Source organism: Kribbella sp. NBC_01484 (assembly GCF_036227145.1).
Taxonomy (GTDB): domain Bacteria; phylum Actinomycetota; class Actinomycetes; order Propionibacteriales; family Kribbellaceae; genus Kribbella.
Genome location: NZ_CP109437.1, coordinates 8045172 through 8102842, shown reverse-complemented (window position 1 = coordinate 8102842; position 57671 = coordinate 8045172). Strand labels below are relative to the sequence as shown.

Below are 57671 nucleotides of genomic sequence, written 5' to 3'. Positions count from 1 at the left end.
TCATCAGTCTCTCCTCGTCGCTGGTCGGGGCGACGACGACCCGTCGCCCGGGCACACCCCCAGCTTGGCCCCACAGTCCCGCCCGCACCACCCCTCGGCCGCTGAATCTGACCGCGCCCAGGCCTTGCCAGGATGTGAGATCACCGCCGGCCGTGGCCTGTTCGCGTGTGACGGTTGGGGCATGCGCGCTGTCGGATTCACGAAGATCAACGGGGAGATCGTCGAGCTGGAGCGGCCGGTGCCGGAGCCGGGCGCGGGTGAGGTGCTCATCCGGGTCTCGCACGCCGGAGTCAATTTCGCCGAGGTCCAGCACCGCCGCGGTGACTTCGGGGAGCCGGAGCCAGAGGGCGACGTACCTGGGCTCGAGGCGGCGGGCGTCGTGGCAGCGGTCGGACCGGCGGTCAGCGGACTCGCGGCCGGCGACCAGGTGACGGCGTACCTGCCGGGCTTCGGCGGATACGCGGAGTACGTGATCGCACCGGCCGCGTTCACCTATCCGATCGGGGATCTCGATCCCGTGGTGGCGGCGGGCGCGCCGACGGTGCTGACCACGGCGTACGGACTGCTGGCCGGCGCCGGGCGGTTGGCGGCCGGGGACACGGTGCTGGTTCATGCCGCGGCCGGCGGGGTGGGCACGGTCGCGGTGCAGATCGCGAAGGCGCTGGGTGCGGGGAAGGTGTTCGGCACGGTCGGTTCGGCGGACAAAGTGGCGTACGCGCGGCAGTTCGGGTACGACGAGGTGGTCGTGCGTGACGGGTTCGCGGATCAGATCCGGGAACTCACCGGCGGGCGCGGAGTCGACCTGGTGCTGGACTCGGTCGGTGGGCAGACCCGCCCGGACAGCCTCGGCGTACTCGCGGTGTTCGGCCGGCTGGCGGCGTACGGGGACGCGGGGAACCATCCGGATCTGACCCTGGCGGTCCGGCCGCTGTGGAAGAGCAACCAGTTCGTCGGCGGTTTCAACATCGGGGATCTGGCCCGCCGTGGTCCGGAGCTCGTCACCCGCTTCGGCCGTGCCGCGCTGGACCTCGTAGCCGCCAAGAAGGTCCACATCGACGTCACCGACGTACTGCCGCTCTCCGACGCCGGCGTGGCCCTCGACCGCCTGGCCACCGGCGCGAACCGCGGCAAGCTGGTCCTGTCCGTCTGATCGTCAGTGGATGTCGGTGGCGAGGCGGGCGGCGAGGGCGGCGAAGATACCGGCGGTGACGCGCTCGAGACGGCGGCGGACGCTGCTACCGGCGCGGAAGAACCGCTCGGTCAGACTGCCCGCGACCAGCGCGACGGTGGCGTCGACCGGGAAGCCGACGGCGATGAAGATCCCGCCGAGCACCAGGAACTGCGTGGTCGCCGGCCAGCTGCCCGCGCCGGTCGTGACGAACTGCGGCACGAACGCCAGATAGAACAGAATCACCTTCGGATTGGCCAGGTTGGTCAACGTCGCCATCAGATAGGTCCGGCGAAGCGTCCGCTTCGGTAGCTCCAGCGTCTCGTCGGGCTCGCCGACCTCCTGCCGGCTGGCACGCCAGGTCAGGTAGGCGAGATACAGCAGGAACGCGGCACCAGCGACGCGTACGCCGTTCAGCACCTGAGGTGCGGCCTGGATGAGCGCACCGAGCCCCACAGCGGCGGCCACACTGTGCACGGCCAGACCGGTCGACATCCCGGCCGCGGCCACCACAGCGGCCCGGCGCCCGCCGCCCGCCGCATTGGCCACGATGAACAACATGTCCGGTCCCGGTACGACGCTCACCAGGAAGACGGCAACCACGAACCCCAGCACTACCGACAGATCCATCCACTCATTTTCGCCCTGGGTGGTCCGCGACGCCGGGGTATTTCCGACCCGTGGTCAGCGGGGAAGGATGATGGTCGCGGTGGTTCCGCCGTCGGGGGAGGGGCTGAGGGTGATGGTGCCTTGGTGGGCCCGGGTGATCTCGCGAGCTATGGACAGCCCCAGGCCGGAGCCGCCGCTGGCGCGGGCTCGGCTGGTGTCCAGGCGGACGAAGCGTTCGAAGACGCGGAGGCGATCGGCCTCGGGAATACCGTCACCGTCGTCGGCCACGGTGATCACGGCTGATCCGTTCTGCTCGGCCGCGGTGAGGTGGACGGTCGTGTGGGCGGCCCGCGCGGCGTTGTCGACCAGGTTTCTGAGCACTTGACTGAGCCGGGCCGGATCGCCGACCACGCGGACGGGATGAACCTCGCTCGTCACGGTGAGATCCGGTGCGGAACTCCGCAACCGCTGGAGCTCCGCCGCGACCAGGTCGTCGACGTCGACGTCCGTACGCTGCATCCGCAGGCCGGTGTCGTCCGCCTTCGCGAGCAGCAGCAGATCCTCGACCAGCCGCCGCATCCGCTCGGTCTCGGCCTCCATCACCAGGTGTAGTTCCTGCCACGCGTGCCCGGTGGTATCCGCTTCGATGACCTCCAGCGCCGCCGTCAGCGTGGCCAGCGGCGACCGGAGTTCATGGCTCGCATCCGACACGAACCGCCGCTGCATGGCCTGCCCGGTCTGCAGCCGATCGAGCATCTCGTTCATGGTCGCCGCGAGCCGCGCGATCTCGTCCCGGGTCGCCGGAACCGGGACCCGCTCGGTCAGGTCTCCCGACCCGATGCCCTGCACGCGCGCCCGGATCCGTTCCACCGGCCCGAGCGCCTGCCCGACGAGCAGCCAGCCCGCCACCCCGACCACGATCAGCAGGACCGGGAACCCGATCAGCAGGTACTTCGCCACCGTGGCCACCGTGTCGCGCTGGGTCTGCACCGACGATGCGACCACCACGGTGTACGTCTGGCCGCCGTACGACGCTCCTTGCGTGACGATGAGGTAGGCGTGGTCGTCGTCGAGCAGCGGCATCTCACCGACCTCTGCCCGCTGGACTACCCCGGACGCGGGCCGGAGATCTGTCAGCGGCCTGCTGGCGACCCGCGTCGACGAGGCAGCGACCACCCGACCGGACGAGTCGAGGACCTGGATCAGCTGGCTCGGCCGGGTCGTGTCGGTCAGGTCGCGTGAGAGTCCCGCCGTACCCTCCTCGGACACCTGGCCGGCCACGTCGGCGAGCCGCCCGTCGGCCGCGTCCGACACACCGGTGATCAGCGCGCGCTGGAGGAGCAGCAGCAGTACCGCGGCGCCGAGTCCCATCGCCACGGCGACAACGATGACGGCTGCCGCGGTCGACCTGCTCCGGACGCTGGCGCGCCGCAGCCCGACTCCGATCCTCCGCCACGCGGCCAACACACCGTTCCTTCCCGGAAACCGAGGCTCCCGCACCCCATCATCCTCCCGGGCGCCGCGTGTAGTACGCACCGGTCGCGACCAGGCTCAGCCAGGTTGCAGCCAGCAACCACCCGGCCAGGATGTCGGTCGCCCAGTGGTAGCCGAGATAGATCCGGCTGAGCCCGATTCCCACGCTGAGCAGGACGGCGATCGCCGTACCGGCAATCCGCCACACCAGCCCGACCCGCAGCATCCACAACAAGCCGGCCATCGTCAGGAAGAACACGGCCGAGTTCAACGTGTGCCCGGACGGGAACGAGTACGACGTGTCCACGGCGCCGAGCACGTAGCCGACGCCCGGCCGCTGCCGCTCGACCAGCAACTTGATTCCGTACGTGAGCGCGGCAGAGCCGGCCATCGCGACGAGCAGCAGCACGGCAGGCCGCCGACTCTTGGTCACGCGCCAGAGCACCAGGGCAGCGATCAGCGTGAACACCATCAAGACCGGTACGTCGCCCAGGAAGGTCAAGGCCCGAGCCACGTCGGTCAGCTCCACGGTGCGCAGCCCGAGCACGTCGTGGGCCAGCCCGGGGTCGTCAGCAGCCAGTCCGTTGGATTCGCGCACCGAATCGGCCAGCCCGGCCACCGCGGCGACGCCCACGCCCGCAATGACGAGACCGGGCGCGACCACCACCAGTCGTCGAACAGCCACGCCTCAGCCGCCCTCGGGATCGAGGCGGTAGCCCATGCCGCGGATGGTTTCGATCGAGTGCCGACCGAAGGGGCCGTCGATCTTCAGGCGGAGGTAGCGGATGTAGACCTCGACCACGTTGGGATCGCCGTCGAACGCGGGGTCCCAGACGCTGGCCAGGATCTCGAGTTTGCTGACGGTGTCGCCGCGGTGACGCATCAGGAACTCGAGCAGGCCGTACTCCCGGGGCGTGAGCGCGATCTCCTTCCCGGCCCGTTCGACCCGCCGCCGGGCCGGGTCGAGCACCAGGTCGCCGGCGGTCAGCACCACCGGCCGCTCCGGACCGCCGCGCCGGATCAGCGCCCGCAACCGGGCGATCAGGACCAGGAAGCTGAACGGCTTGGTCAGGTAGTCGTCCGCACCGAGATCGAACGCATCGGTCTGGTCGTACTCCCCGTCCTTCGCGGTCAGCATCAGCACCGGCGTCCACACCCCGCGCTCCCGCAACTCCTCGAGCACCTTGTACCCGTTCAGCTTCGGCAACATGATGTCCAGCACGATCACGTCGTAGCTGTTCTCCGTCGCCGCCCACACCGCGTCCTCGCCGTCGTGCACCAGCTCGACCACGAAACCGGCGTCGGTGAGACCACGGCGGACCGTGTCGGCCAGCCGGACCTCGTCCTCCACCATCAGCACCCGCATGGTCTCAGTTTCACCGCCGCTCGCTGAGGATGGGCTGAGAGCCACTCATCGGAGCGTCGCGAACACGTCGTCGAGCCGATGTCCCGGGGTCCGGCCGTGTTCGACGTACCACTCCCGCCCGAGCACCCGCCGGAACAGCCACGGCGGCAGCTTGAGCAGCAGGCCGAGCGTCCGCGCACCGTCGTCCGAGCTCGCCTGGCTGGCGTGCGCCTGGAACGCCTGCCGCTTCTGGTCCGCATACGCACGGACGTCGACACAGTGCGTGATCGCCGACGCGGGGGAGTACGCCCCGTCGTAGTCGGCCGCCCGCACCGCCGGCAGTACGCCGGGAATCGCCTCGACCACTCGGATCAGCCGCCGGATCAACCGCCGGTCGATCGTTGCCTCCAGCACCAACGGCGTACCGGCCTGTGCGGCCGCATGCACGCCGACCGCATACACCTGCTGATGGTCCGGATGCCCGTAGCCGCCGGCCGGATCGTAGATCGTCAACGCGTCGGCGCCCTCGGCCCGGAGCAGCTCGATCAACGGCGCCGCCGCCACCTCGACCGGGACACGACTGAACGCGCCGTCCGCCACCGGACCCGACGAACCCGAGTCGGAGAACCCGAACCGCACGACCCGCGCACACCCCAGCGCCGCCGCCGAGCTGTCCAGCTCGTCCCGCCGGTACGCCGCCAGCCGGCCGGCCATCCGGTACGACGAAGCGGCCGCACCCGCCTCGCCGTCAGTGGCGACCGCCAGGACGACCCGATGCCCTTCCGCCGCGAGCCGGGCCAACGTGCCGCCCATCAGCAGCGCCTCGTCGTCCGGGTGCGCGTGGAAAGCCACCAGCGTGAACCGGGCAGCGTCAGGGTCCTGCCGATGTGCCACTTCCCGAGCATCGCACGGCCGCCAAGGGCCGCCCGACTCGCTCTCAGGATCCTCTCAGCAGCTGCCTTCCACGATGGTGCGATGAAGCCCAGAACACCCCGCCGGGTCGTGACCTCAGTCCTGAGCGGGCTGGCGACCGCCGCCCTGGTGGTTCTGCTGCCACGGGCGGTAGGTGCGACCTGGGGCGAGGTCGGAGCCGTCCTCGGCCGGGTTTCCGCCGGTGCGGTCGTGGTCCTCGCGGTCGTCTGGATCGCGGGGTTGTGGGCGCATTCGTTCGTCCTGGCCGCGTCCCTGCCAGGACTGACGAAGCGCCGCGGCCTGACGCTGAGTCTGACCGGCAGCGCCGTCTCGAATGTGCTCCCGCTCGGCGGTGCGGCCGGAACCGGCCTGAACTTCGCGATGGTGCGCCGCTGGGGGTTCAGCAGGTCCGCGTTCGGTGGCTTCCTCGCCGTCACGACCCTGCTGAACATGATCTCCAAACTTGGGGTGATCGCGGTCGCGCTCGCGCTGGTGCCGATCCTGCACAGCGCGTCGGTGTTCGGTGCGGCGAGTCTGGTCTTCCTTCCGGTGCCGCTCGCCGTGGTGGCGGTCGTCTGGATGCTTGCCGACGAACGGGTCGCCGCCGGCATCGGCGCCGCACTGGACAAGATCCTCCGCCGCAAGCCGGGCCGGCTGGCGGGCAAGATCCCGGAGTTGCGTCGTTCGATCCTGCGGGTCATGCGCAACGGCTGGCGTCCGATGACGGCCGGCATGCTCGCGTACCTCGCGCTGCAACTGGCCCTGCTCTGGCTCTGCTTCCATGTGCTCGGCATCTCCTTCGCCCTTCCGGTGCTCTTCACCGCGCTGGCCGTCGAGCGACTGCTGACCCTGGTCGCGATCACCCCGGGGGCAGCCGGCGTGGTCGAGGTGGGCACCGCCGCCGCGCTGGTCGCCCTCGGCGGCGACCCGGCCGGCGTCGCGGCCGGGCTCATCCTGTTCCGCGGTTTCACCTACGCCATGGAGATCCCGGTCGGCGGCATCACGCTGGCGATCTGGTTCGGCATCCAGCACCGGACCCGAGCACGCTCGGCCGAGCTGGAGGCGGTCGCCGGATGAGGATCGCCCTGGTCAGCGACTGCTACCTCCCACGGCTCGGTGGGATCGAACTCCAGGTCCACGACCTCGCCGGCCAACTGATCCGCGCCGGCCATCAGGCCACCGTCTTCACCGTCACCGACGGTCCGCCCGCGGCCGGCGACGTCCCCGTCGTACGACTGCCGGCGCTCGGCGGCATACCGTTGCCAGCAGCAACCGATCGGCTGCGGCGGGCGCTGGACAAGGTCGACGTCGTGCACGCCCACACGTCCCTGGTCTCGCCACTCGCCTGGCGCGCGGCGCGGCTCGCACCGGCCGCCGTGATCACCCTGCATTCGTTGCCCAGCCCAACGTTGCCGTGGCCGCTCGCGCACCTCGACCGGTACGTCGATCCGGCCCGCTGGACCGCGGTCAGCGAGGTGGTGGCCGGCGTACTGCGTCGATCGTTGCCCCATCGGCCGGTCGACGTACTGCACAACGGCATCGATCCCACGCACTGGCGAACCCCCAGGCCTGGCAGGCATCCGCTGACCATCGTGAGCACGATGCGTCTCACTCGACGCAAGCGCCCGCTGGCCCTGCTGCGTACCTTCGAGCGGATCCGCGCCCTCGTGCCACCCGACGTGGACGTCAGAGCCGTCATCGTCGGCAGTGGACCGCAAGCCGCCGCGGTGGCCGCCGAGACCCGGCGTCGTGGCCTCGCGGACTGGGTCGAGTTGCCGGGACGCCTGACCCGCTTCGAGATCCAGCAGTTGTACGCCGCCGCCGATGTGTATCTCGCGCCGGCCGGGCTGGAGTCCTTCGGAGTCGCCGCCCTGGAAGCGCGCTGCGCCGGTCTGGCCGTGGTTGCGATGGCATCCGGTGGTGTCGGCGAGTTCATCCGGCACGGAGTCGAGGGCTACCTGGTCGACTCCGACGTCGAGATGGGTGAGACCACCGCCGCGCTCCTCACCGACGTCGCCCGTCTCGCGCGGATCCAGCAACACAACCGCGACACGGTTCCAGCCATGACCTGGGAGCACGTCATCCCGCAGCATCTGACGACGTACCAGACTCAGGTGTCTCTCAGTGCACTGACCCTAACGTCGGCATCGTGACCCCCGACGACTCCAGCACGACCGAACTGTCCGGCTGGGGGCGGACCACTCACAAGCGCACCCGGGTACGACGGCCGGACACGCAGGGCGGTGTGGTCGACGCAGTACTGGCCGAGCCGGAGGTGACGATCCGCGGCGCCGGCAAGAGCTATGGCGACGCGGCGCTGCCCGGTCAGGGGGTCGTGCTCGATATGACTGCGCGCGACCGGATCATCTCGTTCGACCAAGGCAACGGGGTGATCGTGGTGGAAGCCGGCGTACTGCTCAAGGAGATCGCGGAGCAGGCGCTGCCGCTCGGATGGCTGCTCCCGGTGATGCCCGGCACCGAGTGGATCACTGTTGGCGGAGCGATCGCGTCCGATGTGCACGGTAAGAACCATCCGGGTGCGGGATCGTTCGGCCGGCACGTCCGGTGGCTCGCATTGCTCCGCTCGGACGGCGTGCCCACCCAGCTGTCGCCCGGCCAGGACGCCGACGCCTTCTGGTCGACGATCGGCGGCATGGGCCTGACCGGCGTCATCCTGCAGGCGGCCATCCAACTCCACCGCGTCGAGACCGGCTGGGCCGTCCGCGAGCGCCACCGGACCGAGTCCCTGCGCGACACCCTGTCCGTCCTCCGAACCCTGGCCACGCACCAGGAAGCCGACCCCGATCACCACGTCGTCGCCTGGCTGGACGCCCACTCGACCGGCACCTCCCTCGGCCGCGCCCTCATCGACGAGTTCCACCCGGCCACCAGTACAGATCTCCCCGCCGCTGTCCCGCCGTTCCCGGAACGCCGCGGACGAAGCACGGCGGCCCGGCCGATTCGTTCTCTGCCCGGGCCGGGATTGATGTCGAGGGCAACGATTCGGGCCGCATCGGCGGCCCGGTGGCACCTGAGCCGGGCCGGGCGTCAACTGGTTCCGCTGCATTCGGCGCTCTGCCCCCTCGATCGGGCCGAGTCCTGGCCGGCGGCGTTCGGGCGTGCGGGATTGATCCAGTACCAGTTCGCCGTTCCGCCGGAGGAGGGGCACGTTGTGGGGGAGGTGCTGGGCTACCTGGCGACGCACCGGATGGCGCCGGCGCTGGCGACCCTGAAGAATCTCGGCCGCGGGTCCGGCGGGCTGTTGTCGTTCCCGATTCCCGGCTGGACGTTGGCCGTCGACCTGCCGGCGCGCTGGTTGCACGACCCGGACGCGTTGCGGCCGATCGACAAGCTGGTCGCGGCCGCCGGCGGCCGGGTCTACCTCGCGAAGGACGCCCTCAGCGACCCGGACCTCATCCCGGTCATGTATCCACGGCTGCCGGCCTGGCAACGCACGCAGGCCCGCCTGGACCCGGATCGCCGCTGGACGTCCGCCCTGGCCGAGCGCCTGGGCCTGCTGCGATGACCGACGGGACCGCCTTGCTCGTCGGCGGTTCGTCGGAGATCGGCATCGCCGTACTGACCGAGCTGCTCGGGCCACCGCCGCGGCGGGTTGTGCTGGCGGGACGGCCGAGTAGCGAGCTGTGGTGGAACGCCGAGAAGCTTCGCGACCTCGGCTACTCCGTGACGACGGCGCAGTACGACGCCTGCCTGCGGGCCGACGAGATCGACGGGATGCTCGAGCACGCCTGCGCGGACCATCCGCTCGGCCTCGCGGTGGTGGCAGTCGGCACGATGACTGAGGAGTCGTTCGCCGACGGCATCGTCGTGAATGGTCTGTCCGTCGCACTGCTGCTGCGAGCGTTGGTGCAGCGTGGACCTGAGCAGATCGTGCTGTTGTCGTCGGCTGCCGCGATCAGGCCGAGGCAGTCGATCGCGGCGTACTCGCTGGGCAAACAGCTCGCCGACTCGACGGCCGTCCTGCTCGCGCGCCAGGCCGCGGAGTCCGGCGTACGGATACTCGTCGTACGCCCGGGGTTCGTCGCGACCCGGATGACCGCCGGCCAGTCGAAGCCGCCGCTCGCAACCACGCCGGACCGTGTCGCCCGACGGGTCGCGGGCGCGGTGCGCAGCGGTCAGACGATCGTCTGGGCGCCACGCACGATGGGACTCGCCGTACGGATCCTCAACCTGCTGCCGCGCAGGATGCTCCCAGCCGCCTGGCGCTGAGCGCTCTCCGGATCCTCTCAGGCTCGTCCGGATCTACTGAGGGCATGAAGCAGAATGCACACCGACGCCGTCGCCGCCGAGTCCGGAAGCGCTGGATCGCGTTGGTCTGCTGCCTGTTGCTGGTCGTCCCGGCGGTGTCCTATGTCCGGGCGCTGCTGTATCCGGGCAACGCGAGCTTCTCGGTCCGGACAGTCGAATGGTTCCGCGACCACGGTGGGGGCCCGATCGTCGACGCCATCGAGAACTGGAAGTACTCACGCAACCAGCCGCCCGCTACCGGCACCCCGAGCGACATCACGGCACCCAGTGTGACCGTCCCGGGCGGCGGTCCCGCCACCGCAAGCCGCTCGACCGGTGCGACCCATGCAGCGGCCGCGACTCTGCCGGTCGTCAAGGTGCTCCCCGGCGTACGAGCGCTGCCGCACGAAGGCGCCTGGTCGGTTGCCCGGCAGACGACGGCCGGCAAGCCGTTGCTCTGGACAACCTGGTTCCGGCCCGATCCGGCGCACCTGCCGGTCTCGGTCGCTGCCGCGCTGATCCCGCAGTCCGCGAACCGCCTGGTCCTGATGCCCGGGACCCGGGAACCAGTCGTCGGCATGGCCTCCCGCCACGGCTACTCGGTCCCCTCGACCGATCACGCCGCCCTGGTCGCGACCTTCAACGGCGGCTTCAAGATGAAGGACTCGCATGGCGGCTGGTGGACCACGGAGTCCGCCGCCGTGCCGCTGGTCGACGGTCGCGCGTCAGTGGTCATCTTCCGCGACGGCACCGCGCGGATCGGCACCTGGAACCGGACCGTCCGGATGACGCCGGACGTCGTCGCGGTCCGGCAGAACCTCGATCAGCTGATTGTCGACCATCGGATCGTCGACGGGCTGACCGGCAACGCGAACGGCGCCTGGGGGAGCTACCGTAGCCAGTACCAGTACACCTGGCGGTCCGGACTCGGAACCGATGCCCACGGCAACTTGATCTACGTGGCCGGCCAGGGCCTGACGCTGGCCACGCTGGCCGCGGCGATGCAGCAGGCCGGTATCGCGCAGGGCATGGAACTGGACATCCACGCCGCGATGGTCAGCTTCGACATCGAGCAGCCCGGGCCGCACGGCACCGTCACCGGCCGACGGCTGCTCGCCTCGATGAACTCACCGTCGGATCGCTACCTGGTCGACGACCAGCGCGACTTCTTCTACGTCGTGGTCAAGTGACGGACGTCCGTACGCCGGCAGTCGTCCCGCGCACCGAGTCATCGGCCCGGTCCTTACTCAAGCTGAGCCGGCCGCGCCAGTGGCACAAAGCCGTGATGCTCTTCGCCGCACCCGCGGCCGCCGGCGTCCTCGACCAACCCCTCGTCCTCCTCGAGGCAGCGCTCGCCGCCGTCGGCTTCACCCTGCTCGCGATCGCGATCTACGCCTTCAACGACGTCCGCGACGTCGCCGACGACCGCCGTCACCCCCGCAAGCGCCTGCGCCCGGTGGCGGCCGGGTCGATCAGTCCAGCCCGCGCCGTGTTCTTCGGTTGCGTCGCCGCGCTCCTCGGCCTCGCCGTCACGTCGACACTCGGATTGTCGACGTTCCTACTCGGCGTGAGTTACCTGGTCGCCCAGGTGCTGTACGTGCTGAAGCTGAAGCACGTCGCGGTGGTCGACCTGATCCTGGTCGCACTCGGCTTCGTCCTCCGCGCGGCCGCCGGCGGAACCGCGACCGGCGTGCCCGTGTCGCACTGGTTCCTCCTCGTCTCCCTGTTCGGCGCCCTGTTCCTGGTCACCGGCAAACGCAAGGCGGAACGGATGGCCGCGGGGGAGGCCACGGAACCGCAGGCCGCGGTCAGTCGCCCTGTGCTGGCGGCCTACTCGGACGGCTGGCTCGACCAGGTGATGACGGTCGCGTTGCTCGGCGCCGCGCTCTCGTACGGCTCGTGGGCATTCCAGCACCTCGGGTACGACGTCTACCGCGAACTGCTGGCGATCTCGTTCCTGCCGTTCCTGACCGGGCTCCTGCGCTACGCGTTGATCGTCTCGACGGGCAACGGCGAGGTCCCCGAACGCGACCTGTTCCAGGACCGCGTGCTGCTGATCGCCGGCCTCACCTGGGTCGCCCTGGTCGGGACCGGTCTGTACCTGGCCTGAGACTCGAGCCGCCCCAAACTTGACGGCGTGAAGTCACCCGACCTAGCGTTGTCGAAGCGCTTCGATTGCGCCGCCCAGAGAAGGCTTCAGCTCGAGAGAGGGCTTCCCCGATGAAGTTCACCGATGGGTACTGGCAGTTGCGGGCGGGACTGACGCGGCTGCGGCCGGCCGAGGTCGAGAGTGTGCAGGCCGGCGAGCGCGAGCTGACGGTGTTCGCGCCGGCACACCGGATCGAGCGGCGCGGGGACACGCTCAACCAGCCGATGTTCACGGTGACGTTCTCGTCGCCGGCCCGTGGCGTGATCGGTGTCCGGATCGCCCACCACCTCGGCGGGCTGCCCGCGCGGCCGTCGTACCGGCTGGACACCGACGACGATCATCCGGTGAAGGTGGACGTCGGCGCCGCTGAGGCCCGGCTGACGTCGGGTGAGCTCAGCGTGATCGTCCGGCTCGACGGGCCGTGGGACGTGCGGTTCGAGCAGGACGGGCGTCCGCTGACGAACTCCGGCGCCCGCAGCATCGGCCTGATCACCGATGCCGACGGCAAGCACTACCTGCACGAGCAACTCGCGCTGGGCGTCGGCGAGACGATCTACGGTCTCGGCGAGCGCTTCGGCCCCCTGGTGAAGAACGGTCAGATTGTCGACAGCTGGAATGCCGACGGCGGCACGTCGAGCGAGCAGGCCTACAAGAACGTCCCGTTCTACCTGAGCAGCAAGGGGTACGGCGTCCTCGTCGACAGCCCGGCCCGGGTGTCGTTCGAGGTCGGCTCGGAGGTCACCTCGCGCAACCAGTTCAGCGTCGAAGGCCAGGAGCTCGGGTACTACGTCTTCGCCGGCCCGACTCCGAAGGACGTGCTCCGCCGCTATACGGGCCTGACCGGCCGGCCCGCCCGCGTTCCCGCGTGGTCGATGGGGCTGTGGCTGTCGACGTCGTTCACCACCGACTACACCGAGGAGACGACGAGCGCGTTCGTCGACGGGATGGCCGAGCGTGACCTGCCGTTGAGCGTGTTCCACTTCGACTGCTTCTGGATGCGGCAGTTCCATTGGTGCGACTTCGTCTGGGATCCGATCGCGTTCCCGGACCCGGCCGGGATGATCCGCCGCCTGAAGGATCGCGGCCTGCGCATCAGTCTCTGGATCAACCCGTACATCGCGCAACGCTCGGTCCTGTTCGAGGAGGGCCGCCGGCTCGGCTACCTGCTCAAACGGCCCGACGGTTCGGTCTGGCAGTGGGACATGTGGCAGGCCGGCATGGCGATTGTCGACTTCACCAACCCCGACGCGACCGCGTGGTACCGCTTGAGGCTGCAGGCGCTGATCGACCTGGGCATCGACTGTTTCAAGACCGACTTCGGCGAGCGCATCCCGACCGACGTCGCCTGGCACGACGGGTCCGACCCGGAGCGGATGCACAACTACTACGCGCAGCTCTACAACGCCGCCGTCTTCGGCCTGCTGGAGGAGAACCGCGGCGATGGCGAGGCGGTGCTGTTCGCGCGCTCGGCGACGGCCGGCGGCCAGCAGTTCCCGGTGCACTGGGGTGGCGACTGCGAGTCGACGTTCGAGGCGATGGCGGAGTCGTTGCGCGGTGGGCTGTCGCTGGCCGCGTCGGGGTTCGGCTACTGGAGTCACGACATCGGCGGGTTCGAGGGCACGCCGGACCCGGCGATCTTCAAGCGGTGGGTGCCGTTCGGGCTGCTGTCCTCACACTCGCGCCTGCACGGCTCGTCGTCGTACCGGGTGCCGTGGGCGTTCGACGACGAGGCGGTCGACGTACTGCGGAAGTTCACCAAGCTGAAGCTCTCACTCATGCCGTACCTGATGACCGCGGCGGCCGAGGCGCATCAGGACGGAGTGCCGATGATGCGGCCGATGGTCCTGGAGTTCCCCGACGATCCGGCCGCCGCTTACCTGGATCGCCAGTACATGCTCGGCCACGATCTGCTTGTCGCGCCGGTGATGAGCTTCGACGGCGAAGTCTCGTTCTATCTGCCGGGAGGTCGGTGGACTCACCTGCTGACCGGTGAGGTGATCGCGGGTCCGCAATGGGTGCGGCAGACACACGGATTCGACAGCCTGCCGGTGCTGGTCCGCGAGGGCGCGGTGATCCCGTTCGGGGCGGTCGACGACCGGCCGGAGTACGACTGGGCCGATGGTGTCGAATTGCGCTGGTTCGAGCCGTCCGAGGGCGTGACAACGACTGTCGAACTGCCGGACGCCAACGGGGGAGTGGCCGCGGTGATCGAGCTCAGCCTGCGCGACGGTCAGGCCGAGTCCCGGGTGATCGAGGGTGTCTGCGACCGCTACACCGTCACGCTCTCCAGCTCATGACTCGACTTTGGTACGGCGGGGACTACAACCCGGAGCAGTGGGATCCGGCGGTGTGGAAGGAGGACGTCGACCTGATGCGTCAGGCCGGCGTGAACCTGGTGACCGTCGGGGTGTTCTCCTGGTCGAGCCTGGAACCGTCCCCGGGCCGGTACGAGTTCGGCTGGCTCGACCGCGTACTCGACTCGCTGCACGACGGCGGTGTGAGCGTGGATCTGGCCACACCCACCGCGTCGCCACCGCCGTGGTTCAGCCGGCTCCATCCGGAGGCGTTGCCGGTCACGGCTGACGGCGTACGACTGACGCATGGCAGCCGGGACACGTACTGCGCCTGCGCGCCGGCGTATCGGGAGGCTGCTCGGGGAATCGCGCGGGCCCTGGCCGAGCGCTATCACGATCACCCGGCCCTGGCGATGTGGCATGTGCACAACGAATACGGAACGACGTGTCACTGCTCGCTCGCCGCGGAGCGTTTCCGGACGTGGTTGCGGGAGCGGTACGGCTCGCTCGACCGGTTGAACGAGGCGTGGACGACGGCGTTCTGGAGTCAGGGGTACGGCGAGTGGGAGGACATCCAGCCGCCGCGGAAGACGCAGTACCTGGTGAATCCGACGCAGTTCCTCGACTACCGGAGGTTCTGGTCCGACGAGTTGCTGGCGGCGTATCTCGAGCAGAAGGCCGAGCTGCGGAAGGTTTCGGAGCTGCCCATCACGACGAACTTCGTCTTCGGCGGCTGGGTGCCGGTGAACCATGCGCGATGGGCGGCGGAGGTCGATGTCGTTGCCATCGACCACTATCCGGATCAGGCCGGGATCGACGCGGAGGAGCAGACCGCGTTCGGCGCCGATCTGGCCCGATCCTGGGCCGGTGGGAAGCCGTGGCTGCTGATGGAGCAGGCGGCGGGGACGCTCAACGACGGGCATCGTCTGCACCCGAAGGAGCCTGGGCGGATGGCGCTGCACAGCCTGTCGCATATCGCCCGTGGTTCGCAGGGTGCGCTGTCCTTCCAGTGGCGGGCGTCGCGCGGCGGGGCGGAGATGTACCACTCGGCGATGGTTCCGCATGCCGGTGCGGACAGCAGGATGTTCCGGGAGGTCGTGGAGCTCGGGTCGCTGCTGCCTCGGCTCGCCGAAGCGGCTCAGAGTGAGGTCGTCGCGGACGTCGCGATCCTGTGGGATGTCGAGTGCTGGTGGGCGATGCAAGGAACGCATCTGCCGTCGTCGTCGCTCGACTACCTGGCCGCAGTGCGGACTGCACACCGGCAGTTCTGGCGCGCCGGGGTGACGGTCGATTTCGCGTCACCTGCCGCGGATCTCTCGCCCTACAAGATGGTTGTCGTCCCCAGTCTGTACGTGGTGAGTGACGAGGCTGCAGCGAATCTGGCCGCGTATGTGGAGCGTGGCGGCCAGCTGGTCGTCGGGTACTTCAGCGGGATCGTGGATCCGGATCTGCGGGTCCGGCTCGGCGGATATCCGGGTGCGTTCACGGAACTGCTCGGAGTGCGGGTCGAGGAGTTCCATCCGTTGCCGGTCGACGGCGAGGTCGCGTTGTCGTCCGGCGGGCGCGGGCGGCTCTGGAGCGAGGACGTGCGGGCGGTGTCGGCCGAGGTGGTCGATCGGTACGCCGGAGGCGTCCTGGACGGGAAGCCGGCCATCACGCGCCGCGACGTCGGCGCTGGATCGGCCTGGTACGTGTCGACCGAGCTGGATGACGAGACCGCCGAGAGATTGCTGGGCTTGTCGGAGTCGCCGGTGGAGATCGTTCGGAGACGATCCGGCGACACCACGTGGACCTTCCTGTTCAACCACCGTGACGCGGAGGTCGTCGTACCGGCTGATGGGAGCGAGTTGGTCGTCGGCGAGCTGCCGTTGCGGCCTGGTGGCTATGCGGTCGTGCGGTCGGTCTGAGGGGCCCGGGAGGTGCTCCCGCGCGCGGTGAGCGTGGGCGGGAGCAGGGTCAGCTCGGGTACGTCGCCGCCCGCGAGCTTGGTGATCAGCGATTCGACCGCCTGATCGCCGATCCGCTCCGCCGGGATGGTGACCGACGACAGCTGCGGTACCTGCCGTTCGGCCACGTCGTCCGCGCAGATCGCCACCAGCGACATGTCCTCGGGCACCCGGCGGCCGAGCCGGCGCAGGACGTCGAGGAGCGGGCCGATGATCGGCTCGTTCTGGACCACGAGTCCGGTGATGTCCGGATGGTCGTGGAGGAGCTGCTCGACCGTGTGCAGGACCGCGTCGAAGGTGTGCTCGCAGGGCGTCTCGACCCCGAACACCCCGCGCCGCCCGGCAGCTTCGGCGAATCCGGTCAGCGTGCGCTGCGCGAACCCGGTCTGCCGTTCGTACACGGCGGACGGCGTCCCGAGCAGCGCCAGCGACCGGTGGCCGAGGTCGGCGAGATGCTCGACGCAATGCGCGCCCGCGGCAACGAAGTCCAGGTCGATGCAGGTCAGCCCGTCGGCGTCGTCCGGGTAGCCGATCAGCACCGAGGGCATCGGCAACTCACGCAGCACCGGGACCCGCTCGTCGTGCAGCTCGACGTCCATCACCACGAGGGCGTCCACGAGCGAACTCTGCGCGACCCGATCGAGCCCGTCCGGACCCTCGTCGGCGGTCAGCAGCAGTACGTCGTGGTCGTACCGGCGGGCCGTGGTCACGACCGCGGTGGCGAACTGCATCATCACCGGGACATGCATCCCGGTGCGCAGCGGGATCACCAGGGCGAGCACGTTGGACCGTTGGCTGGCCAGCGCCCGGGCGCTGGCATTCGGTCGGTAGCCGAGCGCTCGGACGCTGCGCTGCACGCGGTCGCGGGTGTCGGTCGAGATCGACCGCTTCCCGCTGAGCACATAGGAGACCGTGCTGGTCGCGACTCCGGCATGGCGGGCGACGTCCGCGATCGTGACCATCGTCGTTCCCTTCGTGTGGTTCCCCCTTTCTACCGCAGTCGAAGCGCTTCGACTAGCCCGCGCTTTCGACACGCACGGGGCGGTTTCGCCTAGCCCAGCTGGATGATCCGCGCCGACGGCTCGGGCAGGCCGGTTCCGACCGTGAGCTTGTCGCCGGACCAGGTGTAGGTCCAGCCGTCGGCGGCGGTCGGGAAGAGCGGCGTGATGGATGCCTGGGGGAGGGAGAGGGTGATTTCGGCCGGGCCGGCGGCGCGATGCCACAGGCCGAGATAGTTGCCGAGTCCGAGAACGACCCATTCGTCCTCCCAGTCCGGCAACCCGAGCGGCCAGTGTGGGACGAGGGTTTCGAGATCGTGGAGTACGACGCGATGCGCGGCGACCGCGGATCGGACCAGTTCGCGCTCGGAGTCTGTCATCTGGTTGAGGTGGCCGGACAGGTAGAGGCGACCGAGGATGCCGTTCGCCAGGGCGAGCGTGAATTCCTCCCGCGTGGTGCCGGTGATCGGGTAGGCCCAGTGGCCGGCTTGTTCAGGCAGGACGGCGGCCGGCGCGGCCGCGGTGATCGTTGGGTAGAGCAACGGGTGTTGCTGGTCCGAGGTGGATTGCAGATGCAGCCGGGACAGCATCGCGTAGTCCATCCGCATCGCGCCGGACGCGCAGTTCTCGATCAGCAGGTCCGGGTGCCGGGCCTGGACTCCGTCGAGCCAGTCGAGCAGTGCCCGTTGGTGTTCGAGAAGTCCGTGGCCGAGCGACGTACCGCCCTTGTCGGTGCCAGGGCCGGTCATCGTGTTGTTGTCGAACTTGAAGAAGCCGACCCCGAAGTCGGAGACCAGCCGGTCGACCGTGTCGTCGAGGTGCTGGCGGGCGAGCGGGTTGCGCAGGTCGAGCAGGTAGCGGCCGTGTTCGGCGACGCGGATGCCGTGCCGGGTGAGGAACGCGTCGTCCGGGAGTTCACGGGCGATCGGTGCGTCGACGCCGATCACCTCCGGCTCGAGCCAGAGGCCGGGCACCATGCCGCGCTGGTGGATCCGCTCGATCACCCCGCCGAACCCGTTGGGGAAGCGGGTGGTCGACGGCTGCCAGGCGCCGACCGTGCTCCACCAGTCGCCCTCGGCGTACCAGCCGGCGTCGATGCAGAAGTAGTCCGCGCCGACCTCGGCCGCCGCGTCGATGAGCGGGAGGAGCTTCTCCGTGGTCGGGTCGCCCATCAAGGTGTTCATGTAGTCGTTGAAGATGATCGGCATCCGGTCGTCGACCGGCCGCCGCTTCCGCAGCGCGCGACGCTGGCGGGTGAGTGCGGCGAACGTACTGTCGCGATCGGTCCCGGCGACGAGCGAGACCGGCACCGTAGTGAACGAATTGTCCGCGGTCAGTCGCACGTTCCACTGGTGTTCGTGGTCGGTCGGCCCGCTGAGCAGCAGGTAGCCGCCATGCCGGTTCTCGCCGAGCTCGTAGTGCCACGGGCCGTTGTGCTCGATCTGCCAGCCGAGCGCGTACGACGTCCCGACCAGGACCCCCACCGGCAGCCGCTCACCGCTCGACCACGACCCGGTGCTGGTCACGGCATGCCGGCTCTTCGAGACGGGGTAGTGCGGGTCGCGAACGATCTGCGGTACGCCGCCTGAGCGCAAGGACTGCACCGACCAGCGGTTCTCCGCCATCCAGTCGTTGGCCGCGGAGTGCAGGTCGGCGTCGACGGACTCCAGGCCGACGACCAGGGATGACAGGAAGTCCAGCACGAGTTCGCCCGGTCGGGTCAGCGAAGCCTCGGACCACGCGCGGACCCCGGCTCGTGCCTCGAAGACGCTGGTCACGCGGAGACCGGTGTCGGCGTCCTCCTGCACGATGCGCAGCGTGGAGCCGGTGTCCTCGTGGCTCACATACCGGAGGCGTTTGCCGAGGATCGTGTCGACATGGCGGTTGGTGCCGGGGGAGCGCCCGTACCCGATGGCCGAGACCTCCACCAGGGGTTGCGGTGTCTCAGCTGAGGCTCCGGTGGTCAGCCGTACCGGTCCGTCGTCGATGGTGAACGTCAGGGTCAGCTCGGGCGTGCTCCACTCGAGGTGCATCGATAAACCTTAGCTGGCTGGCCGCGATCCCGAGTAGCACCAGCGCCAGTCCGACCACCTGTCGGACGGTGAGCACCTCGCCCGACACCAGGACGCCGAGGAGTACGCCGGTGACCGGGTTGAGGAGTCCGATCAGCCCGACGGTCGCGGCGCTCAGGTGACGCAGGCCGGTGAACCACGCCGTGAACGCGAGGGCGGTCGCGACCAGTCCGACGTACGCGAAACCGGCGAGCGCCGGTCCGTCCAGGCTCGGCGGCGTTCCCTCGAAGATCACCGCGAACGGGACCAGCACCAGGCCGCCCGCGATCAGTTGCCAGGACGTTGTCGCGAGCGGCCCGTCGGCCCGGCCCCACTTCTTCGCCAGGACGTATCCGCAGGACGACATCGTCAAAGCGGCTACCGAAGCCGCGACTCCGCGCAAGTCGACCGGCTGCGATCCCGCACCGAGCAGGAGGCAGACGCCGGCGATCCCGGCCGCGGCCCCGGTGAGCACCTGCATGGTCGGTCGCTCGGAGAGCAGTCCCCAGGCGAACAACGCCATGGTCAGCGGCGACGCGGACATGATCGTCGACGCCAGGCTGACCGGCAGCAGCTGCGACGCGAGGTAGATGAGCGCGAAGAACGCGCCCATATTGCAGACGCCGAGCAGCAGGGACCGCCACCACCAGACTCCGCGGGGAAGGCGCCGGGCCAGGCAGAGCAGAAGTACGCCGGCGGGCAGTGCGCGGAACACAGCGCCGTACAGCGGATAGCCGGTGGGCAGGTACTCGTGGGTGACGAAGTAGTTCGTGCCCCAGGCCACCGGTGCGATCGCGGTGACGAGTGCCCAGCGCAAGGTATTTTCCATGGAAACTACTATATCTTCCCAGGAAGATATAGTGAACGGCGTGACCGACGATCATGTGGCGAGGATCCAGGCGGAGTGGCGGAGCGAGCGGCCGGATGTCGACACCAGCCCGCAAGGCGTGATCGGCCGGCTGCACCGGATCGCGAACCACCTGACCGGTGAACTGACCCTGCTCTATGCGAAGTACGGACTCTCGGAGGGCGAGTTCGACGTCCTCGCGGCGTTGCGTCGTGCGGGCGCGCCGTACGAGCGGGCTCCGGGGGAGATCGCGTTGCACACGATGGTGACCACCGGGGCGGTCACCAAGCGCGTCGACCGGCTCGAGCAGGCCGGGCTGGTCCAGAGGCGCCGCAGCGATGCGGATGGCCGGGGTCGCGTCGTCCGCCTCACGCCGGCCGGACGTCGCTTGTTCGACCAGGCCTTCACCGCCCACATGGCGAACGAGGAACGCCTGCTGGCTCCGCTCGACCGGGCCCAACGTGCTCAGCTCGAGCAGCTCCTCACCACGTGGCTCGGGGACCTCGAGCCGCCGAACTGAGGAGTTTCCGCTCCGGTTGTTCGGAGAGTCGTCGCGGCCTCACGGTCCGATCCGAAACGGCACGATTTTGTGGTCTAGATGACAATTCTGGCCGGCGATGCAACTTCTGCGGCGGTTCGGGACATCTATGCAGTAGCTGGGGGGCGCTTGCTGAGGCACGCGATCCAGCCGAACACGGGGCTGCCGGTCGCGGTGGTCTGCTGAGCGAGGGGAAATGACTGACGTGCAGGACTTTTCCGGCACCGACATCGCGGTGATCGTGCCGTGTTACAACGAGGCCGCGGCGGTCGGGAAGGTCGTGTCCGAACTCCAGGCGTCGTTGCCGACGGCCAAGATCTACGTCTACGACAACAACTCCACGGACAACACCGCCACGATCGCCGCGGCGGCCGGCGCGATCGTGCGGCACGTGGCGCGCAAGGGCAAGGGCAACGTGGTCCGCCGGGCCTTCGCCGACGTCGAGGCCGATGTCTACCTGCTGATCGACGGTGACGACACCTACGAGGCGGCGCGGGCGGCCGAGCTCGTCCGCGTCCTGCTGACCGGTCCGTACGACCAGGTCATCGGCGTCCGGAAGCACTCGAACGTCGCCGCCTACCGGCCCGGCCACACCCTCGGCAATCGCGTCCTGACCGGTGCCGCCGGCGCGTTGTTCGGCCGGGAGATCACCGACATGCTGAGCGGTTATCGCGCGTTCTCGCGCCGGTACGTGAAGTCGTTCCCGGCCCTGTCGCAGGAGTTCGAGATCGAGACCGAGCTGACCATCCACTCGCTGCACCTGCGGGTGCCGGTGGCGGAGATCCCGGTCGGCTACAAGGAACGGCCCAGCGGCGGGGAGAGCAAGCTGCGCACCTACCGCGACGGCGTGCGCATCCTCCGCTGGATCCTCAGCTTGACCCGGCTCGAGCGGCCCACGCTGTTCCACGGCGCGCTGGCCGCGCTGCTCGGCGTGGTGGCGCTGATCCTCGGCGTGCCCGTCGTACTGGAGTATCTCGACACCGGCCTGGTGCCGAGGTTCCCGACCGCCATCCTGGCCTCGTCGATCGGGCTGGTCGCCATCCTCATGCTGGTGCTCGGCTATCTGCTCGACGCGGTCGGCCGCAGCCGGCAGGAGGCCGCCCGGCTGACCTACCTCAGGCACCCGGCGCCGGCCGTCACCGCAGAAGTGCGACTGCCGATCGAGTCGCCACAGGTTGCTCGCCGATGAGGCTTGCCCGGACATTCGGCCGCCGGCACTGGCCGGTCCCGGTCGCCGCCGCGGCAGCCGGAGCGACATTCGTGGCGAGCGGAATCATCCGCGGCACGTACCCGTTCGGCGACGGTCATCGAAGCACCAACGACCTCGGTCAGCAGTTCGTGCCGATGTACGCACACTTTCGCGACATCGTCACCGGTCAGGCGCCCGGCGATCTGCTCTTCAACTGGTCGAGCGGCTTCGGCGTCCCGTTCCTCGGCGACCTGATGGCGTACGTCGGTTCGAGCCTGTCCTGGATCGCACTCGTGCTGCCCCGCGATCGGATCGACCTGGCGCTGTTCCTGGTCGCCGTGGCCGCGATCGCGCTCGGCGCCGGCGCGATGACGGCGTACCTGCGCCGGCTGCGTCCGACCGGACCTGCCTGGCTGGCCGTGGCGGGCGGCGTCTCGTACGGCGCCTGTGCCTGGTCGATCGACGACGCGGCATACATGACGGTGTGGCTGAACGGCATGGTCGCGTTCCCGGTGATCTGCCTGCTCTGCGAATGGATCCTGCGGCGCCGGTCGGCCACGTCGTTGCTGGTGACGCCGTTCGTCGTCGCGCTGCTGTGGACGTCGCACTTCTACACGGTGTACATGGCAACCATCGGCGCGGGCATCGTCGTCGTGGCCCGCATCCTGTCGTACGACGCCCTGGTGTCCTGGCGCGATCGTCTGATCGCCGCAGTGCGCTGCATAGTTGCCGTGGGCCTCGGTATCGGGCTGGCGGCTCCGTTGCTGGTGCCCACGTTCCAGGTGATCCGCGCCGCCCGGCCGAGCCCGAAGACGACGTTCCAACCGCACGCCGCGGTCGAGTTCCTGTCCCGGCTGCTCCCTGGTAGTGAGGGCGTCGGAACCAGCCCGGGACTCGCAGTCGGCACACTGATGCTGCTGCTCGCGCTGAGCTTCCCGCTCAACCGGGCGATCGCGGTCCGCGAGCGGGCCGTGTGGTCCGTCCTGGTGGCGTTGACGCTGCTCAGCATGCAGGTCCGGTTCACCCACGAGGTCTGGCACGGATTCGACTCGCCGAACGGTAGCCCGTTCCGCCAGGCGTTCGTCGTCGCCGGGATGCTGGTGATCATCGGCTGGATGTCGGCCGCGTCCGGACTGCGATCCGTGGTGAGCGTCGCCGTACCGGTCGGGCTCGTGATGGTCTTGTACGCCGTGACCTGGAACGTCCGCTACATCACCGGCACCACGCACATCGCCGTACCGATCCTGACTGCCGTTGCCGTGCTGGCGTGGCTGGCGAGCCGCCGGCCGGTGCCGGACTGGGTCCGTCGCGGTGCGGTGGCGTTGCTGGTCGGCGCCGTACTGGTCGAGGTGACCATGTCGGCGGTCGCGATCGACGTGGCGCGCGGGAAGATTCTGAGTGCTGCCGCGCCCTGGGGGGAGGAGCATGACGGGCTTCGTTCGCTGGTGATGTCCGCCGACGACTGGCCGCTGCATCGGGCGGCGCCCGGGGCAGAGGTGTCGGTGAACGATCCCATGTTGATCGGCGGCGAGGGACCGCAGTACTACTCGAGCACCATCCCGGACGACGTCTCGCGGGAGCTGATGGGACTCGGGTTCGGGTACAGCTCCTACGGGCGAGCCACGGTGGACCCGCAGAACCCGGTGGTCGACGCGGTGTTCTCCGTCCACGCCCGCGTGGTGGTCGACTCCGGGGTGCACGACGCCGAGAGGCCACGACTTGCGACGAACGACGGTGTGGCGCCGCTGGTCACCGTGCGTTCGACCAAGGCGTGGGCTTCGACCGACCCGGCGCCGTACGGGTTGCAGGAGAGCGCGCTCGGCGCCGACGTTTACACCGTCCCGACGCTGAGGCCCAAGCAGGTGCCCGGTGTGAGCGTGTCCGACCGGCAGGGGAACCTGTTGATCGCTCCGGTTGCGGGTGCCGCGAAGCCGGTCGAAGCGCGATTCGTCGCCACGTGCCGGGCCGGGTCGGAGGCCTACCTCGCGGCACCTACCTTTGTCGGTGAGGTGCTCGTCGACGGGTCCAACTGGCAGACGGTGCTGGATCCGAAGGCGAAGCGGCCGGGGGTGTACTCCGGCGCACCGATGCGACGGCTCGGGACGGTCGGCGCGGACGGCGTTGTCGAGCTGGCCGTGCGGGTCCAGGGACCGGCCCGGCTGCCGGCTTCGGCCATCGGTTGCCTGGATCGTGGGCTGCTCACCGCGGCCGTGGGGCGGCTGAACGCGAATAAGCCGGCCGCGGTGAGCGTCGGGGGCCACAGTCTCGACATCCGCCTCACGCCCGGGGCCGCGGGCACTGTGGTGATCGGCGTGATCCGCATCCAGGGATGGCGGTGCTCGGTCGACGGCGGTGCTGCTCGCTCACCGAGCGTGCGCGCCGGCCTGATGGCGGTGCCGGTCGGTGCAGGCGCCTCGGACGTCTCGTGCGTCTACCGGCCGGTCGGCACCCGCATGGGCCTGGCCGTGGGTGCGATCGCTCTCATGGGCCTGGTCCTGATCGCTGGTGCACTGCTGCTCATGCGCCGCCGCTCGGGTGGGCGGATCGCGGCCGACGGATGACGGCGCGCGGGGGCTGCTTCCGGACTGGTCCAGCAACGGGTGGGTAACCTCTCCTGGTCGCCAGGTGAGCCGATAGGAGATGATGCCCACCGTGACCGGACCACGTACCCAGGACGCGCAGGACCGGCAGACGCCGTCGGAGGTCGATCCGGCCGTCGCCGGGCTGACCGTTGGGCTCGGTGGGCCGATCGGGCGGTTCGCCCGGCTCAGTTCGTCCTGGTGGACGCCGCTGCGGATCGCGCTCGCGGTGTGCACGATCACCTTCGGTCTCGGCGTACTGCAGAAGGCGCCGTGCATGGAGGCCGGATGGGACCGGCAGAGTTGGCGGCCGTTCAAGGCGCTGTGCTATTCCGACATCGGGTTCCTCTACCAGGAGCGCGGGTTCGCCGAGGGCAACCGGCCGTTCCTGGACACCGGCAACTACCCCGTGCTCGAGTACCCGGTGCTCACCGGCGGATTCATGGAGGTCGCGGCACAGCTCACCTGGCTGATCACCGGTGACCCGAAGAAGGACCTGACTGTCGAGCAGAAGCGCGACACCGCCGGCGTGTTCTTCGTGGTGAACGTGGTGCTGTTGTTCCTCTGTGCGCTGCTCATCGTCGGCCTGACGGTCGCGACCGCGCGTGGGGTCGAGTCGCGTCCGGGTGCGGCGCGTGGCCAGCCGCTGGACGCCCTGTACGTCGCCGCCGCGCCGGTACTGGCGTTGACGTCGACGATCAACTGGGACTTGTTCGCGGTCGCACTCACAGCCGGGGCGATGTACGCGTGGTCACGCGGCAGACCGATCTGGTTCGGCATCTTGCTCGGGCTCGGGACGGCGGCGAAGTTCTACCCGTTCCTGCTGCTCGGGCCACTGCTGATCGTGTGCATCCGGGGCCGCAAGCTGTGGCCGTGGTTCCAGGCAGCGGTGGCTGCTGCGGTCGCGTGGGGTCTGGTGAACGCGCCGATCTACCTGCTGGCGAAGAACGAGTGGATGTCGTTCTGGACGTTCAACGACCAGCGGGAGAGCGACTACGGCTCGATCTGGTACGTGCTGAAGCTGGCCAAGCACGAGGTCGCGGACGTCAACCAGCTGAACATCGTGATCTTCGCCGGACTCTGCCTGTCGATCGCGATCCTCGGGTTGATGGCGCCGCGCCCACCGCGCTTCGCGCAGCTGGCGTTCCTCGTGGTCGCGGCGTTCCTGCTGATCAACAAGGTGTACTCACCGCAGTACGTGCTGTGGCTGCTGCCGCTGGTGGCGCTCGCGCGGCCGCGGTTGCGGGACTGGCTGATCTGGCAGGCGTGCGAGTGCTTCTACTGGATGCTGGTGTGGATGCATCTGGCCCAGTTCCTGGCACCTGGGAATCCGGAGATCCCGGACCGGATCTACTGGTTCGCGGTGATCGTGCGGATGGCCGGCACACTCTGGCTGATGCTGGTGGTGGCGCGCGACATCCTGCTGCCGGAGAACGATCCGGTCCGCCAGGGTGATCTGGTCGACGATCCGAGTGACGGGGTCAGCCCCGGCGCCCGGGCCCGGCTCGCGCCTGCCTAGAGCATCAGCTTCGCGACATCCAGGTTGCCGCCACTGACGACAGCGGCGGTGACACCTTCCGGTTGAAGGCCCTGGATGAGTGCGGCGAAGGGTGCGGCGGCCGCCGGTTCGAGGGCGAGCTTGGTGCGCGACATGACCAGTCGCGTCGCCTCCAGCAGCGCGTCCTCACTCACGCGTACGACGCTGTCGACGTACTGCTGGATGAGCGGGAAGTTGCGCGTGCCGCAGACCGGCGCGGCGAGCCCATCGGCGATCGATCGGGCCGTCGGGAGCTTCTGCGCCGAACCCGCCGCGAGGCTGCGGCTGACCACGTCGGCCTGCTCGGGCTCGATGCCGATCACGCGGATCTCCGGCTTCACCAGCTTGACCGCCGGCGCGACGCCCGAGATCAGCCCGCCGCCGCCCACCGGGACGAGCACGGTGTCGACGTCGGGGCGGTCCTCCAGGAGCTCCAGCCCGAGGCTGCCGTGGCCGGTGATCACGTCCTCGTCGTCGAACGGGTGGACGCCGGTCAGCTTCCGCTCGTCCCGGATCCGCTCGTACTGGGCCATCAGGTCGCCCTCGACCAGCTCGACGGTTGCGCCGTACCCGCGGGCCGCGTCGATCTTGGCCGGTACGGCGGTCCTGGCCATCACCACGGTCGCCGGGACACCGGCGTCCCGCGCGGCCCACGCGAGCGCGCCGGCCGCGTTCCCCGCCGAGACGGTGATCACCCCGCGCTCCCGCTCCTCGGCACTCAACCGGAGCAGCTTGGTCAGCAACCCGCGCACCTTGAAGCTGCCGGTCTTCTGGAACAGCTCGGCCTTCAGCACGAACTCGCCGCCGAAGCGCTCGTTCAGCGCGGTCGAGGTGAGGACCGGCGTCCGGTGAATCCGGCCCTTCAGCTGGTCAGCGGCCTGGCGAATGTCCTCGAGGGTCGGCATACCGCCGACCCTATCGGTCGCTCAGATCCGGGCAGCCACTGCGGAAGCGAGCTTCTGAGTTGCTTCGGGGGACTGGGGGAAGAACAGGTAGGGCTCGATCAGTTCGAGCTCCATCAGGAGGAAGCGGCCGTTCACGACCAGGCCGTCGACGCGGGCGTAGAGCGGGTGGACGCCGGCCGTGGTGAGGACCGTGCGCGCACTCTCCAGTACGGCGGGCGGCGGGTCGGCCGGGGTCGCGGCGCCGCCGAACATCAGCTGGACCCGGTAGTCGCCGGCCACCGGACGCTGCACGACCGCGTGGCTGAACTCGCCGTCGATGAACACCAGGGACCACTCGCCGTCGGTCTGGACCTCGGGCTGGAACGGCTGGACCAGGTAGACGGTGTCCGGAAGCTCGTCGATCGCCTGGTCGAGCTCAGGAGACCCGGCGATGCCGCGGATCGTGTGCGTGGCGCCCGCGCCCACGGTCGGCTTGATGACGATCTCCTGACCGTTGAGGCCGGTGACGACCTCGCGCAGCCCCGCGCCGGCGCCGATCTGGGACGGCACGATCGCCACGCCACGCTCGCGCAGTTCGAGCAGGTAGCGCTTGTCGCCGTTCCAGCGGACCAGGTCGGAGTCGTTGAACACCGGTATGCCGGCCTTGTCGAGCTGGGCGAGCCATTCGGTGAAGTCGTCGTACCGCTGGTGGTAGTCCCACACCGAGCGCAGCAGGATCGCGTCGTACGCGGACCAGTCGACCGACGGGTCCGTCCAGACCTGGGCCACCGGGTCGAGGCCCGCGGCGCGGAGGGCGTCGACGAGCGGGAGGTCGTGTTCGTGCAATTCAGCCTGTTCGGCCGACGTCGCGAGGGCGATGCGTTTCGTCACGCCGATCAGTGTTGGCAGGCAGTGGGCGCGGCGTCAAACGGCTTTGGCGATCAGCCCGATGACGGAGCGTGATGGCGGTGACAACGATGACGGCGGCGACGAGGTGGATCGGGCCCTGCCGGGTGTCGTGCCCGAAGCTCGCATAGGCCAGGTACGACGCCAGGGGTACGGCGATCCACTCGGGCCGGCGCGCGAGCACCGCCAGCGCGATCAGGGGGAGGCCGTACCACGGGTAGGTGGGGGTGGCGACGAGGAGTGCGGCGCCGTACAGCCAGCAGCAGGTCACGGCGATCGGCTCGTGTTTGGACCGGTGGAAGGCGAGTACGGCGAGGGCGACCGCGAGTACCGCCGCGGCGAGCTGACGGACCTCAGGAGGCAGCAGGAGCGCGAGAATCGCCGATCGGGAGCTGCCGTCGTCGAAGCCTTCCTGGGTCAGATAGCCGGGCAGGAAGCCGAGCACCAAGGTGCCGGCGGCAACCAGGTAGGGGACGTACGACGCGGCGAAGGTGCCAACGGCAACTACCGGCCGCCGGGCGCGGAACGCGGGGAGCAGCAGGAGTGGGAGGAGCTTGACGCTCGCGGCGGCGCCGAGAAGAACCGCGGCCAGCTTCGGCCTTCGGGTCGTGGCGATGACGGCGGCTGCGATCAGGAGAGCGGCGAGGACGTCGACGTGTGCGGCGTTGCCGGCTTCGAGGGCGACGATCGGTGACCAACCCCACAATGCGGCCCACCGGGGATTGTCTACTGCCAGTAGCCAGGTGAGTACGACGGCGAGCAATGCGGCGGCGATTTGCAGGCCGAGAGTGCCCGCGGACCACGGCGTGACCAGCGCGATCGCGGCGAAGTACGCCTGGGCGACCGGCGGATAGATGGTCGGCACCCGTGGCCGGTTGATCCGGGTCCTGGGGTCGTCGGCGGACAGCGTTGCGAGCGCGACCGGATCCTTCGGCACCCGCGGCGGCCCTGTCACCCCCGACCGCTCGTCCGGCGACAGCCCCGGGAACAACACCGGATCCCGGAGCCGCGCCAACGCGTCATCCAACGGCACCTGCGAGTACGGCGAACTGCCGGACAGCTGCACCCGCCCGTCCCACACGTACCGGTAGGCGTCCGTGCTGGTGATCGGCGCCTGAGTCAGCCCCGGCACCTGACAGACAGCCGCAACCAGCACCACCCCCAGCACACCCAGCCCTTTGACCCGCCACACCACCCCCGCGACCACCAGGCTCCCCACCACCAACACCACATTCGGCCACCAACTGGACGCCGACGCCACAACGACCGCCACACTCGCCGCCACCGCGACCCCTCCGCCGGCGGCGCCCCCGACCCACGCACGCCGACTTTGTGCACCAGGTCCGTGCCCGGAGCCCGAAATCATGCGGACACCATGCACAAAGTCGCAGATCGCGGCGAATGCGGCGAGCGCGGCGAAGCGGCAGCGACGAGGGCAGGGACGAGGGCGCCGGCGAGGGTGGTGGCTGCGGCGGGGCGGTGGCTGCGGCGGGTCGGCATCAGGCGATCCGTGCCGAGGTGGTGGTCCGGCGGAGGGCGAGGAAGGCTCGGTGGCCGGCTCGCCAGTCCTCGGTGGCGTGCAGGTGGGCGGCGGAGGCGTGCCGGAGGACGGCGCGCGTACCGACTCTTGCCCAGGGCAACGGGGTGGAACGGCGGCCGGTGGAGCTGCGGAGGACGATCGGGGCGGTGTCGTCGAGGTCGTCGTCCGGGTCGACCTCGACCAGCACCAGCCCGTCGGGGCGGACGAGCTCGGCACACCGCCGGAGGAGGTCGGCCGGATCGCCGCCGATGCCGATGTTGCCGTCCATCAGCAGCACACTGCCCCACCGCCCCTCGCCCGGCAGGCGGTCCTGCACCGGCCGCCGGAGCGCCGCCGCACCCCGAGCGGTGGTGAGCGACACCGCCCGCGGCGAGACATCCACGCCGAGCGCCGGAATCCCTCGCTCAGCCAACGCGGTCACGATCCGTCCCGGTCCACAGCCCACGTCGAGGACGGGCCCTTCGCACCGGCTCAGCGCAAGCCGGTCGACCTCGTCGGCGGGCGACTGCCACCGATCCAGTTCCGACAGCGACGGCACGGTCCGCCCATCGATGCCGGTAGCAACGACTCTCGCCGTACCCCCGAGCGCCTGCTCGAACAGCAGGCCCGGATGGGCCGCGTGCTGCAACCGCCGATAGAGCCTCGACACTCGCAACGACGGATACGCGGCCGCGAGGTGCGCCGCATCGTGCGGCGTGTCCATGTCTCGCAGGGTCGGCAACAGCAACACCCGCAGCCCGAGCATCCTGAGCCGCCGCAACTGGTCGATACCGGTGTGATCGGTCGACATCGGTACGCCGATCAACGCGCGCCGATCGGGCACCCGCAACCCGAGGCACCAGTAGCCGCCATCGTCGGTCAGCCCGAGCACGGCGTCATGCCCGGACCACCGGAATCCCAGCAGCCCCGGCGTGAGCTGTGGCGTGTCCATGCCGACCAGAAGCATCGGCGTACCGTCGAACGCGTCCTCGAACGCCGCCGCCAGCCGCTCGGCCAGCCCGCCCCCGCGCTGCCCGATCACCTCGAAACCGTCCGGAAGCCACGGCCCAGGATCGCCCTCGAGCGCGAGAACGCGTCGCGAGGCCGCCGTCGAGCAGACGGCACTCAGCGTGTCCACCAGCGAGGCCCGCGCCAGCGCCGCAGCCTCCGCGGCGGTGAATTCGGTCTGCAGCCGCGTCTTCACCCGCCCCGGCACCGGCTCCTTCGCGATGACGATCAGCGTCCCGCGAGTCATCGCGCCAGCACCTTGGACATGTCGAGGACGGCCCGCGCCGCGCCGAGCGGCGTCCCCGTGACCTTGGAGCGACCGGAGCGCGGCAGGTAGTCGACGTCGACCTCGGCGATCCGCCAACCGGCGTCGGCCGCGCGTACGACGGTCTCCAGTGGGTACCCGGAGCGCCGGTCCAACAGACCGAGGCCGAGGAGTGCATCCCGCCGGGCTGCCCGCATCGGGCCGAGGTCGTGTAGGCGCACTCCCGTACGGCGTTTGATCCGCCGGGACAACTCGGCGTTCGCCAACCGGAGATGCCACGGCCAAACGGCCCGCGAAACGGGTCGACGGCGGCCGACCATGAGATCGACACGGCCGGCCAGCACGGGCGCGGTGACACGGACCAGTTGCCGCGGATCGAGCGACGCGTCGGCATCCATGAACGCGACGACCTCGGCCTCGGCCGCCTCCAGGCCCGCATGACACGCAGCACCGTACCCGCGCGGCTCGCACCGTACGACGATCGCGCCCAGGCCGGCGGCGACCTCCGCCGATCCATCGGTGGAACCGTTGTCGACGACAACGGCCCGGACGCCGGCCGGCAGCCGTTCGAGCACCCAGGGCAGGGCGGCGGCCTCGTTCAGGCACGGGAGGACGAGATCGACTGACACTCTTCGACCGTAGGGAAGATGGGGTGGCGCCGGCGGCCGAACGCGGCTACGGCTCTCTTACGGCGTTCGCCGTCGCGGGCCGGACCGGGCTGGGCTGCGTCCGGACGATCTAGGCTCTGACCGTGGCTACTCGTGTACTCGTCGTCGACGACGACCCGACCGTGTCCAACGTCGTCTCGGCGTACCTGACCAAAGCGGGGTACGACGCCCGCGTGGTGGCGGACGGGGTCGCGGCGGTCGAGGTCTGGCAGCAGTGGAAGCCGTCGGTCGTCGTGCTGGACGTGATGCTGCCCGGCCTGTCCGGGCTCGAGGTGCTGCGCCGGATGCGCGCGGCCGACGACGGCGCCGCGGTGATCATGCTGTCCGCGCGGGGCGAGGAGGAGGACCGGCTGGTCGGGCTGGAGGTCGGCGCGGACGACTATGTGGTCAAGCCGTTCAGCCCGCGGGAGCTCACGCTGCGGGTGCAGGCGATGCTGCGGCGCGAGGAGCGGCTGGCCGGCCTCGACCTGACACCGACCAAGATCAGCGCCGGGCCGATCATGATCGACACGGCGGCGCGGCTTGCCTACCTGAACGGGGACGAACTGGCGCTGACGCATCGGGAGTTCGATCTGCTGGCGTTCCTGGTGTCGCATCCGGGCAAGGCGTACACGAAGGCCGAACTGCTGCGCCGCGTCTGGGGCTGGGACTTCGGCGACTCATCGACCGTCACCGTGCACGTTCGCCGGTTGCGGGAGAAGATCGAGGTCGATCCGTCCGATCCGCGGTTGGTCCTCACGGTGCCGCGGACGGGCTACCGGTTCGTCGGAGATGCCGAATGAACAAGGACATGTTCACGATCCTGGCGCTGACCACGCTGTGGACGTTGATCGTCGCGGGGCTCGGAGCGGCAATCCTGTGGCAGTTCCGGCGTCGGTCGTTGCGGATCACGATGATCGTGGCCGCGCTGGCGCCGATGGCGGCCGCGCTGGCCGCGGTCCTGCAGAGCGTGCGGGCGATGTTCATCTCCGAGCACGACTCGTGGGTGGTGCTGTGGACGCTGGCGTTCGCGGCATTGCTCGGGCTGGGGATGTCAGTGCTGCTCGGGCACTGGATCAGCACGGGCTCCCGGGACGTTGGCCGTCGGTTGCGTCACCTCGGTACGTCGTACGAGCCGACGGCCGAGCTGACTGGCGCAGTACCGGCCGAACTGGCGGAGCTGACGGACGAGCTGGAGATGACGCGCCGCAAGCTCGCCGCGTCGCACGAAAGGGAGCGCGCGCTGGAAGCCAGCCGGCGGGAGCTGGTCGCGTTCATGTCGCACGATCTGCGGACGCCGCTGGCCGGATTGCGGGCCGTGTCCGAGGGACTCGAGGACGGCGTGATCGACGACGTACCCGGTGCGCTGCGGCAGATGCGGTCGACGGTCGACCGGATGACCGGCCTGGTCGATGACTTGTTCGAGCTGTCCCGGTTGTCGGCGGCTCCTCCGCCGCGGCACCGGTCCGCGGTCAGTCTGCGCGAGCTGGCGGAGGACGTGGCGGGGGAGAACGGTGAGCATGCCCGTTCGTCCGGGGTTCGGCTGGCGGTGTCGACGCCGACAGATGCCGATCGGCTCGCCGTCCAGGGCGATCCGGACGAGCTGACCCGCGCGGTCACCAACCTGGTCGGCAACGCGATCCGCCACACCGCACCCGGTGGAACCGTCACCCTGGCCGTCGACCGCGAGCCCGACGGCCGCGTCCGCCTCGCGGTCACGGACGGCTGCGGCGGAATCCCCACCGACGATCTCGACCGGGTCTTCGACATCGGCTGGCGCGGCGACGAACAGCGGACACCCGAGTCGGCGTCCCCTGGCGAAGGTGCCAGATCGAGCGGCGGCGGCCTCGGCCTGGCGATCGCTCGTGGTGTGGTCGAATCGCACGACGGCAACATCGCCGTCAGCAACATCGACGGCGGCTGCGCCTTCCAGATCGACCTACCCGCGAGCGTTTGAGAGCAGGTCCGCGAGACCGGTGGTGAGGTCGTAGGCCGGCTTCCAGCCCAGTTCGTTGCGGAGGCGGTCCGAGGACGCCGTGATGTGGCGGACGTCGCCCAGGCGGTACTGGCCGGTGACGACCGGCGCCGGGCCGTCGTAGGCGCGCGAGAGTTCGGTGGCGACGTCGCCGATGGTGTGGATGGTGCCGCTGCCGACGTTGTACGCCGCGAACGCGGGCTGGTGGGGGAGAGCGGCGGCAGACGTGGTCACGGCGGTGGCGATGTCGCGAACGTGGATGAAGTCGCGGCGCTGATTGCCGTCCTCGAAGACCTTCGGTGCCTCGCCGCGTTCCAGCGCCGAGCCGAAGATCGCCGCGACTCCGGCGTACGGCGTGTTCCTCGGCATGCCAGGTCCGTAGACGTTGTGGAAGCGGAGCGCGGTCACCCTGCCGCCGGTCTCGCGCGCCCACGTCTGGGCAAGGTGCTCACCGTTGAGTTTCGTGGCCGCATAGGCGTTGCGAGGATCGAGTACGGCGTCCTCCTCGACGAGACCCGGGTGGAGTTGGGCGCCGCAGACTGGGCACGGTGGTTCGAAGCGGCCCGCGTCCAGGTCTTCGGTACGGCGTGGACCGGGGGCGACGCGGCCGTGGCGATCACAGTCGTAGCGGCCCTCGCCGTACACGACCATCGAGCTGGCGTAGACGAGGTGTTGGATCTTGGCGTGGGCGAGTTGCCGGAGCAGGATCGCCGTACCCAGGCTGTTGCTGGAGACGTAGTCGTCCAGATCGTCGAGGTCGACGCCGAGTCCGACCTTCGCCGCCAGGTGGATGACGGAGTCGATCCCGTCCAGTGCGGCCGCGACCGTCGCCGCGTCACGGATGTCGCCGACGATCAGACCGGGACGTGGCGCCGGCTGGTGCGCATGGACATCCGGCCGGAAGGAATCGAGGACGATCACGTCGTGGCCCTCGGCAACGAGCTGGTGGTGGACGTGCTGCCCGATGAATCCGGCCCCGCCGGTCAGCAGCACTCTCACCGCGCCACCGTCCCGTCGAGGGCGTGGCGGCAGGTGCAGTCGGCGTCCGGCTTGGGGAGCTGCCCGATCACGTTCCTGAGCAGGTCCTGCAGTCGCTCGATGCTGCCCTTGAACGCGGTGAAGACCTCGGCCTGCGTGACGCCACTGCCCGACTCGACGCCCGCATCGTGGTCCGTGACGACGGCGATCGAGGTGTAGCAGAGCGCGAGTTCGCGAGCGATCGCGGCCTCGGGCGCTCCGGTCATGCCGACGACCGACCAGCCTTGTGCCGCGTGCCACCGCGACTCGGCGCGGGTGGAGAAACGCGGTCCGTTGATCACCACCATCGTCCCCTCCGGTACGACGTTGCCCGCGGCAATCACCGTCCCCCGGCCGGCCGGACAGTACGGGTCGGCGACGGACGTGTGCACCACCGGCTGGTCGTCGTACACCGTCTGAGGCCGGCCCCAGGTGCGATCGACGTACTGATCGGGGACGACGAACGTGCCCGGCACGAGCTCAGGCTTGAGCGAACCGACCGCACACGGCCCGAGAACCTGCCGTACGCCGAGCTCGCGCAGGGCCCACAGGTTGGCGCGATAGTTGACCCGATGCGGCGGGAAGCGGTGATCGGCCCCATGCCGGGGGATGAACGCGACCTCCCGCCCGTCGAGGTCGCCGACCACCGGCGCCTCGCTGGGCGGGCCGAACGGGGTGTCGATCTCGACGGTCTGTGCGTCGGACAGGAACGTGTAGAAACCGGAACCGCCGATCACGCCGATGTCAGCCATGATCCCGACGCTAGTGCCGCCGGGCGCGCCGACTACCGGATTCGCCCGGACCGTCAGCGCTCCGTAATCGATGATCGAATGGTGCTGTGAAGGTGTCCTGGGCGCTGCTCGCGATCGGCGTGGTGCTGCTGTTGTTCGGCGCTTACGCGAGCTGGACCGCCGGCCGGCTGGACCGCCTGCACCACCGGGTCGAGATCGCCCGCGCCTCGCTGGAGACCGAGCTCGCCCGGCGCTCCGCCCTGGTCGCCGAGCTGGCCGGCACCGGCATCCTCGACCCGGCGTCGTCCCTGCTCCTGCTCGACGCGGCTCATCGGGCCCGGACCGCGTCGCTGGAGACGCGTGAGCAGGCCGAATCGGCGTTGACCCGTGCGATCCATGCCACCGGCACCGACAAGGAACCGTGGGCCGGCGAACTGAGCCTGGCGATGCGGCGGGTCCAGTTGGCGCGGCGTTTCCACAACGACATCGTGGTGTCGACGCGCGACCTGCGGCAGCGCCGGCTGGTGAGGTGGTTCCGGCTGGCCGGCCACGCGCCGATGCCGGGCACGATCGAACTGGAGGACGGCAGTTGACCTTCGCGGAGGAGGCCGAGCGGTACCGCCACGAGTTGCGGGTGCACTGCTACCGGATGCTCGGCTCGTACGACGACGCCGAGGACATGGTGCAAGAGACGTTCCTGCGGGCGTGGCGCCGGCGCGACGACTTCGAGGGTCGCTCGTCGTTGCGCGCCTGGCTCTATCGCATCGCCACCAACGCCTGCATCGACGACGTACGCCGCAAGCAGCGAGTCCTCCCGTACCAACTCGAACCGGCGTCCTTCCCCGCCACCGCCCTCCCGCCGCGCGAGGACGTCCCCTGGCTCCAGCCGTTCCCCGACGTACTGCTGGACCGCGCGGACGAGCCGGATGCCGTTGTGATCCGTCGCGAGACGATCGAGCTCGCGTTCCTGATCGCGATCCAGCACCTTCCACCCCGGCAACGCGCGGTCCTGATCTTCCGCGATGTCCTTGGCTGGCCCGCCAGTGAAACCGCCTCGGTCATGGAGCTGACCGTTGCCGCCGTCAACTCCGCCCTCCAGCGAGCCCGGCCCGTGCTCGGCGAACACCTTCCGTCGCACCGGTCGGAGTGGTCGGCCACTCCGTCTGCTGATGAGCACGACCTGCTGCAGAAGTACGTAGCCGCCTGGGACGCTGGTGACCCCGCGGCGCTCGCAGCCCTCATGCACGAGGACGTCCGCATCACAATGCCGCCGTACCCGTTCTGGTTCGAGGGCCGGGCCGCGGCCGAACGCGTGCTCGCCGCCAACCTCGACCCGGCCGGGAACGCCTACCGTGGCACCTGGCGTTTCCTGCCGACCGCGATCAACCGCCAGCCCGCGCTCGCCGCCTATCTGCGCGGCCCGGGCGAGACCGTCTACAGCCCGTTCTCCGTCGACGTCTTCCGCGTCGAAACGAACCTGATCGCCGAAATGACCGCCTTCGAGATCACCGAGTTCTCCCGGCTCGGCCTGCCCGGGCACTACTTCGCGTCGGCGTAGGTCTCGACCGTGGCGGTGGTGAAAGCGAAGTTCGTGGGGGTCGGCCCGAAGGTGAGGGTGCCGGCCAGGGTGCTGGCGGACTGGATCGCTTCGGTGACCACCGAGGCTTCGTCGGCCGGACAGTGGACGATCACCTCGTCGTGCTGGAAGAAGACGAGCTCGGCCTTGAGATCGGCCAGTGACTGGCGCAGGGCGGCGAGCATCAGCAAGGCCCAGTCGGCGGCGCTGCCCTGGACCACGAAGTTGCGGGTGAAGCGGCCTCGGGCGCGAGCGTGACGAGCGTCGGTCTGGGGCTCGTCTGCTGGTGGTCCTTCCAGCATCGCGGCGTCCAGAGGAGTGCCGGACGGTGGGCAGGTCCGGCCCAGATAGGTGCGGACGAGCCGTCCTTCCTCACCGGCGCGCGCGGCGTCGTCGACGTACGCAACCGCCAACGGGAATCGCTTCCGCAGCATGGCGAGGTTCTTGAGGCCGTCGCCGGAGGTCTGGCCGTAGATGGCGCCCAGTACGGCGACTTTGGCGGTGGCGCGGTCTCCCGAGAACGCCTTGTCCGAGACAGCCTTGTAGAGGTCGCCCGGGTCGCTCGCCACCTCCATCAGAGCCGGGTCGCGCGAGATGGCGGCGAGAATCCGCGGCTCCAGTTGGGAGGCGTCGGCGACCACCAGACGCCAACCAGGATCGGCGACGACGGCACGGCGAATGACCTTCGGGATCTGCAGACCGCCACCGCCGTTGGTGATCCAGCGACCGGAGACCGTGCCGCCCGGAACGAAGCCAGGCCGGAACCGGCCGTCATGGACCCAGTCGTGCAGCCAGGACCAGCCGTTCGCGGTGTAGATGCGATAGAGCTTCTTGTACTCGACCAGTGGCGCGACCGCCGGATGGTCGATCGTCTCGAGCTCCCAGCGGCGGGTCGACTTCAGCTGATACCCGGCCTGTTTGAACGCCTTGAGCACGTCGGCGGGCAGATCCGGTCGCACCCGCCGCCCGAACGCCGCCGACACCTCGTCCGCGAGCTCGGTCAGCCGCCGCGGCTCCCCGGTCCCGCCGAACCGATCGCCGAGCAACTCCGTCAGTACGGCGCGATGCGCCGACTCGCTCCACGGCAGGCCGGCGCGATCCATCTCGGCCGCGATCAGCATCCCCGACGACTCCGAGGCCGTGAGCAACCGCATCCGGTCCGGATGCTCCGTGAGACCGTGCCGCCTGAGCTGGTCGGCGTACACCCTCAGGAGAGCGTCGAAGGCGACGGGCTCGGCAGCGATCTCGAACAACGACGACTGCTCACCAGGTACGACGCCCCGCAGCGGCGGATCCGGCGGCACAGGCTGACCACTCAACCGTGCCCACGCGGCCGCCGCCGATCGCGGCTCACCCAGCCGGCCCTCGTGCCCGAGCAACAGGCCTTCGCTGTTCTCGATGTCGTAGCAGCGTTCCACCCGGACGCCACTCGCCAGCAACCGCGGATAGATCTCCGCCGACGACCGCCACACCCACCGCGTCACCTGCGGACGCGCAGCCACCGCGGTCGCGAGGTCCGGCTCGCGCACCACCTCGCCGGCAGGCTGCCCGTCCGGATGTAGCGCGACGAGGATTGCCCCGCCACCCTCCTCCGGCGCGATCGCCCACCGCTCGTCCATAGGCAAATACAAGCACCCGGGACGGACAGTTCTCGGAGGATCAGGCCAGTGGTGGGAGACTGGACTTATGTGGCGGGAGAATGACCTGGACGCGGCGGACGGGACGAAGACTGAGCAGGTCGAGGCTCTCGTGCTGCGCCGGATCGAGCGGGGTGACCTGTCGATCGGTTCCCGGCTCCCCTCGGAGCGGGTGCTGGCCGAGCGACTCGGGTTGAGCCGCGTGACCGTCGTCCGGGCGCTGGACCACCTGCGGGCGGACGGCGTCCTGGAGACGAAGCGCGGCTCCGGCACGGTCGTCCGGCCGATCGACCGCCTCCTGGACCCGATCGCGCCCGCGTCGACCTTCACCGCGGGGGACCAGCCGGTGCTCGACCTGCGCTTCGCGACGACCGCCGCACCGCACGACGTCGCCGAGGTGGCTGCACAGATCGTCGAGGACGGCCTGCCGCAGGCCATGGGTGGCGACGGTCCGCCGCCGGGCGGGTCTATCGAGCTGCGTATGGCGCTCGCCGAGCGACTGACCATGGAGGGCGTACCGACCGAGCCGGATCAGTTGACGCTGACCGTGGGCGCAGCAGCCGGCCTGAATGCCGCACTGGCCGGACTGGACCTCGGACCGGGCGTCGCGATCACCGAGACACCGACGTACCCGGCTGCCTTCGATCTGCTCCGCAAACACCGCCTGGACGTCGCCGGCTGGCCCGCAGGCGTGTGGGACACGGATCAGCTCACCCACCTCTGCCGACGGCACCGGCCCAAGGTCATCTACCTGCAGGCGGACAACCACAACCCGACCGGACTCAGTCTCCCGGCGGACCGTCGTACGGCGGTAGTCGAGATCGCCAGGCGGTACGGCGCTGCCCTGATCAGTGACGAGACGATGCGACCGCTCTGGCTGGCCAGCGGGGAGCAAGCCGAACCACTGAGTCGCTACCCGCGCACTGTGAGTGTTGGATCGCTCTCGAAGACGGTGTGGGGCGGACTGCGCGTCGGGTGGGTCCGCACTGGCAAACAGCTCAGACGGCGCATCAACACCGCCGCACAGCTCAGCGTGGCGTCACCCAGTGCACTGGACGACCTCTTGGCCCAAGCGATCGTCCACCGGCTCGACAAGGTGATCAGCCGGCGCCGGACCAGGCTGCGCGCCAACCTGATGGCGCTGGAGACGGGCCTCAGGACGCTCGACGGTGTGGCCTGGCCCACGCCCACTGGCGGGATGACGCTATGGCTGGAGTTGACCGAAACCAGAGCGCGCCGAGTGCTGGAGGCAGCCCGTGGGCACGGCCTGCTGCTGGGCGCCGGCGACCTGTTCACGCCCGAGGGCACCGACCGAAGACACATCCGGATCCCGTTCACCGCACCGCCCGCGACGCTGCGGCTGGTGGTCGCCCGGCTGGGGGAAGCGCTGGCTCAGTCCACTTGATCCGAGGTGGACTGAGGATCGGTGCCGTCGTCGACCTAATCTGGACAGTGAGCCCCACGACCAGGAGGAAAGCAGTGACGGAGAACCAGACCCCTCAGACCGGTACCGCGAAGGTCAAGCGCGGCATGGCGGAGATGCTCAAGGGCGGCGTGATCATGGACGTCGTCACCGCGGAGCAGGCCAAGATCGCCGAGGACGCCGGTGCGGTCGCGGTGATGGCGCTGGAGCGGGTTCCGGCCGACATCCGCGCGCAGGGCGGCGTCTCCCGGATGAGCGATCCGGACATGATCGACTCGATCATCGGCGCCGTCTCGATCCCGGTGATGGCCAAGGCCCGGATCGGTCACTTCGTCGAGGCGCAGGTGCTGCAGAGCCTCGGTGTGGACTACATCGACGAGTCCGAGGTCCTGACCCCGGCCGACTACGCGAACCACATCGACAAATGGAACTTCACCGTTCCCTTCGTCTGTGGCGCGACCAACCTGGGCGAGGCGCTGCGCCGGATCACCGAGGGCGCGGCGATGATCCGCTCCAAGGGCGAGGCCGGCACCGGTGACGTGTCCAACGCGACCACCCACATGCGCCAGATCCGCCAGGAGATCCGCAAGCTGCAGAACCTCCCCGAGGACGAGCTGTACGTCGCGGCCAAGGAGCTGCAGGCGCCGTACGAGCTGGTCAAGGAGGTCGCGCAGGCCGGCAAGCTCCCGGTCGTGCTGTTCACCGCCGGTGGCATCGCCACCCCGGCCGACGCCGCGATGATGATGCAGCTCGGCGCCGAGGGCGTGTTCGTCGGCTCCGGCATCTTCAAGTCCGGCAACCCGGCCCAGCGCGCCGAGGCGATCGTCAAGGCCACGACCTTCTACGACGACCCCGACGTACTCGCCAAGGTCTCCCGCGGTCTGGGCGAGGCCATGGTCGGCATCAACGTCGACGAGATCCCGCAGCCGCACCGGCTCGCCGAGCGCGGCTGGTGACGACACCGGAAGGTCTGCTGGCGGTGGACGAACGGACCGCCCGGGAGCTGCGGGGACTGGCCCGCGTCCTGGTGCGATCCGGGTACGCCGACCACGTCGCCGTGGCGGCCGCGTTGACGGAGGCCGTCCAGGAGGACGCGCCGTCGATGGACGCCTCCGCACTGGTGCCGCTGCTGATCGGCGAGGCCTTCATGGATCTCCGGGCCGAGGCCGCCGACTGGCCGGCGACCACGGATCCTGACCGGCTCGACGCCGTACTGGCCGAGCTGGAGTCCCGCGGCGTCGTGGTGGTCCGCTACACAGCCGACCACCACGCCGCCAGGCAGGTGCTCGAGGCGGCCGCGGATCCGAAGGGCCTGGTGTTCTTCACCGACACCGACGTCTGGCACGCGGTCGACTTCGGCATGCTCGAGCTCAAGCTCTGGCACCCCGACACTGCCAACGTGGCGCCGGGCGAGCCGCTCCTGGAGGACGTGCTGTCGCTGCTACACCACTACGACCTGCCCGCGGTCTTCGACGAGGGCCGGATCGAGGTCACGCTCGACTGGCAACGAAGGGTGACCCTATGACCGTGATCGGTGTGTTCGCGTTGCAGGGGAACGTGCGTGAGCACGTGGCGATGCTGACCGAGGTCGGCGTCGAGGCCCGGCCGGTACGGCGTCCGTCCGAGCTGGAGCAGGTGGACGCGCTGGTGCTCCCGGGTGGTGAGTCGACCACGATGGACAAGCTGGCCCGGGCGTTCGAGCTGTTCGAGCCGCTGCAGAAGCGGATCGCGGACGGTATGCCGGTGTTCGGCACCTGCGCCGGGATGATCATGCTCGCGAACGAGATCACCGGCGGGATCGAGGGCCAGGAGACGCTCGGCGGACTGGACGTGACGGTCCGCCGGAACGCGTTCGGGCGGCAGGTGGACTCGTTCGAGGCGGACCTGGAGTTCGCCGCGTTCGACACGCCGTACCACGCGGTGTTCATCCGGGCACCATGGGTGGAGCGGGTCGGCCGGGACGTGGAGGTACTCTCGACGGTGAGGTCGGGCCCCGCCGCGGGTAGGATCGTCGCGGTTCGCCACGATCGGCTGCTGGCCACGTCGTTCCATCCGGAGATGACCGGGGACGCCAGGCTGCACGGCTACTTCGCCGAGCTGGTCCGCAGCCTCTGAGTCAGTTGCAGCGGTAAGAAGGGTTGGGTTCGCCATGTCAGGCCACTCCAAGTGGGCCACCACGAAGCACAAGAAGGCCGTCATCGACGCGAGGCGCGGCAAGCTCTTCGCGAAGCTGATCAAGAACATCGAGGTGGCCGCCCGGATGGGCGGTGGCGACCCTGGCGGGAACCCGACCCTGTACGACGCCATCCAGAAGGCGAAGAAGACCTCGGTCCCGAACGACAACATCGACCGCGCGATCAAGCGTGGTTCCGGCGCCGAGGCCGGTGGCGCGGAGTACCAGACGATCATGTACGAGGGCTACGGCCCGAACGGCGTCGCGATGCTGGTCGAGTGCCTCACCGACAACCGCAACCGGGCCGCTGCCGACGTGCGTACGGCGATGACCCGCAACGGCGGCTCGCTGGCCGACCCGAACTCGGTCGCGTACCTGTTCAACCGCAAGGGCGTCATCGTCGTCGCCAAGGACCAGGACGGGAAGTCGCTGTCCGAGGACGACGTGATGGAGGCCGTGCTCGAGGCCGGTGCCGACGAGGTGAACGACCTCGGCGAGTCCTGGGAGGTCGTCACCGAGGCCACCGACATGGTCGCGGCCCGGACGGCGCTGCAGGACGCCGGCATCGACTACGACTCCGCCGACGTCCAGTTCGTCCCGTCCATGACGGTCGAACTCGATGCCGACGGCGCCGCCAAGATCTTCCGCTTGATCGACGCCCTCGAAGACAGCGACGACGTCCAGAACGTCTACGCCAACTTCGACGTATCGGACGAAATCATGGCGGAAGTCGGGTAATGAGGATGGGGCGGAAGTTGGCGTTGCGCCGCTGTGCCCGATTCCACGTATCCGACGAAATCATGGCCGAAGTCGGGTAATTGTGCGCGTCAGCGAGTGGTGTCCCTGGCCAGGAACTTGATGATGGTCTGGACGAATTCGTCCGGACCATCCACCCACGGACTGTGCGCGGCCCCCGGCTGGACAATGTGCTCGCCGCGCGGGAAGAGCCCAGCCACCTCGGCGGCGGAATCCGGACGCGGGGAGCCGTCCAGCTCACCGGAGATGACCAGGACGGGCACATCCAGTTCAGCCAGTACGGCGCGGGCGGCGTCCGCGCCGTCGAAGGCGCCCGGGGCCAGGTAGGCGTCCGCCGCCTCCTCGTCGAACCACTCCTCGCACGCGGCGGCGTGCGCCTGCGCGGCGGCATCCCATCGACCGTAGGCGAGGCGGTCGAGCAGCGCGAAGTCCGCGCCGCTCGCCTCCCCGGACACGGCCCGCTCGAAGGCCGGCCGGACCTCCTCGTACCAGGGCTCCTCCCGGCGCAGTTCCAGCGCCTCGCGACGCCGCTCGACGGGGAAGTCGATCCCGGCGGTGCGCGCCCGCGCGCAGACCAGGACAAGCGAGCGCACCCGCTCCGGGAAGCGGGCCGCGTAGGCCAGCACGAGATCACCAGCGGCCGAGTGGCCAAGAAGATCCAACTGCTCCAGTCCGACGGCGACGCGCAGTGCTTCGATGTCTTCAGCCTGCCGGTCCACCCGGAAGCTCGCGAGGTCTGCGGGCCTGGCCGAGTCCCCCGTGCCGCGCAGGTCCAGCAACACCAACTCCCGCTGCGCGGCCAGCCCACCGAGGTCGCCGAAGTAAGCGGAGCGCATCATCGGCCCGCCGGGGATGCAGACGAGCGGTCGGTCACCCCCCGAGCCCTTTCGGTGGTACGCGAGGCGGGTGCCATCGGGCACGTCGAAGGTCAGCATGAGCGGGATACTTGCAGGTGGCACGATAGCCCGCCACGGAATAAGCGACCTGATTGCGATGGCACCACGCCTCCCGGCTCGAGTTGGCGGGCTACGGGTTGACGATCTGGTTGCCTACCAGGGCGAGGGTTTGGATGGCGGCCAGGCCGTAGAGGGCTGTGGTGTTGGTGGAGACCCACTTGGCGGCTTGAGTCGGGTTGAGGGTCGAGGTCACCTGCTCGGACGACCAGGGGAGGTTCGGGCCGTAGCCGTCGCCGGTGTAGAACTCCTTCCAGGCCCGCGCGGCCAGGTCGTCCCGGTTCAGGCGTACGGCGGCGTACGCGGTGAGTCGGGAATGGCCTTGCCGGAGGATGAGGTTGCCGAAGTACGCGCCGCACTCGGCCGTCTGCTCGGCGCGGGTGGCGTTGAAGAGGCGGCAGTACTGCAACCACGCCGCCTCGAACGCCGGCAGGTCCACCAGGTCGATCAGTTCGGCGCAGATCTCCACCTGCCCGAACATCGCGCTGAGGTGCGACACGCTGACCGTCTTCTCCGTCACCGGTGCGAACCGTCCGGTGTCCAGGTCGTACAGACCGCTCCCGGTGACGAAGCCGTTCGGCATCGCACCGATCGTCTCCATCGTGCCGAGAAGCTTGCTGTGGGCAACGTCGGCCTTCGGGCCCTGCCGCTCCCACTCGGTCAGCCACGCGGCCGCCAGACCACTCCAGTCGGTACCGAGGCCGATCGACAGCGCATGCGGGTCCGGCTCGTACGGCTCGGTCCTGATTTTCCGCAGCGGATCCAGCACAAGGAACGTCCGGTCGGAGTCGACCAGCTCCGACAGCAGGTCGCCGGTACGCTCGTCGGCCGTCAGGTAGTAGTAGAACCGCCGGTAGATCGCCGTACTGATCCGCTGCTGCTTCGCACTGTCCGCCCAGTGCTGTACGCCGTGCCGCGTCCCCAGTCCGGCCCACTGCCCGAGGTGATAGACGTCGACCTCACCAGTGTGTCGCGTCATGGCCTCGGCGAACCGGAAGATGTCGGCCCGGCCGGTCCGCAGGAACGAGTACCAGAGCCAGAGATCCGGCGACAGCTCCGAGTTGTCCCACGCGTACCCACCCACGTCGTACCGCCACACCAGCCGGTCCTCGTCGAACGTGTGCATGATGTCGCCGTAGTCCCAGAACCCGTACCAGTGTCGCGACTCGACCTGACCCCGGTAGAAGTCGAACAGGAAGTCCAGGTGATCCTCGATCGACTTCTTCGCCGGCACCGATCGATCCACCGGCGTGACCAGCCCGCCGAAGACCCGCGTGTTGACGATCTGGTCCACCGGGTTGATCAACTGCGGTGGCGTCCGAACCTGGTCAGCCATGTCACCCAGCCGAGCAGCCGTCGGCGTCGCCGCCAGCGCCCAGAACGTCAGCTCGGACGTCCGCGCGATCCCGTACGGCGTGCCGAAGGCCGGCTCGTAGTCCTCATACGTGATCTCGAGCGCGTCCAACTGCTTCGGGTAGGTGTCCTCGCCCATCCCGTCGTGGTAGAACCGCGTGTCCATGGCACCGGCCTCCGGCGACCACAGCCACACGGTGACCTCGGCCTCCTCGGTCGCGGCGCCACGGATGTCCAGCTGGGTGGGGTGGCGCTGCCAGAAGTCCCTTAAACCAAAGGCGAACCCACCACTCACGCCACCGACGTAGCCGAGCCCGGACGCGCGCCCGCCCTGATCGACCGAGACCCAGCCGAACCCCTTCTTGGTCCGCTTCTTCACCGTGAAGCCGTCGGCGTTCAGCTGACTCAGCGAATAGTCACCCCACTCGGGGATCCATTGCAGCCGCGTCGTCACCCGCTGGTCCCACGTGGCCGGATCAGGCAGCTTCGTCCCAGCGATCTGCGCTGCACGGACGGCGGCACCCGGGTCACGCCGCAACCCGGTGATCCCCTTCACCGCCTCGAACACCATGCCATGACCCTCGCCGACGAACCGGACGTGCCGGTCGTACGCCGCATCCCGCAACGGCACCCGGAAGCGCACACCGAGCCCGGCGATGTAGTCCTTCTGCCCATCGCGGTCGTAGACGAACGTGTGCACCATCCGCACGTTCTCCGCCCCGGCCACGAAGTACAGCCGCACCGAGAACGGCAACCAGGTCTTGCCCTTCCGCGACTTGTGCCGGCCGTCGATCCGCACCACCGCGCGGACCGGTCCCGCCTGCTCGACGGTGACGCCCGTGATGTCGCTGTCGTAGCGTTCCCGGACGCTGCCGCCTTCCTCGTCCTCGGCGATCTTGTCCTGCTTCAGGTTGACGAGCTCGCCCTTCCGGGCGATCAGCGTGTCACCACGCCAGATCTGGCTGACCAGCTCCGAGCCGCTCTTGCGGATCCGGGTCTTGATCACGCCGGTGTCGACGTCGACGTACGTCTTCTCGTTCTTGACGGTGACCGGTTGCGCGGGCGCGGCCGCCGTACCCGGGCCGAGTGTGTACGACTCGGCCGGTGCGTCGACCGCGATCGCATGCGCACTCCACTTGAGGGAGCCGTCCGGCCAGTACGCTGTCGGCCAGCTCTGCACCGGTACGGCGCTGCCGTCGCCGGCCGTGAGTGCGAACGACTGGTTCGCGGGTACGGCGCCTTTCGGCCACGGCGTACCCCAGGTCGTCACGGCTGCTGTGCTCGGCTTGCCTTCCAGCCAGCTGAGCTTCACCTCTGGTGCTGCGGCCACTGCTTTGGTGCCGGTGTCGAGCAGGGACGCTGCAGGTACGGCGGCCATACCTGCTAGGACAGTGCGTCGGGAGACCTCCATGCCTTTCCACCTCTGTCAGGTCGGTGTTCAGGGATCAGGGACAGGTTCTGGATCGCTGCCAGCGCGTACTGCGATGCGCCGTTGGTGCTGACGAACGCGGCCTCGTCGACCGGCATCAGTGCGCCGTCGATCGCGGTGGTCCGCCACTCCGTTTGGCGTTGCATGGCGTTGCGGTTGAGCTGGTCGCCTTCGTCGACGAAGAACTTGTGCCAGGCCAGTCGCGCCAGCTCCGCGTCCCCGCTGCGGCTGGCGGCGTACGCGGCGAGCCGGCTGTGGGCCTGGACGAGTGAGATGCCTTGGAGCGGTTGACCGACCTCGGCGGCCTGCTGCTCCGGCGGCAGCAGGTAGAGCCGGCAGTAGTCCAGCCACGCCTTCTCGAATCCGGGTACGTCGAGGTCCAGGTCGATGAGCTCCGAACAGATCTCGGGCAGCCCGAAGAGCGACGACAGGTGTGACACCGCGATGGAGCGTCGGCTCGTGTCGAACCGCCCGGTGGACAGGTTGAGCCGCGCATTGCCGGTGAGGAAGCCGTAATGGAGTGCCGCGATGTCGGCCATCGTGCCGACCAGCCGTGCCCGGGCCCGCTCGTCCCCGTGCCGCTCCCACCGCGTGAGCCACGCCGCGGCGAGCGCACCCCAGTCCACGCCCAGCTCGACAGACAGCGCATGCGGGTCGGGGGAGTAGACGTCAGGTCGCACCTTGCGCTGGGGATCGACGACCAGGAACATCTCCTCGATCGTCGCCAACTCGTCCATCAGGTCGCCGGTCCGCTCGTCCGCGGTGAGGTAGTAGTAGAAGCGCCGATAGATCGCGTTGGAGATGCGCGCCTGCTTGCAGCTGCACCCCCAGTGCTGCACGTTGTGCCGCGAACCAAGGCCCTTCCACCGGCCGAGGTGGTGTACGTCGACCTCGCTGGTGTGCCGGGTCATCGCCTCGGCGAATCGGAACACGTCCGCCCGACCGGTCCGCAGGTACTGGTACCAGAGCCACAGATCCGGCGAGAGCTCGGAGTTGTCCCACGCATAGCCGCCGACGTCGTACCGCCACGTGTGCCGGTCCCGGTCGTAGGTGTGCATGACGTCGCCGTAGTCCCAGAACCCGTACCAGCGCCGTTGCTCTCGCTGTCCGACGTAGTACTGGAAGAGGAAGTTCAGCCGCGCCTCGATGTCCTGGTGGTCGGCGGTGGGCAGACTCCAGCTGCCGAAGACACCCGTCTCCAACAGCCGTCCTGGAGCGACGGCGAGTAGACCGGGGGAGTTCAGCAGCGCCGCGTGCTCGGCCAGGTCGTCAGCGGACGGAGTGGTGTCGTGGACTCGCAGTGTCAGCTCATGGGTACGCGCGATGCCGTGAGCGTTTCCGAAGCCCGGTTCGTAGTCCTCGTAGGTGATCTCGAGTCCTTCGAGCTGTTCGGCGTGCGTGTCCTGGTCCATGCCGTCGTGCCAGTAGCGCACGTCCATGGCCGGTGCACTGGGCGACCACATCCAGGCCGTCGCGGTGGCGAGGTCGGTGGCCGCGTTGCGGATGTCCAGGCGGGTCGGGTGGAGCTTCCAGAAGTCGCGGAGTCCGAAGCCGAGTCCGCCGCTGACACCACCGACGTACCCATAGCCTGGCGATCTGGTCCCGGCCGGGATCGTCACCCACGCATGGTCCGCGCCGGTGCGCTTGCGCAGCGTGAAGCCGTCGGCGCTGCTTTGGTCGAGCGTGTAGTCGTTCCACTGCGGGATGAGGTGCAGGCGATCCGACACCTCAGAGTTGGGGATCTCCTCGACCGCATGGCCTGCCACCTGCTCACGTCGTACCTCTTCACCTGGATCGCGGCGCAGACCGGTCAGACCGCGGACTGCCTCGGTGAGGAAGCCGGACGGCCCGGCCAGGCGGATGTGGCGGTTGTGGGGTTCGTCGCGCATGACCACGTCAGCGCTGAGTCCCAGCCCGGCCAGGAAGTCCCGGTCGGGGTCGCCGTCCCAGATGAAGCTGTGCACGACGCGTACGTCGGTCGCACCGGCGTAGAAGTAGAGCCGGACGGAGAACGGCAGCCAGTCACCGTGTTTGCCGTCCAGCCTGACCACCGCGCGGACCGGTCCGTCCTGCTCGACAACAAGATTGTCGACAGTCGCCGTGGTCTGTTGCCGGTGACGACCCAGATCCTCGTCCGGCGCGTCTTGTCGCACGCTGACCAGCCGGACCTCGCGCACGACCTCCTGGTCGCCGTACGCGATCGAGGCGATCAGCGACGGCTTGCGCAGCGTCCAGGTGACCTCGCCGGTCGTCACCCGGACTTCAGCACCGGACCGCGTCACTTGGACCGGCCGGCTCGGCGTCGCCGGCGCGCCGGTGACGAGTTCGTACGACGACTCCGGGTGCTCGGACGGGCCGATCGCGTGGGCGGACCACTTGATCGAGCCGTCCGGCCAGGTCGCGGTCGTCCAGCTCTGCACCGGCGTACCGTCGGCGATCGCGAACCGGGTGCCCTCGGCAACCGTGCCGCGCGGCCATGGAACACCCCAGGAAACGCCTTGCCGGCAAGGAGTTTCCAGCCATTGCAGTGTGGTCATTCTTTCACCGATCCGATCAGGACGCCTTTGGCGAAGTGCTTCTGCAGGAACGGGTAGAAGAGCAGGATCGGCAGTGTCGCCACCACCACGACCGCGAACTTCAGGCCCTGCTCCGGGAACGTGACGGTCTCCAGTTGCTGCAGCACGTTCGCCGAGTCGGCGTTCGCCGCCGTGAGCTGGCGGACGATCATCTGCAGCGTCCACTTGTGGCTGTCGTCGATGTAGAGCAAAGGCGACATGTAGTCGTTCCAGATCCCGACCGCGTAGAACAGCGAGAACGTCGCGATGATCGGCTTCGACAACGGCAGCACGATCCGCAGGAACACGTTCAGCTCGTTGCAGCCGTCGATCCGGGCCGCCTCCTCCAGCGCCTCGGGCAACTCCTGGAAGAAGCTCTTCACCACGATCAGGTAGAACGGGTTGATCGCCAGCGGCAGGATCAGCGCCCAGTAGCTGTCCAGCAGACCCAGATCCCGCACCACCAGGTACGTCGGGATCATGCCGCCGGTGAACACCAGCGTGAAGATCACCAGATTCAGTACGAGTGCCCGCCCCGGCAGGAACCGCTTCGCCAACGGGTAGGCCATGGTCAGCGTGAGCACCAACTGGATGACCGTGCCGACCGCGGTCACGCCGATCGTGGTCAGCAACGCCCGCACGAACGTGTCGGTGGAGAAGATGTAGTGGTAGGTGTCCGTGACGAACCTGTGCGGCCACAGGAAGAACGGCCGCGAGCTGATCTCGGACTCGGTCGCGAACGACCCGGCCAGAACATACAGCAGCGGCAGGACCGTGACCAGCGACAGAGCGGTCAGCACGACGGCATTCAGGACGTCGAACGCGCGGCTGCCGCGGGAGTCGTAGTACCGGACGGAGTGGTTGGTTGCCATGGTCACAGCCCCTTCAGAACAGGCCTCGCTGGCCCAGACGCTTTGCCAGGAAGTTGGAGCCGAAGATCAGCACGACACCGACGACGCCCTTGAACAGGCCGACCGCGGTCGCGTAGCTGAACGAACCCTGCGTGATGCCGACGTAGTAGACGAACGTGTCGAACACGTCGGCGACGTCGCGGTTGAGCGAGGTGGTCATCAACCAGATCTGCTCGAACCCGGAGTCCATCAGATGACCGGACGTCAGGATCGCCATCACCACGATCGTCGGCCGGATCGCCGGCAGCGTGATGTGCCAGAACTGCCGCCACCGGCCGGCGCCGTCCACCCGGGCCGCCTCGTACAGCTGTGAGTCCACCCCGGCCAGTGCGGCCAGGTAGATGATCGTGCCCCAGCCGGTCTGCTTCCACAGCAACTGCAGCACGATCAACGGCCGGAACCACGCGGCCTGCGCGACGTAGTCCGTCTTCTGCCCGCCGATCAGGCTGTGGATCCAGTTCGCGATCACGCCGAAGTCGACCGAGAACAGCAGGTACGTCAGCGACGCGACGATCGTCCACGACAGGAAGTGCGGGATGTAGATCAGCGACTGCACGGACCGTTTCAGCACCCGGACGCGCAACTCGTTCAGCATCAGGGCGACGACGATCGGCGCCGGAAAGACGAACACGATCGTGAGCAGCGCGAGCAGCAGGGTGTTGAACATCAGCCGGCCGAAGTCCGGTCCGGTGAACAGCTCCTGGAAGTGCTTCAGCCCGACCCACTCACTGCCCGAGTAGCCCAGGAACGGCACGTAGTCCTTGAACGCGATGGTCAGGCCGTACATCGGCAGGTACTTGAAGACGACGAAGTACGCCAGACCAGGTAGCAGCAACAGGTACAGCCAGCGGTACCGCAGTAGATCCCTCCACAACGGCACCGCACGCGTTCGGCGTTTGCGCTTCGGAGGGGACGCCTGCCGCGGAGCACCCGCGGCAGGCTGTACCACCTCCGGCACCAGATCGGTGGCCATGGATCAGCCGCCGGCCTTGGCTGCCAGGTCGTTGACCTCCTGGACGATCTGCGTGCCGCCACCGTCGTACCAGCGCTTGATCTGCGCCTTCAGCTGGTCCTCGGTCATCGCGCCGGACAGGTACTTGATCCGGGCATCCGGGATGATCGTGTCCAGGGTCTGGCCCTTCGCCACCGCGGTCGGCGCGATCACGCTGAGGGCCGGGTTGAAGACCGCGGTCTTCAGGTCCTCGTTCATCAGCACGTCGAACTTGGACCGCATCGCCCGGCTGGCCTCGTCGTTCGGCCGCAGCGCGTACGCGCCGAGTCCGACGGAGGCGCGCGTACCGAGCTGGATGAAGGCCTTGTCCACGTCGTTCTGGATCGCCTTCACCTTCGGGTCGTCGGCGTTGATCGGTACGGCGTACTGACCGTCGGCCTTGAAGTTGCGGCCCTCGATCCCGTTGGTGAGCAGGATCGAGCCCTCCTTGGACTCGAGTTTGTCGAGCGTCTGCAGCACCTGGTCGAGCTGCTCCTTGGTCCGGATGTGCTGCTTGGAGATCGCCATCACCATGTTGTAGCCGGTGAACGGGTAGGAGAACTTCTGGCCGTCGGAGCGCTTCAGGTTCCCGACCAGGGTGACCTTGTCGAAGTCCTTCGGGTTCTTCTCCTTGAACAGGTCGAGCAGCTGGGTGGCCCGCACGTTCACGTCGATGATCATGCCGCCCTTGCCCTGCACGAACGGGTCGTTCCAGTTCGCGCTGTCCAGGGTGGCGAAGTCCGGGTTGACCAGGCCTTCCTGGACCCACTTGCGCAGCCACTCGTTGGCGGTCAGGAACTCGGGGGTGTCGAAGCCCGGGACCAGCTTGCCGTCGCGCTCACCCCACCCGTTCGGAGCGCCGAACCAGGTCTCGATCACGTCGTACGGGCTGGCGCTGGCGTAGTTGCCGGGCCACTTCGGGATGATCAGACCGTAGGTGTCCTTCTTGCCGTTGCCGTCCGGGTCCTGGTCGGTGAACGCCTTGGCGATCGTGTAGAGGTCGTCGACGGTCTGCGGTTCCTTCAGGCCGAGCTTGGCCAGCCAGTCCTTGCGGATCACGATGCCGGAGCGCAGCAGTGGGCGGACCCGGTAGATGCCGTAGGTCTTGCCGTTGGTCATCGAGTTCTTCGCGGTCTGCTCGTTGGCCGGCTTGAGGTTCGGGTACTTGTCGAGCTTGCCAGTCAGGTCCCAGAACGCGCCGGCCTCGGCGGCCTTGACGAACGAGGGGCTCTTCTCGTTCGCGACCATTACGTCCGGGATCTTGTCCGAGGCGAGCGTGACGTTCGACTTGTCGCCGTACTCGGCGTTCGGCACCCAGGTGATCTTGAGCTTCTTGCCGATCAGCTTCTCGACGGCCTGCTGCAGCTCGCCGCCCGGGTCGGGCGCGGTGCCGAACAGCGGCGCCATCACGGTGAGCTCGCTACTGGCCGCCTGGCCTTCTTTGCTGTCGCCGCCGCCACCGGAGCAGGCGGAGGCGAGCAGTGCCGTCGACAGGGCGACGGTGACGGCGAGGCGCCGTCGGGAGAGGATGGTCATGAGTTCCCTTTCAGGTACAGGCGCGCCTCGTTCTCGGCGAAGAAGCGCAGGCAGAGCCAGGTGTTGAGCTGGATCCAGCCGCCGCCGGCCAGCACGATCCCGAGCACCGGGAACTTGGCTGACACGTAGGCGATGGACACCGCGACGAAGAGCAGGACCAGCGACGACGCCGGCCGCGCGAGCGCGACCAACGATGCCTTGGGCAACAACTCGCGGACCCGGAGGTCGTAGTGCACGGCCATCGGGAGCAGATAGGCGGCGATCACCCCGAGTGCGATCAGGGCGACGAGGCTGATCAGCCGGGGGAGTGACGCCTTCGCGCCCAGCGACGCGAAGTACAGGTAGTTGCCGATCAGGAGGACGGCGGCCGCGACGAGCGGCAGCACCACGAGCGAGCCGCGGCGGAACTCCCGGCGGACCGCGGTGCGGAAGGCAGGCAGTGCATGAAACGATTCACCGAAAGACCTGCGTCTGGCCAGGGAATACGCTGCGAGCGTGGCCGGGCCGATACCCAGCGCGACACCGCCGAGCAGGGTGCAGAGGATCCAGAGCGCGTTCAGCTTGATCGCCCAGACGACCTCATCCGTTGCGTTGTAGAGCTTGATGGACCAGCCACTCATGCTGCCTGCCTAGGTGTTTCGGGCGAAAAGTGATGTGACCATATAGTTGAATCGTCTCAACGTCAACGCTTCGGAAAGCGTTTGTCAGGGAGTGGTCACGGGGAGCCGGATCGAGTGCTGGGAGAAGCTGCTCAGGCCGGGCGAATCCGCAGATTCGCGTACTCGCCGATCAGCGGCGCCATCTGGCGGAAGCCGATCTTGCCGCCGGTCAGCGGCTGGTCGTCGTACCACTGGAAGCTGATCAGCTCGTTGACTGCGAACGTGATCAGGCCGCGGTCGACGGAAAGCCTCAGTTTGTAAGGACCTTGGGCGTCCTCGACGCCCGGGATGGGATCGGCGCCCTGCGCGACGAGGTGGAAGCCGTGGCTCTTGCGCAGGTTGCAGGTGTGGAAGGCACGTTCGGCCGGCCAGCGGCGGCGGAAGTACGAGACGTGGTAGGTGTCCAGATCACCGTGGTGGTACTGCTCGTACGGGCCGGTGCGCGGACTCAGCTCGAAGAGGTCCTCGCCGCTGCGGCCCTTCGCGTGGAAGAACAGGATGCACAGGCCGGGCTCGCGGATGGGCCAGAAGTCCCACTCCACGGTGATATCCGGCGGGAAGTCGTCGGGACACCAGAGCACCACGTTGGCGTCCTGGCCGTCCTCGGCCGGGCGCACGCTCTCCAGGCGAAGCCGGCCGAGCGGGAACGAGACGGCGCCGTCGCCTTCCATCCGGAAGCCGGCGAGATCGTCCGGCGATGCCAGTGGGTTCTCGTAGAGCATCAGCGGGTGTGGTCGCTGGATTCGCGGACGATCAGATCCGGCTGGAAGATGACCTGCCGATGGCGGTGCCGGTCGGCCGCCTCGACCTCCTCCTGCAGCAGTTCCATCGCGGACCGGCCGAGCAACTCGGCCGGCTGCCGCACCGACGACAGCGGTACGGCGGCTGCCCGCGCGAAGTCGATGTCGTCGTACCCGACGATCGCCATGTCCTCCGGCACTCGTAGGCCGGCGACGGACATCGCCTGCAGGAAGCCCAAGGCGAGCAGGTCATTGGCGAGGAAGGCCGCGGTCGGGCGTGATCGCGCGGGCATCGTGGCGACCTGCTCGCCGATCGCGCGCCCCTCGACCACGCCCATCACGTCGACTTCGTAGTACTGGAGCTCGACGCTGTCCGCCTGTGCGACGGTTGCGGTGATGCCGGCCATCCGGTCGGACACCTGCTGCATGGTGAAAGGCCCACCGATAAAGGCGATCCGGCGATGGCCGGCCTCGATCAGATGGTTCCCGGCGAGGCGTCCGCCGAGCTGGTCGTCGACGCTCACCGAACACAGTCCGCGGTCCGCGGCACGGTCCACCAGGACGACCGGCGTACCGCGGGCGACCAGTGCGGTCAGGCGGGGATCGGTGCTGTCGAACGGCGTGATCAGTATGCCGAGGACGCGCTGCTGCTCGAGCTGGTCGAGGTGATGGCCTTCGCGCACCGGGTCTGTCTTGCTGTTGCAGAGCATCACCACGGTGTCGTGCTCATAGGCCAGCGCTTCGGCACCTTCGGCGAGATCCGTGAAGAACGGGTTCGCGACGTCGAGTACAACCAGTCCGACAGTCCGGCTCCGCCCCGCACGCAGGTGCCGGGCGGCCTCGTTCCGCACGAACCCGAGCGCCCGGATGCTGTCCTGCACCCGCTGCCTCGTCGCCGGCGCGACGATCCACGGCCGATTGAGCACATTGCTGACAGTGCCCACCGAAACCCCGGCCCGATGCGCAACCTCCTTGATGCTGGGCGTCGCCATCGTCCCCCGTCCAGCAGCCGTCACCGTCCGCCGCAGTCTATCCAGCCCTAATTGAATCGTCTAAATGCGCCCCGCGCACGCCGGTAGACGGCTGCGCGGCGGCTGACTGGCCCGAGGAGGCGAGTCCGGACGGCATGCAGTACCTGCTCGGCCGGGCCAGGGGGATGCCGACCGCGCGCGTGATGACGTGCGTGAGTACGTGCTGGAGCATCTGAGCGACGAGGTCACTCGGCCGATCGACCAGCAGTTCTTGCGTGGCAGATCCGGCAGCAGGCCCCAGCACCAAGTCCCGTACCCGGCGACGGGGCTCCACCCGCGTGAATCGGCCCGCTATCCGGGCCCCAGGACCTCGAAGGACTCCTGCCAGCGGGCAGCGGTGGCCGCAGCCTTCCCGCGGCAAGTCCACCAGCAAGATCACGCACTACGGCTGGACTCCTAGGTCACGCTGATACCAGGTGCCTTGCTTACCACCGAGGTCGGCCGGGTTGGCCGGGCCAACCGAGACGAACCCAGCCTTGACCAGCACCTTCTGGGACGCGACATTCTCTCGGGAGGTGGCCGCGCGCAGTGTGCGCAGCCCGTGCCGCGCCGCCGCCAGCCGGCACAGCTCCTGGACGGTCGCGGTCGCCACGCCGCGGCCGGCGACGTGCTGCGCAACCCGGTAACCGAGTTTGGCAGTGCCGTCTTCGAGGTCGTACAGGTTGAACCGGCCCAGAACCGAGCCATCCCCGGCGACGAGCACGTAGAACGCGCAGATGCCGGCCTCTTGCTGAGCCAGCAAGGCCTTGTGCCGGTCGGTGAACTGCTCGTAGAACTCGTCGCCGCGGTCGGAGATCGAGGTAGCGAAGTAGGCGCGGTTGGCCAGCTCGAAGGCCAAGACCGCCGGGGCATGGCCGGCATTCAGTCGTTTCAACTCGGGCACCGCCCGACTCTACCCAGATGGTGCGCTGAGGCCACCTGAGTTTTCCAGCGGCAGGCAGCCCCAAGATCAGGGCACATAACGGTCTACGACTGGAGTACTAACCCACTGGACGTCCGATTCACGCCGGCTCCGCTGAACCGCGAGCCTCACCTGTCGGTGCCAACTCCTGAGATGCATCGTCGGCTGTGAGGTCGTCGTATATCCCTTCGTCCCCGCCGTCTCGATGTGATGTTTTCCCTTGTGGATAAGGGATTTCGGGGCCTCGCCGGATTTGCCGCAGCCTGATAGCGGTGCGTAGAATCGCACACATGTTCGAAGGAGACCTGGCGACGCTGACGACGGCCGACCTGCTGGCCTCGGCCGCCGACCACGACGCCGAGGCCCGGCGGGTCGACGCGCGGCGCCTGGAGCACGCCCAGGTGTATGCCGATCGGTTCCATCCTGACGCGTGCCCGGCCCGGCCAGGCCGGCGTGCCTGCGACGGCCGCGAACGGGCGGTGGTGCTGGGTGGCGACGGCTGCCCGGAGATCCTGGAGTTCGCGATCGCCGAGTTCGCGGTCATGCTCGGCATCTCCCCGCGGGTCGCGGCGAACTACGTGGGTCAGGCGTTGGCGCTGCGGCACCGGTTCCCCTTCACCTGGGCCAGGGTCCTGGCCGGTGAGGCCACCGCGTGGAAGGCCTGCCGCATCGTCGCCGACTGCGCGAAACTGACCCAGGACGCCGCCGCCTACGTCGACCAACGGATCGCAAGCCTCATCGACTCCATCACCCCGTACCGGCTGAACAAGATCGTCCAGGCCGCCAGGATGCACACCGATCCCGACCTGGCGCGGGCCGAGGCCGCCGAGAAGACCCGCGAACGCGGCGTGTTCGTCGGGCACAGCGACGAGCACGGCACCAAGACCATGTACATCAAGGCCGCCGCCGGCGCGGTGATCCGCAACAAGGCGACCCTCGACGCGATCGCCGAGGCGCTGAAGACCTTCGGCGACACCCGCCCGGTCCAGCACCGCCGCGCGGACGCGGTCGGCATCCTCGCCGACCCCCGCTACACCCAAGAACTCCTCACCCAAGCCCGCAACCACCACCTCCACAGCACCACCGACACAGCGCCGGACGCCACCGCACACGACAACACCGCTCCACCCACCACCGGAACCCCGGGCACCACCGCGGGCACCACCGAGCCCGGCGCCACCAAGCCGGGTACCACCGAGCCCGGCGCCACCGAGCCGGGCGCCACCGAGCCGGGCGCCACCGAGCCGGGCGCCACCGAGCCGGGCGCCACCGTTCCGAGCACGAGCGCTCCGGGCGCCGCGAGAGGCGGGACCGCTCAGGGCAGCACCGCTCGGGGCAGCACCGCTCCGGACAGCACCGCTCCGGACAGCACCGCTCCGGACAGCACCGCTCCGGACATCGCCGCTCCCGACACCGTGGACCCCGAGGCAGACCCCTACGACGTCCGGGCGAGCGTCCGCGACGAGGGCCGCCCGGACGACGAGGCCGACCGCGACGCACCCCACCCCAGCACCAGCGACCTGCCCGACCCCCTCGACACCCCCGACACCGTGCCGATCGAACCCTTCGACCCCTCCGACCCCGGCCTACACCTCGACCCCGACGACGGCGAACCCCTGAACGCCGCCGCCCAACGCGCCCTGCACGCCCGCCTCGCCCAAATCAAGCACGACGCCTACACCACCCGAACCGGCGCCGACCGCGCCGATAGTCCCGACCGGACCCGCGGACGAGTCCGTCCGGGCCAGACCCAGATCTATGTCCACCTCACCGACCACACCCTGGCCACCGGCACCGGCGTACTCCGCGCCGAACACATCGGCCCCCTGCTCGCCGACCAGCTGGCCGAGCTCATCGGCCACGGCCCGTACACCGTCAAGCCCGTCATCGACCTCAACGACGCGGTCAGCGTCGACGCCTACGAAATCCCCGACCGGATCCGCGAACGCGTCAAGCTCACCCACCCCGTCGAACTGTTCCCGTTCGGCACCCAAGAAACCCACCGCGGCATGGACCTGGACCACCTCCGGCCCTACGACCCCCTCGGTCCACCGGGCCAAACCAGCACCACCAATCTCGCGCCGCTGGGCCGGTACGGTCACCGGGTCAAGACCCACGCCCACGGCTGGACCGTCCACCGCATCGACCCCAAGACCCTGGAATGGACCACACCCCACGGCTTCACATTCCACGTCGACCCCACCGGCACCCA

Annotated in this window: 49 protein-coding genes (1 of these 49 only partly in view); 23 read left to right on the top strand and 26 right to left on the bottom strand. The window is 69.1% G+C overall.

Going from position 1 to position 57671, the window contains the following annotated elements; genetic code table 11:
• The first annotated feature begins 181 nt into the window (after positions 1-181).
• Complete coding sequence (locus tag OG555_RS39120; RefSeq protein ID WP_329478555.1) at positions 182-1150, top strand: quinone oxidoreductase family protein; 969 nt, start codon at positions 182-184, stop codon at positions 1148-1150.
• Between the two features lie 3 nt (positions 1151-1153).
• Here the strand turns inward: OG555_RS39120 and OG555_RS39115 are convergent, their stop codons facing one another.
• Genes OG555_RS39115 through OG555_RS39095 form a run of 5 tightly spaced genes read right to left on the bottom strand, consistent with a single transcriptional unit; the run spans position 1154 to position 5489 of the window.
• Positions 1154-1798, bottom strand: a complete 645-nt coding sequence (locus OG555_RS39115) for a LysE family translocator (protein ID WP_329478553.1) — start codon at positions 1796-1798, stop codon at positions 1154-1156.
• Positions 1799-1852: 54 nt separating this feature from the next.
• The gene (locus OG555_RS39110; protein WP_329478552.1) at positions 1853-3241 is read right to left on the bottom strand and encodes a sensor histidine kinase; all 1389 of its coding nucleotides are present in this window, start codon (positions 3239-3241) and stop codon (positions 1853-1855) included.
• Positions 3242-3281: 40 nt separating this feature from the next.
• Positions 3282-3935, bottom strand: coding sequence for a phosphatase PAP2 family protein (locus OG555_RS39105; protein ID WP_329478551.1), 654 nt, complete (start codon positions 3933-3935; stop codon positions 3282-3284).
• 3 nt (positions 3936-3938) lie between these two features.
• Entirely contained in the window at positions 3939-4616 is a 678-nt protein-coding gene (locus OG555_RS39100) for a response regulator transcription factor (protein WP_329478550.1), read from the bottom strand.
• A gap of 45 nt (positions 4617-4661) precedes the next feature.
• Complete coding sequence (locus OG555_RS39095; protein ID WP_329478549.1) at positions 4662-5489, bottom strand: PIG-L deacetylase family protein; 828 nt, start codon at positions 5487-5489, stop codon at positions 4662-4664.
• 81 nt (positions 5490-5570) lie between these two features.
• On the opposite strand from OG555_RS39095, the gene OG555_RS39090 reads away from it, so the two are divergent.
• The 8 genes from OG555_RS39090 (at position 5571) to OG555_RS39055 (ending at position 16105) form a co-directional block, all read left to right on the top strand.
• Entirely contained in the window at positions 5571-6584 is a 1014-nt protein-coding gene (locus OG555_RS39090; RefSeq protein ID WP_329478548.1) for a lysylphosphatidylglycerol synthase domain-containing protein, read from the top strand.
• Entirely contained in the window at positions 6581-7660 is a 1080-nt protein-coding gene (locus OG555_RS39085) for a glycosyltransferase family 4 protein (protein WP_329478547.1), read from the top strand. The genes OG555_RS39090 and OG555_RS39085 overlap by 4 nt, the downstream gene beginning before the upstream one ends.
• On the top strand, positions 7657-9033 hold the full coding sequence (locus tag OG555_RS39080) for an FAD-binding oxidoreductase (RefSeq protein WP_329478546.1): 1377 nt from the start codon (positions 7657-7659) through the stop codon (positions 9031-9033). The genes OG555_RS39085 and OG555_RS39080 overlap by 4 nt, the downstream gene beginning before the upstream one ends.
• Entirely contained in the window at positions 9030-9737 is a 708-nt protein-coding gene (locus OG555_RS39075; RefSeq protein WP_329478545.1) for an SDR family NAD(P)-dependent oxidoreductase, read from the top strand. Before OG555_RS39080 ends, OG555_RS39075 begins: the two co-directional genes overlap by 4 nt.
• Positions 9738-9781: 44 nt before the next feature.
• Positions 9782-10945: a hypothetical protein gene (locus tag OG555_RS39070; RefSeq protein WP_329478544.1), complete on the top strand. Its 1164-nt coding sequence runs from the start codon at positions 9782-9784 to the stop codon at positions 10943-10945.
• Positions 10942-11865, top strand: a complete 924-nt coding sequence (locus OG555_RS39065) for a decaprenyl-phosphate phosphoribosyltransferase (RefSeq protein WP_329478543.1) — start codon at positions 10942-10944, stop codon at positions 11863-11865. The genes OG555_RS39070 and OG555_RS39065 overlap by 4 nt, the downstream gene beginning before the upstream one ends.
• 110 nt (positions 11866-11975) lie before the next feature.
• Positions 11976-14201, top strand: coding sequence for an alpha-xylosidase (yicI, locus tag OG555_RS39060; protein ID WP_329478542.1), 2226 nt, complete (start codon positions 11976-11978; stop codon positions 14199-14201).
• Positions 14198-16105 carry a beta-galactosidase gene (locus tag OG555_RS39055; RefSeq protein WP_329478540.1) on the top strand — a complete coding sequence of 636 codons (1908 nt, stop codon included), beginning with the start codon at positions 14198-14200 and terminating at the stop codon, positions 16103-16105. Before yicI ends, OG555_RS39055 begins: the two co-directional genes overlap by 4 nt.
• Here OG555_RS39055 and OG555_RS39050 read toward each other — a convergent pair.
• The 3 genes from OG555_RS39050 to OG555_RS39040 all read right to left on the bottom strand — a co-directional run bounded on the left by OG555_RS39050 (position 16081) and on the right by OG555_RS39040 (position 20022).
• Entirely contained in the window at positions 16081-17106 is a 1026-nt protein-coding gene (locus OG555_RS39050) for a LacI family DNA-binding transcriptional regulator (RefSeq protein WP_329478538.1), read from the bottom strand. The genes OG555_RS39055 and OG555_RS39050 overlap by 25 nt on opposite strands.
• 89 nt (positions 17107-17195) lie before the next feature.
• Positions 17196-19175: a glycoside hydrolase family 36 protein gene (locus OG555_RS39045; protein WP_329478536.1), complete on the bottom strand. Its 1980-nt coding sequence runs from the start codon at positions 19173-19175 to the stop codon at positions 17196-17198.
• The gene (locus OG555_RS39040; protein ID WP_329478534.1) at positions 19087-20022 is read right to left on the bottom strand and encodes a DMT family transporter; all 936 of its coding nucleotides are present in this window, start codon (positions 20020-20022) and stop codon (positions 19087-19089) included. The genes OG555_RS39045 and OG555_RS39040 overlap by 89 nt, the downstream gene beginning before the upstream one ends.
• Before the next feature lie 40 nt (positions 20023-20062).
• Here OG555_RS39040 and OG555_RS39035 point away from each other — a divergent pair, with 40 nt between their 5' ends.
• The 4 genes from OG555_RS39035 to OG555_RS39020 all read left to right on the top strand — a co-directional run bounded on the left by OG555_RS39035 (position 20063) and on the right by OG555_RS39020 (position 25865).
• Positions 20063-20560 carry a MarR family winged helix-turn-helix transcriptional regulator gene (locus OG555_RS39035; protein WP_329478532.1) on the top strand — a complete coding sequence of 166 codons (498 nt, stop codon included), beginning with the start codon at positions 20063-20065 and terminating at the stop codon, positions 20558-20560.
• A gap of 214 nt (positions 20561-20774) precedes the next feature.
• Positions 20775-21767: a glycosyltransferase gene (locus OG555_RS39030; RefSeq protein WP_329478530.1), complete on the top strand. Its 993-nt coding sequence runs from the start codon at positions 20775-20777 to the stop codon at positions 21765-21767.
• Complete coding sequence (locus OG555_RS39025) at positions 21764-24328, top strand: YfhO family protein (protein ID WP_329478529.1); 2565 nt, start codon at positions 21764-21766, stop codon at positions 24326-24328. The genes OG555_RS39030 and OG555_RS39025 overlap by 4 nt, the downstream gene beginning before the upstream one ends.
• An 82-nt stretch (positions 24329-24410) precedes the next feature.
• Complete coding sequence (locus OG555_RS39020) at positions 24411-25865, top strand: glycosyltransferase family 87 protein (RefSeq protein WP_329484933.1); 1455 nt, start codon at positions 24411-24413, stop codon at positions 25863-25865.
• On the opposite strand, the gene OG555_RS39015 is transcribed toward OG555_RS39020, so the two are convergent.
• From OG555_RS39015 to OG555_RS38995, 5 genes are all read right to left on the bottom strand, one after another.
• The gene (locus tag OG555_RS39015) at positions 25862-26788 is read right to left on the bottom strand and encodes a threonine/serine dehydratase (protein WP_329478528.1); all 927 of its coding nucleotides are present in this window, start codon (positions 26786-26788) and stop codon (positions 25862-25864) included. The genes OG555_RS39020 and OG555_RS39015 overlap by 4 nt on opposite strands.
• A gap of 21 nt (positions 26789-26809) precedes the next feature.
• Positions 26810-27658, bottom strand: coding sequence for an ATP-grasp domain-containing protein (locus OG555_RS39010; RefSeq protein ID WP_329478527.1), 849 nt, complete (start codon positions 27656-27658; stop codon positions 26810-26812).
• Entirely contained in the window at positions 27615-28958 is a 1344-nt protein-coding gene (locus OG555_RS39005) for a glycosyltransferase 87 family protein (protein WP_329478526.1), read from the bottom strand. Before OG555_RS39005 ends, OG555_RS39010 begins: the two co-directional genes overlap by 44 nt.
• 214 nt (positions 28959-29172) lie before the next feature.
• Positions 29173-30447 carry a DUF2064 domain-containing protein gene (locus OG555_RS39000; protein ID WP_329478525.1) on the bottom strand — a complete coding sequence of 425 codons (1275 nt, stop codon included), beginning with the start codon at positions 30445-30447 and terminating at the stop codon, positions 29173-29175.
• Entirely contained in the window at positions 30444-31094 is a 651-nt protein-coding gene (locus OG555_RS38995; RefSeq protein WP_329478523.1) for a glycosyltransferase family 2 protein, read from the bottom strand. Before OG555_RS38995 ends, OG555_RS39000 begins: the two co-directional genes overlap by 4 nt.
• 122 nt (positions 31095-31216) lie before the next feature.
• On the opposite strand from OG555_RS38995, the gene OG555_RS38990 reads away from it, so the two are divergent.
• Together OG555_RS38990 and OG555_RS38985 are read left to right on the top strand one after the other, a co-directional pair.
• A complete protein-coding gene (locus OG555_RS38990; protein WP_328519939.1) occupies positions 31217-31915 on the top strand; it encodes a response regulator transcription factor in 699 nt (232 codons plus the stop codon).
• Entirely contained in the window at positions 31912-33069 is a 1158-nt protein-coding gene (locus OG555_RS38985; RefSeq protein ID WP_329478522.1) for a sensor histidine kinase, read from the top strand. Before OG555_RS38990 ends, OG555_RS38985 begins: the two co-directional genes overlap by 4 nt.
• On the opposite strand, the gene OG555_RS38980 is transcribed toward OG555_RS38985, so the two are convergent.
• Both OG555_RS38980 and OG555_RS38975 read right to left on the bottom strand, forming a co-directional pair.
• Positions 33052-34086, bottom strand: coding sequence for an NAD-dependent epimerase/dehydratase family protein (locus OG555_RS38980; RefSeq protein ID WP_329478520.1), 1035 nt, complete (start codon positions 34084-34086; stop codon positions 33052-33054). The genes OG555_RS38985 and OG555_RS38980 overlap by 18 nt on opposite strands.
• Entirely contained in the window at positions 34083-34856 is a 774-nt protein-coding gene (locus OG555_RS38975; protein ID WP_329478519.1) for an S-methyl-5'-thioadenosine phosphorylase, read from the bottom strand. Before OG555_RS38975 ends, OG555_RS38980 begins: the two co-directional genes overlap by 4 nt.
• An 86-nt stretch (positions 34857-34942) precedes the next feature.
• On the opposite strand from OG555_RS38975, the gene OG555_RS38970 reads away from it, so the two are divergent.
• Both OG555_RS38970 and OG555_RS38965 read left to right on the top strand, forming a co-directional pair.
• Entirely contained in the window at positions 34943-35428 is a 486-nt protein-coding gene (locus tag OG555_RS38970; RefSeq protein WP_329478518.1) for a hypothetical protein, read from the top strand.
• Positions 35425-36393 (top strand): RNA polymerase subunit sigma-70, encoded by a 969-nt coding sequence (locus OG555_RS38965; protein ID WP_329478516.1) that lies wholly within the window; start codon positions 35425-35427, stop codon positions 36391-36393. Before OG555_RS38970 ends, OG555_RS38965 begins: the two co-directional genes overlap by 4 nt.
• Here the strand turns inward: OG555_RS38965 and OG555_RS38960 are convergent.
• Positions 36375-38030, bottom strand: coding sequence for a bifunctional 3'-5' exonuclease/DNA polymerase (locus OG555_RS38960; protein ID WP_329478515.1), 1656 nt, complete (start codon positions 38028-38030; stop codon positions 36375-36377). The two genes, OG555_RS38965 and OG555_RS38960, sit on opposite strands and share 19 nt — an antisense overlap.
• A gap of 67 nt (positions 38031-38097) precedes the next feature.
• Between OG555_RS38960 and OG555_RS38955 the strand changes: the two genes are divergently transcribed.
• The 5 genes from OG555_RS38955 (at position 38098) to OG555_RS38935 (ending at position 42382) form a co-directional block, all read left to right on the top strand.
• The gene (locus tag OG555_RS38955; RefSeq protein ID WP_329478513.1) at positions 38098-39453 is read left to right on the top strand and encodes an aminotransferase-like domain-containing protein; all 1356 of its coding nucleotides are present in this window, start codon (positions 38098-38100) and stop codon (positions 39451-39453) included.
• 125 nt (positions 39454-39578) lie between these two features.
• Positions 39579-40427 (top strand): pyridoxal 5'-phosphate synthase lyase subunit PdxS, encoded by an 849-nt coding sequence (pdxS, locus tag OG555_RS38950; protein WP_329484932.1) that lies wholly within the window; start codon positions 39579-39581, stop codon positions 40425-40427.
• Complete coding sequence (locus tag OG555_RS38945) at positions 40424-40996, top strand: DUF6891 domain-containing protein (RefSeq protein ID WP_329478512.1); 573 nt, start codon at positions 40424-40426, stop codon at positions 40994-40996. Before pdxS ends, OG555_RS38945 begins: the two co-directional genes overlap by 4 nt.
• Positions 40993-41586 carry a pyridoxal 5'-phosphate synthase glutaminase subunit PdxT gene (gene pdxT / locus OG555_RS38940; protein ID WP_329478511.1) on the top strand — a complete coding sequence of 198 codons (594 nt, stop codon included), beginning with the start codon at positions 40993-40995 and terminating at the stop codon, positions 41584-41586. Before OG555_RS38945 ends, pdxT begins: the two co-directional genes overlap by 4 nt.
• A gap of 34 nt (positions 41587-41620) precedes the next feature.
• Positions 41621-42382 (top strand): YebC/PmpR family DNA-binding transcriptional regulator, encoded by a 762-nt coding sequence (locus OG555_RS38935; RefSeq protein WP_328519949.1) that lies wholly within the window; start codon positions 41621-41623, stop codon positions 42380-42382.
• Between the two features lie 89 nt (positions 42383-42471).
• Here the strand turns inward: OG555_RS38935 and OG555_RS38930 are convergent, their stop codons facing one another.
• The 10 genes from OG555_RS38930 to OG555_RS38885 form a co-directional block, all read right to left on the bottom strand.
• A complete protein-coding gene (locus OG555_RS38930) occupies positions 42472-43335 on the bottom strand; it encodes an alpha/beta fold hydrolase (protein ID WP_329478509.1) in 864 nt (287 codons plus the stop codon).
• 91 nt (positions 43336-43426) lie between these two features.
• The gene (locus tag OG555_RS38925; RefSeq protein ID WP_329478507.1) at positions 43427-46117 is read right to left on the bottom strand and encodes an exo-rhamnogalacturonan lyase family protein; all 2691 of its coding nucleotides are present in this window, start codon (positions 46115-46117) and stop codon (positions 43427-43429) included.
• Positions 46090-48672 (bottom strand): exo-rhamnogalacturonan lyase family protein, encoded by a 2583-nt coding sequence (locus OG555_RS38920; RefSeq protein WP_329478505.1) that lies wholly within the window; start codon positions 48670-48672, stop codon positions 46090-46092. The genes OG555_RS38925 and OG555_RS38920 overlap by 28 nt, the downstream gene beginning before the upstream one ends.
• Entirely contained in the window at positions 48669-49562 is an 894-nt protein-coding gene (locus OG555_RS38915; RefSeq protein WP_329478503.1) for a carbohydrate ABC transporter permease, read from the bottom strand. Before OG555_RS38915 ends, OG555_RS38920 begins: the two co-directional genes overlap by 4 nt.
• A 13-nt stretch (positions 49563-49575) precedes the next feature.
• The gene (locus OG555_RS38910) at positions 49576-50574 is read right to left on the bottom strand and encodes an ABC transporter permease (protein WP_329478501.1); all 999 of its coding nucleotides are present in this window, start codon (positions 50572-50574) and stop codon (positions 49576-49578) included.
• Positions 50575-50577: 3 nt separating this feature from the next.
• Complete coding sequence (locus OG555_RS38905; RefSeq protein ID WP_329478500.1) at positions 50578-52128, bottom strand: extracellular solute-binding protein; 1551 nt, start codon at positions 52126-52128, stop codon at positions 50578-50580.
• Positions 52125-52748, bottom strand: a complete 624-nt coding sequence (locus tag OG555_RS38900; protein WP_329478499.1) for a YesL family protein — start codon at positions 52746-52748, stop codon at positions 52125-52127. The genes OG555_RS38905 and OG555_RS38900 overlap by 4 nt, the downstream gene beginning before the upstream one ends.
• Before the next feature lie 131 nt (positions 52749-52879).
• Entirely contained in the window at positions 52880-53509 is a 630-nt protein-coding gene (locus tag OG555_RS38895; protein WP_329478497.1) for a DUF1961 family protein, read from the bottom strand.
• Positions 53509-54543 carry a LacI family DNA-binding transcriptional regulator gene (locus tag OG555_RS38890; RefSeq protein WP_329478495.1) on the bottom strand — a complete coding sequence of 345 codons (1035 nt, stop codon included), beginning with the start codon at positions 54541-54543 and terminating at the stop codon, positions 53509-53511. Before OG555_RS38890 ends, OG555_RS38895 begins: the two co-directional genes overlap by 1 nt.
• 397 nt (positions 54544-54940) lie before the next feature.
• A complete protein-coding gene (locus OG555_RS38885) occupies positions 54941-55441 on the bottom strand; it encodes a GNAT family N-acetyltransferase (protein ID WP_329478493.1) in 501 nt (166 codons plus the stop codon).
• 308 nt (positions 55442-55749) lie between these two features.
• Between OG555_RS38885 and OG555_RS38880 the strand changes: the two genes are divergently transcribed.
• Positions 55750-57671 carry the 5' portion of a hypothetical protein gene (locus OG555_RS38880; protein ID WP_329478491.1) on the top strand. 40 nt of this gene lie beyond the right edge of the window, so only the first 1922 of its 1962 coding nucleotides appear in the window; the start codon lies at positions 55750-55752; its stop codon lies off the right edge, out of view.

Excerpts from the sequence above, each read along its gene's own strand:
- OG555_RS39045 (WP_329478536.1), bottom strand. The coding sequence starts at position 19,175 with ATGCACCTCGAGTGGAGCACGCCCGAGCTGACCCTGACGTTCACCATC.
- OG555_RS39030 (WP_329478530.1), top strand. The coding sequence starts at position 20,775 with ATGACTGACGTGCAGGACTTTTCCGGCACCGACATCGCGGTGATCGTG.
- OG555_RS39020 (WP_329484933.1), top strand. The coding sequence starts at position 24,411 with ATGCCCACCGTGACCGGACCACGTACCCAGGACGCGCAGGACCGGCAG.
- yicI (WP_329478542.1), top strand. The coding sequence starts at position 11,976 with ATGAAGTTCACCGATGGGTACTGGCAGTTGCGGGCGGGACTGACGCGG.
- OG555_RS39120 (WP_329478555.1), top strand. The coding sequence starts at position 182 with ATGCGCGCTGTCGGATTCACGAAGATCAACGGGGAGATCGTCGAGCTG.
- OG555_RS39015 (WP_329478528.1), bottom strand. The coding sequence starts at position 26,788 with ATGCCGACCCTCGAGGACATTCGCCAGGCCGCTGACCAGCTGAAGGGC.
- OG555_RS39050 (WP_329478538.1), bottom strand. The coding sequence starts at position 17,106 with ATGGTCACGATCGCGGACGTCGCCCGCCATGCCGGAGTCGCGACCAGC.
- OG555_RS39090 (WP_329478548.1), top strand. The coding sequence starts at position 5,571 with ATGAAGCCCAGAACACCCCGCCGGGTCGTGACCTCAGTCCTGAGCGGG.
- OG555_RS39115 (WP_329478553.1), bottom strand. The coding sequence starts at position 1,798 with ATGGATCTGTCGGTAGTGCTGGGGTTCGTGGTTGCCGTCTTCCTGGTG.
- OG555_RS39000 (WP_329478525.1), bottom strand. The coding sequence starts at position 30,447 with ATGACTCGCGGGACGCTGATCGTCATCGCGAAGGAGCCGGTGCCGGGG.
- OG555_RS38960 (WP_329478515.1), bottom strand. The coding sequence starts at position 38,030 with ATGGACGAGCGGTGGGCGATCGCGCCGGAGGAGGGTGGCGGGGCAATC.
- OG555_RS38985 (WP_329478522.1), top strand. The coding sequence starts at position 31,912 with ATGAACAAGGACATGTTCACGATCCTGGCGCTGACCACGCTGTGGACG.
- OG555_RS38920 (WP_329478505.1), bottom strand. The coding sequence starts at position 48,672 with ATGACCACACTGCAATGGCTGGAAACTCCTTGCCGGCAAGGCGTTTCC.
- OG555_RS38900 (WP_329478499.1), bottom strand. The coding sequence starts at position 52,748 with ATGAGTGGCTGGTCCATCAAGCTCTACAACGCAACGGATGAGGTCGTC.
- OG555_RS38895 (WP_329478497.1), bottom strand. The coding sequence starts at position 53,509 with ATGCTCTACGAGAACCCACTGGCATCGCCGGACGATCTCGCCGGCTTC.
- OG555_RS39100 (WP_329478550.1), bottom strand. The coding sequence starts at position 4,616 with ATGCGGGTGCTGATGGTGGAGGACGAGGTCCGGCTGGCCGACACGGTC.
- OG555_RS38975 (WP_329478519.1), bottom strand. The coding sequence starts at position 34,856 with ATGGCTGACATCGGCGTGATCGGCGGTTCCGGTTTCTACACGTTCCTG.
- OG555_RS39075 (WP_329478545.1), top strand. The coding sequence starts at position 9,030 with ATGACCGACGGGACCGCCTTGCTCGTCGGCGGTTCGTCGGAGATCGGC.
- OG555_RS39055 (WP_329478540.1), top strand. The coding sequence starts at position 14,198 with ATGACTCGACTTTGGTACGGCGGGGACTACAACCCGGAGCAGTGGGAT.
- OG555_RS38930 (WP_329478509.1), bottom strand. The coding sequence starts at position 43,335 with ATGCTGACCTTCGACGTGCCCGATGGCACCCGCCTCGCGTACCACCGA.
- pdxT (WP_329478511.1), top strand. The coding sequence starts at position 40,993 with ATGACCGTGATCGGTGTGTTCGCGTTGCAGGGGAACGTGCGTGAGCAC.
- OG555_RS38905 (WP_329478500.1), bottom strand. The coding sequence starts at position 52,128 with ATGACCATCCTCTCCCGACGGCGCCTCGCCGTCACCGTCGCCCTGTCG.
- OG555_RS38925 (WP_329478507.1), bottom strand. The coding sequence starts at position 46,117 with ATGGAGGTCTCCCGACGCACTGTCCTAGCAGGTATGGCCGCCGTACCT.
- OG555_RS38910 (WP_329478501.1), bottom strand. The coding sequence starts at position 50,574 with ATGGCCACCGATCTGGTGCCGGAGGTGGTACAGCCTGCCGCGGGTGCT.
- OG555_RS38955 (WP_329478513.1), top strand. The coding sequence starts at position 38,098 with ATGTGGCGGGAGAATGACCTGGACGCGGCGGACGGGACGAAGACTGAG.
- OG555_RS39040 (WP_329478534.1), bottom strand. The coding sequence starts at position 20,022 with ATGGAAAATACCTTGCGCTGGGCACTCGTCACCGCGATCGCACCGGTG.
- OG555_RS39025 (WP_329478529.1), top strand. The coding sequence starts at position 21,764 with ATGAGGCTTGCCCGGACATTCGGCCGCCGGCACTGGCCGGTCCCGGTC.
- OG555_RS39085 (WP_329478547.1), top strand. The coding sequence starts at position 6,581 with ATGAGGATCGCCCTGGTCAGCGACTGCTACCTCCCACGGCTCGGTGGG.
- OG555_RS38935 (WP_328519949.1), top strand. The coding sequence starts at position 41,621 with ATGTCAGGCCACTCCAAGTGGGCCACCACGAAGCACAAGAAGGCCGTC.
- OG555_RS39070 (WP_329478544.1), top strand. The coding sequence starts at position 9,782 with ATGAAGCAGAATGCACACCGACGCCGTCGCCGCCGAGTCCGGAAGCGC.
- pdxS (WP_329484932.1), top strand. The coding sequence starts at position 39,579 with ATGGCGGAGATGCTCAAGGGCGGCGTGATCATGGACGTCGTCACCGCG.
- OG555_RS38915 (WP_329478503.1), bottom strand. The coding sequence starts at position 49,562 with ATGGCAACCAACCACTCCGTCCGGTACTACGACTCCCGCGGCAGCCGC.